Origin of the sequence: Janthinobacterium sp. P210006, assembly GCF_036231885.1 — a bacterium.
GTDB classification, from domain to species: Bacteria; Pseudomonadota; Gammaproteobacteria; order Burkholderiales; family Burkholderiaceae_D; genus Janthinobacterium; species Janthinobacterium violaceinigrum.
Map to the genome: position 1 here is coordinate 739,475 of NZ_JAZARD010000001.1, position 57,671 is coordinate 797,145.

The 57,671-nt window shown below is 65.3% G+C and carries 38 protein-coding genes and 1 tRNA gene (2 of these 39 running past the window's edge); 16 read left to right on the top strand and 23 right to left on the bottom strand.

Annotated features, from left to right (window positions below):
* Nucleotides 1–376, top strand: the 3' portion of a protein-coding gene (locus VPH41_RS03330) for a hypothetical protein (protein WP_035821807.1). It extends 164 nt beyond the left edge of the window; 376 of the gene's 540 nt are visible here — the last part of the coding sequence; the start codon falls outside the window, past its left edge; it ends in the stop codon at nt 374–376.
* Here the strand turns inward: VPH41_RS03330 and VPH41_RS03335 are convergent.
* From VPH41_RS03335 to VPH41_RS03390, 12 genes are all read right to left on the bottom strand, one after another.
* Nucleotides 352–975, bottom strand: coding sequence for a LysE family translocator (locus VPH41_RS03335; protein WP_328568958.1), 624 nt, complete (start codon nt 973–975; stop codon nt 352–354). The two genes, VPH41_RS03330 and VPH41_RS03335, sit on opposite strands and share 25 nt — an antisense overlap.
* Before the next feature lie 83 nt (nt 976–1,058).
* A complete protein-coding gene (locus VPH41_RS03340) occupies nt 1,059–1,838 on the bottom strand; it encodes an AraC family transcriptional regulator (RefSeq protein ID WP_328568959.1) in 780 nt (259 codons plus the stop codon).
* A gap of 2 nt (nt 1,839–1,840) precedes the next feature.
* Entirely contained in the window at nt 1,841–3,304 is a 1,464-nt protein-coding gene (rng, locus tag VPH41_RS03345) for a ribonuclease G (protein ID WP_092796031.1), read from the bottom strand.
* 43 nt (nt 3,305–3,347) lie between these two features.
* Nucleotides 3,348–3,968 carry a Maf family protein gene (locus tag VPH41_RS03350; protein ID WP_152281587.1) on the bottom strand — a complete coding sequence of 207 codons (621 nt, stop codon included), beginning with the start codon at nt 3,966–3,968 and terminating at the stop codon, nt 3,348–3,350.
* Between the two features lie 6 nt (nt 3,969–3,974).
* A complete protein-coding gene (gene rlmH / locus VPH41_RS03355) occupies nt 3,975–4,445 on the bottom strand; it encodes a 23S rRNA (pseudouridine(1915)-N(3))-methyltransferase RlmH (protein WP_034747108.1) in 471 nt (156 codons plus the stop codon).
* Between the two features lie 6 nt (nt 4,446–4,451).
* Nucleotides 4,452–5,141, bottom strand: coding sequence for a ribosome silencing factor (rsfS, locus tag VPH41_RS03360; RefSeq protein ID WP_328568960.1), 690 nt, complete (start codon nt 5,139–5,141; stop codon nt 4,452–4,454).
* Entirely contained in the window at nt 5,142–5,837 is a 696-nt protein-coding gene (gene nadD / locus VPH41_RS03365; RefSeq protein ID WP_328568961.1) for a nicotinate (nicotinamide) nucleotide adenylyltransferase, read from the bottom strand.
* Nucleotides 5,834–6,748, bottom strand: a complete 915-nt coding sequence (gene hemF, locus VPH41_RS03370; protein WP_287774880.1) for an oxygen-dependent coproporphyrinogen oxidase — start codon at nt 6,746–6,748, stop codon at nt 5,834–5,836. The genes nadD and hemF overlap by 4 nt, the downstream gene beginning before the upstream one ends.
* 130 nt (nt 6,749–6,878) lie before the next feature.
* Nucleotides 6,879–8,429, bottom strand: a complete 1,551-nt coding sequence (locus VPH41_RS03375; RefSeq protein WP_328568962.1) for a class I SAM-dependent methyltransferase — start codon at nt 8,427–8,429, stop codon at nt 6,879–6,881.
* Between the two features lie 70 nt (nt 8,430–8,499).
* On the bottom strand, nt 8,500–9,312 hold the full coding sequence (locus VPH41_RS03380) for a hypothetical protein (protein ID WP_328568963.1): 813 nt from the start codon (nt 9,310–9,312) through the stop codon (nt 8,500–8,502).
* A 125-nt stretch (nt 9,313–9,437) separates the two neighbouring features.
* A complete protein-coding gene (purD, locus tag VPH41_RS03385) occupies nt 9,438–10,706 on the bottom strand; it encodes a phosphoribosylamine--glycine ligase (protein ID WP_328568964.1) in 1,269 nt (422 codons plus the stop codon).
* Between the two features lie 58 nt (nt 10,707–10,764).
* Nucleotides 10,765–11,490, bottom strand: a complete 726-nt coding sequence (locus VPH41_RS03390) for a YebC/PmpR family DNA-binding transcriptional regulator (RefSeq protein ID WP_328568965.1) — start codon at nt 11,488–11,490, stop codon at nt 10,765–10,767.
* A 185-nt stretch (nt 11,491–11,675) separates the two neighbouring features.
* Here VPH41_RS03390 and VPH41_RS03395 point away from each other — a divergent pair, with 185 nt between their 5' ends.
* The 4 genes from VPH41_RS03395 to VPH41_RS03410 all read left to right on the top strand — a co-directional run bounded on the left by VPH41_RS03395 (nt 11,676) and on the right by VPH41_RS03410 (nt 16,628).
* Nucleotides 11,676–14,147, top strand: coding sequence for an alkaline phosphatase D family protein (locus VPH41_RS03395; protein ID WP_328568966.1), 2,472 nt, complete (start codon nt 11,676–11,678; stop codon nt 14,145–14,147).
* A 118-nt stretch (nt 14,148–14,265) separates the two neighbouring features.
* Nucleotides 14,266–15,186, top strand: a complete 921-nt coding sequence (locus VPH41_RS03400; protein ID WP_328568967.1) for a DMT family transporter — start codon at nt 14,266–14,268, stop codon at nt 15,184–15,186.
* A gap of 29 nt (nt 15,187–15,215) precedes the next feature.
* Nucleotides 15,216–15,605 carry a methylglyoxal synthase gene (locus VPH41_RS03405; RefSeq protein ID WP_152284435.1) on the top strand — a complete coding sequence of 130 codons (390 nt, stop codon included), beginning with the start codon at nt 15,216–15,218 and terminating at the stop codon, nt 15,603–15,605.
* A gap of 93 nt (nt 15,606–15,698) precedes the next feature.
* Nucleotides 15,699–16,628, top strand: a complete 930-nt coding sequence (locus tag VPH41_RS03410) for a quinone oxidoreductase family protein (protein WP_287774917.1) — start codon at nt 15,699–15,701, stop codon at nt 16,626–16,628.
* A gap of 190 nt (nt 16,629–16,818) precedes the next feature.
* Here VPH41_RS03410 and VPH41_RS03415 read toward each other — a convergent pair whose 3' ends face one another.
* Nucleotides 16,819–17,448 (bottom strand): DUF4136 domain-containing protein, encoded by a 630-nt coding sequence (locus tag VPH41_RS03415; protein WP_328568968.1) that lies wholly within the window; start codon nt 17,446–17,448, stop codon nt 16,819–16,821.
* A gap of 238 nt (nt 17,449–17,686) precedes the next feature.
* Between VPH41_RS03415 and pepN the strand changes: the two genes are divergently transcribed.
* The 11 genes from pepN to VPH41_RS03470 all read left to right on the top strand — a co-directional run bounded on the left by pepN (nt 17,687) and on the right by VPH41_RS03470 (nt 44,502).
* A complete protein-coding gene (gene pepN / locus VPH41_RS03420) occupies nt 17,687–20,341 on the top strand; it encodes an aminopeptidase N (RefSeq protein WP_328568969.1) in 2,655 nt (884 codons plus the stop codon).
* Between the two features lie 67 nt (nt 20,342–20,408).
* Nucleotides 20,409–21,410, top strand: coding sequence for a class 1 fructose-bisphosphatase (locus tag VPH41_RS03425; RefSeq protein ID WP_077408194.1), 1,002 nt, complete (start codon nt 20,409–20,411; stop codon nt 21,408–21,410).
* A gap of 116 nt (nt 21,411–21,526) precedes the next feature.
* Nucleotides 21,527–21,602, top strand: a tRNA-Thr gene (locus VPH41_RS03430).
* A gap of 481 nt (nt 21,603–22,083) precedes the next feature.
* On the top strand, nt 22,084–22,440 hold the full coding sequence (locus VPH41_RS03435) for a hypothetical protein (protein ID WP_328568970.1): 357 nt from the start codon (nt 22,084–22,086) through the stop codon (nt 22,438–22,440).
* Nucleotides 22,441–22,685: 245 nt separating this feature from the next.
* The gene (locus VPH41_RS03440; protein ID WP_328568971.1) at nt 22,686–25,097 is read left to right on the top strand and encodes a catalase; all 2,412 of its coding nucleotides are present in this window, start codon (nt 22,686–22,688) and stop codon (nt 25,095–25,097) included.
* A gap of 234 nt (nt 25,098–25,331) precedes the next feature.
* A complete protein-coding gene (locus tag VPH41_RS03445) occupies nt 25,332–27,026 on the top strand; it encodes an MFS transporter (protein ID WP_287774861.1) in 1,695 nt (564 codons plus the stop codon).
* Nucleotides 27,013–28,224 (top strand): HlyD family secretion protein, encoded by a 1,212-nt coding sequence (locus VPH41_RS03450; RefSeq protein ID WP_328568972.1) that lies wholly within the window; start codon nt 27,013–27,015, stop codon nt 28,222–28,224. Before VPH41_RS03445 ends, VPH41_RS03450 begins: the two co-directional genes overlap by 14 nt.
* The gene (locus tag VPH41_RS03455) at nt 28,221–29,618 is read left to right on the top strand and encodes an efflux transporter outer membrane subunit (RefSeq protein WP_328568973.1); all 1,398 of its coding nucleotides are present in this window, start codon (nt 28,221–28,223) and stop codon (nt 29,616–29,618) included. Before VPH41_RS03450 ends, VPH41_RS03455 begins: the two co-directional genes overlap by 4 nt.
* A gap of 907 nt (nt 29,619–30,525) precedes the next feature.
* A complete protein-coding gene (locus VPH41_RS03460) occupies nt 30,526–39,135 on the top strand; it encodes an SdrD B-like domain-containing protein (RefSeq protein ID WP_328568974.1) in 8,610 nt (2,869 codons plus the stop codon).
* Between the two features lie 14 nt (nt 39,136–39,149).
* On the top strand, nt 39,150–43,595 hold the full coding sequence (locus tag VPH41_RS03465; protein WP_328568975.1) for an OmpA family protein: 4,446 nt from the start codon (nt 39,150–39,152) through the stop codon (nt 43,593–43,595).
* A 166-nt stretch (nt 43,596–43,761) separates the two neighbouring features.
* Complete coding sequence (locus VPH41_RS03470; protein ID WP_328568976.1) at nt 43,762–44,502, top strand: tetratricopeptide repeat protein; 741 nt, start codon at nt 43,762–43,764, stop codon at nt 44,500–44,502.
* A 32-nt stretch (nt 44,503–44,534) separates the two neighbouring features.
* On the opposite strand, the gene VPH41_RS03475 is transcribed toward VPH41_RS03470, so the two are convergent.
* The 10 genes from VPH41_RS03475 to VPH41_RS03520 all read right to left on the bottom strand — a co-directional run.
* Nucleotides 44,535–45,506 carry a hypothetical protein gene (locus tag VPH41_RS03475; RefSeq protein WP_287779689.1) on the bottom strand — a complete coding sequence of 324 codons (972 nt, stop codon included), beginning with the start codon at nt 45,504–45,506 and terminating at the stop codon, nt 44,535–44,537.
* A gap of 131 nt (nt 45,507–45,637) precedes the next feature.
* Nucleotides 45,638–48,754, bottom strand: coding sequence for an efflux RND transporter permease subunit (locus VPH41_RS03480; protein ID WP_328568977.1), 3,117 nt, complete (start codon nt 48,752–48,754; stop codon nt 45,638–45,640).
* A gap of 8 nt (nt 48,755–48,762) precedes the next feature.
* Nucleotides 48,763–49,935, bottom strand: coding sequence for an efflux RND transporter periplasmic adaptor subunit (locus VPH41_RS03485; protein ID WP_328568978.1), 1,173 nt, complete (start codon nt 49,933–49,935; stop codon nt 48,763–48,765).
* 13 nt (nt 49,936–49,948) lie between these two features.
* Nucleotides 49,949–51,370, bottom strand: coding sequence for an efflux transporter outer membrane subunit (locus VPH41_RS03490; protein WP_328568979.1), 1,422 nt, complete (start codon nt 51,368–51,370; stop codon nt 49,949–49,951).
* Complete coding sequence (locus tag VPH41_RS03495) at nt 51,367–52,089, bottom strand: CerR family C-terminal domain-containing protein (RefSeq protein ID WP_328568980.1); 723 nt, start codon at nt 52,087–52,089, stop codon at nt 51,367–51,369. Before VPH41_RS03495 ends, VPH41_RS03490 begins: the two co-directional genes overlap by 4 nt.
* 264 nt (nt 52,090–52,353) lie before the next feature.
* On the bottom strand, nt 52,354–53,715 hold the full coding sequence (locus tag VPH41_RS03500) for a hybrid sensor histidine kinase/response regulator (protein ID WP_152284421.1): 1,362 nt from the start codon (nt 53,713–53,715) through the stop codon (nt 52,354–52,356).
* Between the two features lie 142 nt (nt 53,716–53,857).
* Nucleotides 53,858–54,592 (bottom strand): 2OG-Fe dioxygenase family protein, encoded by a 735-nt coding sequence (locus VPH41_RS03505; protein ID WP_152284439.1) that lies wholly within the window; start codon nt 54,590–54,592, stop codon nt 53,858–53,860.
* 105 nt (nt 54,593–54,697) lie between these two features.
* Nucleotides 54,698–56,731, bottom strand: a complete 2,034-nt coding sequence (locus VPH41_RS03510; protein ID WP_328568981.1) for a TonB-dependent receptor — start codon at nt 56,729–56,731, stop codon at nt 54,698–54,700.
* 50 nt (nt 56,732–56,781) lie between these two features.
* On the bottom strand, nt 56,782–57,267 hold the full coding sequence (locus VPH41_RS03515; RefSeq protein ID WP_287779711.1) for a DUF6702 family protein: 486 nt from the start codon (nt 57,265–57,267) through the stop codon (nt 56,782–56,784).
* Nucleotides 57,267–57,671 carry the final stretch of a M1 family metallopeptidase gene (locus tag VPH41_RS03520; protein WP_328568982.1) on the bottom strand. Its footprint extends 1,971 nt past the window's final position, so 405 of the gene's 2,376 nt are visible here — the last part of the coding sequence; its start codon lies beyond the right edge, outside the window — the gene reads right to left on this strand; it ends in the stop codon at nt 57,267–57,269. Before VPH41_RS03520 ends, VPH41_RS03515 begins: the two co-directional genes overlap by 1 nt.

The following is a 57,671-nucleotide window of genomic DNA, read 5'->3' on the forward strand; positions in this document are numbered from 1 at the left end:
CGGCAACAAGCAGCCCGATCCGCGCCTGGCGCCGTCGTTGCAGGCATTGCGCGATACCGTCAAGAAGGGCCTGACGTTTGGCGAAATGCTGGACCGCATTGCGGCCGGCAAGGAAAAAGGCCTGTGGGAACCGTGGATGACGACTTTCGGCATCGAGATCCGCGCCGTCAACTACGGCGCCGGCCCGCGCAACGCCTGCCTGGTGCTGGACCTGGCCGCCAATGCCCCTGCGCACGCCATGTTCGCCAAGGCGGGCATCCAGAACTGGCGCAGCCTGGCGGCAGACGACTGCTCCGTCGTGCGCTCGGAAAAGGCCACGGAAACCACGCCCTTGAAAGTGTATGCCGTGTTTTACCTGGATCCGTTGCCAGCCTGAACCAGCAGCAGCACCGCCAGTCCCACCAGCATCACGCCCGATAGCCGTTCCAGCGACGGCAGCGCACGCGCAAAGCGCTGGCGTAGGGCGGCGCTGCCAATCGCCAGCGCCACCGCCATATCCCACGCCAGCACGGCAAAGACCATCCACGCGCCATACGCCGCCATCGTGCCGGGACCCGTCTGCCGGCCGGCCAGCACGGTGGCCAGGCTGACATAGAACAGCGCATTCTTCGGATTCAGGATGGCGGAGACAAAACCCATCACCAGGCCGCCGCGCCAGTGCGCCTTGCCCGCGGCGGGCCTTGCATCCAGGCGGCTCTTGCCCGCATGGCGCAGGAACAGCCAGCCCAGGTAAAACAGATAGGCGCAGCCGGCCAGCTGCACCACAAGAAATGCTTTACTGCCAGCCTGCAGCACGGACAAGCCGCCAAACGCCGCCGCGATAAATACGCCATTGGCCAGCGCAATGCCGATGCACGCGCCCGTGGCGCCGCGCCAGCCATGGGCCAGGGAGCTGCGGGCAACGAGGAAAAAATCGGGACCGGGAGACAGCAAGGCCAGGAAATGGGCACCGGCGATAAGTAGAAAGTCCTGCATGACCAGGCGGCTCCGGCAACGATGGAGCGGCCAGTATGGCGATGCGCCGACGGCGCGTATTGAAGAAAATTGCGCGCTCCGGCCTAGCCGCGGTAGCGTCCCGGCGTGATGCCCGCATGGGCCTTGAAGACGCGCTGGAAATGGCTCTGGTCGGCAAAGCCCAGCTCATGGGCCAGCTGTGCGAGGGCCGTGCCTGCCTGCAGGCTGCCGCGCGCGCGGTTGATGCTGGCATTGAGCTGGTATGCATGCGGCGTCATGCCGGTGGCGGCGCGAAAGGCGCGGATCAGCTGATAGCGGCTCAGGCCCGCCGACTGCGCCAGGTGCGCCAGGCTGGCCAGCGGCTGCGCTTCCAGCGTCTCCAGCACGGGCGCCAGCCGTTGCGGCAGCGGCTGGCGCGCCGATGGCAGCACGCCTGCGCTGGCACAGGCGCAATCGGCCAAAAACGCCAGCAGCGCAACATCCTTGTCGTGCGTACTGCCTGCAGAAAACAGCAATGCGTTCATCGCGCAGAACTGCGCATACAGCACGGGACAATCGAACACGCGCGCCGTCCCGCCATCAAGCGCCGGCGCATGCGCGCGCAGCCACTGCGCATCGAGATGCAGCATCTGGTAGCTCCAGGCCATGCCGGGCAGGGGATTGCAGGCATGGACGCAGCCGGCCGGCACCAGCACCAGGCTGCCGGCACGCAGCGCGCTCTGGCGGCCATGGCTGCCCGTGAAGACGCTGCCGCCCGCATCGACGGCACCGATGGAAAACGTGGGATGGCTATGGGGCTTGTAGCAAGCCCTGCTGTGACAGGCGCGCCGGCTTTCCACGTGGGGCAGAAGCGGGTCGCGCCAGAAGGCGGTGTCGCCGGGCATGGCTACATCAGGATCACGTCGTACTGCTCCTGGTGGTAGGCGTTCTCCACCTGCAGCGAGATTTTCTTGCCGATGAAGTCGCCCAGCATGGCCAGGTGCTGCGATTCTTCTTCCAGGAACAGGTCGACCACTTCCTGCGAGGCGAGGATGCGGAATTCGCGCGGGTTGAACTGCTTTGCTTCGCGCAGCAGTTCGCGCAGGATTTCATAGCAGATCGTGCGCGAGGTCTTGACCTGGCCCTTGCCGGCGCAGGCAGGGCACGGTTCGCACAGGATGTGGGCCAGCGATTCGCGCGTGCGCTTGCGCGTCATTTCCACCAGGCCCAGCGGCGAGAAATTGCTCACCGAGACCTTGGTGCGGTCGCGCGACAGGGTGCGTTTCAGCTCGGCCAGCACGGCATTGCGGTGCTCGGCGTTGTCCATGTCGATGAAGTCGAGGATGATGATGCCCCCCAGGTTGCGCAGGCGCAGCTGGCGCGCGATGGCGTGCGCCGCTTCCAGGTTGGTCTTGAAGATGGTGTCGGCAAAATTGCGTCCGCCTACGAAACCGCCCGTGTTGACGTCGATGGTGGTCATCGCTTCCGTCTGGTCGACGATCAGGTAGCCGCCCGATTTCAGGTCGACCCGGCGGCCCAGCGCGCGCAGGATTTCTTCTTCCACGCCGTACAGGTCGAACAGGGGGCGCTCGCCCGTGTAGTGCTGCAGGCGCGTCAGTTCGCTGGGCGTGTAGATTTCCGCGAATTCGCGCAATTTCACGTAGTTTTCGCGCGAATCGACCTGGATGGTGGCCGTTTCATCGCCGACAAAGTCGCGCAGCACGCGCTGGGCCAGGCTCAAGTCCTGGTGCAGCAGGCTGGTGGCGGGACGCGTGCGCGCGCCGTGCGTGATGGTGCTCCACGTCTTGCGCAGGTAGTCGACGTCCGCCTTCAGGTCCGCGTCGGATGCATCTTCGGCCATCGTGCGCACGATGTAGCCGCCTTTTTCGTCGGGCGGCAGCAGGCTTTGCAGGCGCGTGCGCAGCAGTTCGCGTTCCGCTTCCTTTTCGATTTTCTGCGAGATGCCGATGTGCTTGTCCTGCGGCAGGTACACCAGCATGCGTCCGGCGATGGAAATCTGCGTCGACAGGCGCGCGCCCTTGGTGCCGATCGGGTCCTTGATCACCTGTACCGTCAGCACCTGGCCGTCAAACAGGATCTTTTCGATGGGGGCGGGCGTGGCGTTCTGGCCATCGTGGCCGCGCGCTTCCCAGATGTCGGCCACGTGCAGGAAGGCGGCCCGTTCCAGGCCGATGTCGATGAAGGCCGACTGCATGCCCGGCAACACCCGCACCACTTTGCCGGAATACACATTGCCGGCCAGGCCGCGCGTGAGCGTGCGCTCGATGTGCAATTCCTGCACGGCGCCCTGCAGGATGAGGGCGACGCGCGTTTCTTGCGGCGTGATATTGATCAGGATGTCTTCGTTCATGGAGGCGCGGGAGTGGAGGCAACGAATGACATCATACCCGGGATCAGGGCAGGGGCAAACCTGCTTGCCTCAGCAACTGTGCGGTTTCGTACAGGGGCAGGCCCATGATGCCGGAATGGCTGCCTTCGATGTGCTCGACGAATAGCGCGGCGCTGCCCTGGATGCCATAGGCGCCGGCCTTGTCGTACGGCTCCGGCGTGGCGCAGTACGCGGCGATGGAGGCGGGCGAGAGCACGCCGAAGCGCACCTGCGAGATTTGCGTACGCTGCTCGGCGAAGTCCTTGTAGTGCACGGCGATCGAGGTCAGCACCTGGTGCGTGCGGCCCGACAGCTGCTGCAGCATGGCCACGGCCTCGGCGCGGTCGGCCGGCTTGCCGAGGATGACGCCGTCGATGGTGACGGTGGTGTCGGCCGCCAGCACGGGGCGCGGCGTCAGGTGGCGGCGGCGCACCAGGTCCCAGGCGAAGGCGGCTTTTTCATTCGCCACGCGGGCCACATAGTCGAGCGCCGACTCGCCATCGAGGACTTCCTCGGTGACGTCGGCGCCGCGCGGGCCGTCGCTGCGCAGCAGCAGTAATTCGAAATCGATGCCGATCTGGCGCAGCAGTTCGCGCCGGCGCGGGCTTTTGGAGGCGAGATAGATCTTGTTATCGGCCGGTTTCATGGGAATTCAGACGCGGTGGTAGGGGTGGTTTTGCGTGATCGACCAGGCGCGGTACAGCTGCTCGGCGAGGATCACGCGCACCACGCCGTGCGGCAGGGTCATGCTGGAAATGCGCAGCATGCCTTCGGCACGCGCCTTGAGTTGCGGATCGAGGCCGTCGGCGCCGCCGATCAAAAAGGCGGTGTCGCGGCCATCCTGCTGCCACGCCATCAACTGCTGCGACAGGCCGACGCTGGTCAGGTCCTTGCCGCGTTCGTCGAGGGCGATGATGCGCACGCCCTTGGGCAGGACGGCTTCGATGCGTTCGCGTTCCAGCGCCATCGCCGTGGCGGCGGTCTTGCTGCCGGAACGCTCCACCGGCTTGATTTCTTTCAGCACGATGCGCAATTCCGGCGGCATGCGCTTCGCGTATTCCGCGAAGCCCGTCTCTATCCAGGCCGGCATTTTATGGCCGACCGCAGCGATGATGAGCTGCATCGACGCTTACGCTTCGACTTTTTTGATACGCTTGATCACGGTTTTTGCCGGTGCAGCATCGGCTGCCGGCTTGGCCGCGCGTGGGGCGCGTACTTTTTTCTCCGGCAGCGCTTTCAGCGCTTTCACTGCAGCCGCTTCGGTCTTGGTTGGCGCGACTTTCACGGTCTTGCCGACGGCTTTGGAAGCGGTGGCTTTCTTTGCCGGGGCTTTCTTGGCGGCGGTGGCTGCCGTGGCTTTCTTGGCCGGTGTCTTTTTCTCGATCACGGGCGCCGCTTCCACATTGGCCTTGCTTGCCGCCAGATGGCCGCTGACCTTTTTCGGCTCGTCGCCGGCGGCTTTTTTCGGCGCGCGCTTGGCGGCACCCAGCTTGACCGGGGTATCGCCCCAGATTTCTTCCAGGCGGTAGTAGGCGCGGATAGGCGCTTGCATGATGTGGACGATCATGTCGCCCAGATCGACCAGCACCCATTCACCGGTGTCCTCGCCTTCCATGCCGATGATGTCGCCGCCGGCGTCCTTGACCTTGTTGCGTACCGAGGCGGCCAGCGCCTTGGTTTGACGGTTCGAGGTACCGGAGACGATCGCGATGCGGTCGAACAGGCTGGTCAGGTGGCTCGTTTCGAAGACAGCGATGTCTTGGCCTTTGACGTCTTCAAGGGCGTCAACGACGAGGGTTTGCAGTTTTTTGATGTCCATTTAGCTTTTGTATAAATTATGTTGTTCAATATAGTCTAGCACTAGCGGGGAAACAAGCGGGTTTGCCCGATTCCCCCGTTGTAATGCCGCACGTATTTCGGTGGCGGAGATATCCACCGCGAAGTCCTGTGCCAGATAAGTCAGACCGTGCGGCGTGTTGCGGATGCTTTCCAGTGACCCCAGGCGGCGCGAAAATTCTTCGGCGACCACTTGCGGCACTGCGGTGTCATTCAGCGCGAAGCCGGGGCGGGCCGCGACGCAGATATGCGCGTATTCAAATAATTGCTGCCATTCGCGCCATGTCGCGAGCCGCTGCAGCTGGTCGGCGCCCATCAGGAAAACGATGGAAGCGCGCGTTCCCAGTTCGGCGCGTACCTGGCGCAGGGTATCGATGGTGTAGCTGGCCTGGCCATGTTCGCTGCGCTCGATTTCCTGGCGGTCGATCATCACGGGCAGCGGCAGGCCGGCAAAGGCCAGGCTGGCCATTTCGGCGCGCTGCTGGCCGGTGGCGCCCAGATTGCCTTTTTGCCAGGGCGCGCCCGCCGGAATCACGCGCAGCTCGTCGGCGTGCAGCAGGCTGGAAAAATGCGTGCCCAGAGCGACGTGTCCCATGTGAACCGGATCGTAGCTGCCGCCGAGCAGCGCCACGCATGGTGTACTGCGCGCCGTGCCCGCCGTCGTGCCAACTGCGGTCACGCCTGCAGCCAGTCGCGATGCACGAGGAAGTCAGTATACAACGCCGCTTCGGGACTGCCCGCTTCCGGGTGCCAGTCGTAGCGCCACTTGACCACGGGCGGCATCGACATCAGGATCGCCTCGGTGCGTCCGCCCGACTGCAAGCCGAACAGGGTACCGCGGTCGAACACCAGGTTGAATTCGACATAGCGTCCGCGCCGGTAGCACTGGAAATCGCGTTCGCGCTCGCCGTAGGGCGTATCCTTGCGGCGCGCCAGGATCGGCACGTACGCGTCGATGAAGGCGTCGCCGGCGCTGCGCAGCATCGCAAAGCTGTCGTCAAAGCCCAGGGCATTGAAGTCGTCGAAGAAGATGCCGCCGGCGCCGCGCGCTTCGCGCCGGTGCTTCAGGTAGAAATAATCGTCGCACCACTGCTTGAACTTCGGATGCAGCTCTTCGCCAAACGGCGCCAGCGCATCATGGCACACCTGGTGAAAGTGCCTTACGTCGCCCGCATCGCCATAATACGGCGTCAGGTCCATGCCGCCGCCGAACCACCATACGGGTTCGCCATCGGCATTGACGGTGCTGAAAAACCGCACGTTCATGTGCACCGTGGGCGCATACGGGTTACGCGGATGCAGTACCAGCGACACGCCCATCGCTTCCCACGCCTTGCCGCCCAGTTCCGGGCGCGCGGCCGCTGCCGATGGCGGCAGTGCGGCGCCGGTGACGTGCGAAAAATTCACGCCGCCACGCTCGAACACATTGCCTTCCTCGATCAGCCGCGAAATGCCGCCGCCGCCCTCGGGGCGCTGCCAGGCATCGGTCAGGAAGGGCTTGCCGTCCTGCGCTTCGAGCGCCTGCACGATACGGCTTTGCAGATCGAGCAAATAAGCCTTGACGGCCGAAGGAGAGGGGTTTGACGACATCGCGTGGGCCGACGAGGCCGAAATAAAAAAGTAAGGACGGATTGTACCCTGTTACGCGTTTTTGTGATAGGGCGGCGCTGGTGCTGTGGTTTTGCGGCCGGCCGCGAGCGCCATCTGCGGCCAGCATCCCTTACAGTATGCGCAATTGCTGCAGCACGGGCAGTTTTTCACGCAGGAATTCCTCAATGGCGGCGTTGAGCAGTTGCTGGTGCGCCGCCTCGTCGGCGCATGCCGCGCCGTCCTTGAGCAGGCGGCGCCCGCAGCGCGCCATCGCGCCGGCCGCCTGCGCCTGCAGGGTGGCCAGGTCCGGCCGCTCCCGTTCCTGGGTCAGTAGTGAAAACAGCAGCCGGTCGATGAACTCCGTGTCGATACCGCTGCCTGTCAATGGCGAGCACAGGATACGGTAGTCGTCGTCGTAGCGCAGCTGCGCGCCGATGGCCTGGTTCAGGCGGTGCGCGGCTGCGTCGCCGCCGTCGCCCTGCGCCGCACACGGGAAATACATCACGACCTGGCTGCCGGTGACCAGCATGGCCGCCACCTCCGCCAGGCTTTGCACGCTCTGTTCTGGCAGGGAAGGCAGTGCAGCCAATTCGGCCAGACTATGCGGGCCGGTCGCCAGCGCGTCGCAGACGGCGCCGTAGACCTGCTCGTTTCCCGTCACGACGCCTGCCTTGGTCTGGAAGGTAAAGGTCATCTCGGCACGCGGTACCAGCATGGCCAGGTGCACGCTGGCGAGACATTCGGCCTGGCGCACGCCTCCCATGCGGCGTGCGCCCCGCACCAGCACATCCTTGCGGAAGCTGGTGTTGAGAAAATAATCCCTCATCGTTTCGCGCATGGCCGCATCGGGCAGCAAGTCGATGGCGGCTTGCTGGTCGGCGTTCAGATACAGCTCGGGAAAGACAAAAGGCAGGTCGGAGGAGCCGGCAAAATCGAGCTTGGCGCGCGCCACATCGCGCATCACGTCGGCGTGGTACAGCGGCTCCCAGTCCTGGTTCAGGTATTCATGCACGCTGTAATGGGGATCGCTTTTGATGAGCGCATTGAGGCGCGGCGCGAGCACGGGATTGTCCGCGATGTAGCCCGCCTGCAGGTTCTGCAGTTGCTGCACATAAGCGATGCCGGCCTGCATCTGCAAGTCGCTGCGGCTGGGGAAGCTGGCGGCAAACTCCAGCAGCAGGCGTTGCAGGGGCAGGGCGGAACTCCATCCTGGCATGGCGTTATAGCTGAGGGAAACGATGCCGCCCGGTTTCAGATAGCGGGCAATGAAGTCGACGATATGCTGGCGGTTTTCCCGGCTGACCCAGGTGTAGATGCCGTGCAGGGTGATGAAGTCGAACTGCGGCAGGTCGGGCACGCGGCCCTGGGCCAATTCCTCAAAGCTGTTCTCCAGCAGGGTCAGATTGCTTGACTGGGCCTTTGCCGCCAGGGCGCGTGCGCCGGCGACATGCGCCGGATTGAAATCGTTGCCGTAGAACTGGCCGTTGGCATTGGCCGCCGCCAGTACGTTCAGCGTCTGGCCGCGGCCGAAGCCCAGTTCAAAGTAGGTGTAGGGCTGATCCAAAGGCACCGGTTCGATGCCGTTGAGGATGCAGCTGAAATTGAGGTGATGCGGACTCAGGTCGCTGTAAAAACCGTTGGTGTACTCGATATCCGACACATATCCTTCATTCCAGGCCATGGTTTCCCCGCATTGGTGGCAAAACGGCAGTATGCCATCATGACCGCCGGCGCGGGAAGTGCCTTGTGATTTAGCGCGCCGGCGGCATGGCGTCATCCTGCACGACGGTGATGGACAGGTCCGGCCCGGCGCCGGGCAGGCGCGCACTCTCCACGGCCTGCGCGGCGCGCTGCTGCAGGTCGCGCCGCTCGACGCCCTGTCCGGTGACGGGAGCGGCGACGGGGGCTGCGGCGGGAACGGACGCCTGCCTGGAGACGATGGCGCGGGCCGCAAGGGCCGCTACCAGAACGAGCAGCGCGGCCATCACCCACGTTCCCGGCCGCGCATGCGCGGGGCGTTCCCGGCGCGCCTGGCGCGCGGCGCCATCGACGATGATACGGGCCAGTTCCGAGCCGCGCTGGCGGGCGCGCAGGCGCAGTGCCTCGAACTGGAGCGCGGACATGGTGCCTTGCCGAAGCATGTCGCTCAGGGCGGCAACCGGCGAAGCGAGCAGGCGGTCCGCCGGCAAGCTGGCGTGCGCGGCGTCGCGCTGCCACTGGTCGATCACGTCTTCGTCGTACAGGGTGTCGATGGCCTGGCGGTTGACCAGCTCGAGCGCGGCGGCGGCCAGATGCTGGCGTTCCTGCAGGGCTGCGCCGCCATGCTGGCGCGGCAGCTCGCGCACCCGCTGCAGGAAGGCGTCCTGCGGCAGCAGGTCCGTGCGCAGCAGCCAGGCCAGCGTGTCGGCCAGGCCCGCGCCGGGGGCCAGCCGCGGCATGTCGAAGTCGTCCTCGTCGGGCAGGGCGAGAATGTCCAGTTCGTCCATCGCCTCGTCGAATTCCTGGGCCGTGATCAGGCCGCGCTGGCGCAGTCCGGCCAGGCCGGGGTGGGATGGAAGTGTCATGGTGTGCCAATTTGCCAGGAAAGCAAAATGTTAGCGCAAAGCCCGTTTTCCTGGCGCCCGAAAAACAACAGGGCCGGGACGGAGAAGCTCCGCGCCGGCCCTGCCGTGTGCCGCAAACGGGCTGATCAGTGCTTCAGGCCGCGCCAGCCGATGTCGCGGCGGTACTGCGCGCCGTCGAAATGGATTTTTTCCACGGTTTCATATGCCTGCTTCTGCGCCATCTTGATGCTGTCGCCCAGGCCCACCACGCACAGCACGCGCCCGCCGTTGGTGACCAGGCGCTCGCCCTCGATGCGGGTGCCCGCATGGAAGGTGACGGCGTCGGGCGTTTCGGCCGGGATGTCGCCGATCGGCGTGCCCTTGACGGGATCGTCCGGGTAGCCGGCAGCGGCCATGACGACGCCGACGGCCGTGCGGCGGTCCCATTCCAGTTCCACGGCGTCGAGCGTGCCGTTGACGGCGTGTTCCATGACGGTGACCAGGTCGGTCTTCAGGCGCGCCATGATGGGCTGCGTTTCCGGATCGCCCATGCGGCAGTTGAATTCCAGGGTCTTCGGCGTGCCCTTCTCATCGATCATCAGGCCCGCATACAGGAAGCCCGTAAACGTGATGCCATCCTTGGCCATGCCCTGGATGGTCGGCACGATGATCTCGCGCATGACGCGCGCATGCATGGCCGGCGTGACGATGGGCGCGGGCGAATACGCGCCCATGCCGCCCGTGTTCGGGCCCTGGTCGTGGTCCTTCAGGCGTTTGTGGTCCTGGCTGGTGGCCAGCGGCAGGATGTTCTTGCCGTCGCACATGACGATGAAGCTCGCTTCTTCGCCGGCCAGGAATTCCTCGATGACGATGCGCGCGCCGGCGTCGCCGAACTGGTTATCGGACAGCATCATGTCGACCGCCTGGTGCGCTTCTTCCAGTGTCATGGCCACGACCACGCCCTTGCCGGCGGCCAGGCCGTCGGCCTTGATGACGATGGGCGCGCCCATGGCATCGACATAGGCGTGCGCGGGAGCGACGTCGGAAAACGTCTGGTAGGCGGCCGTGGGGATGCCGTGGCGCTGCATGAAGGCCTTGGCGAAGTCCTTCGACGACTCCAGCTGCGCTGCTTCCTTGGTCGGGCCGAAGATTTTCAGGCCGCGCGAGCGGAACAGGTTGACGATGCCCGCCGCCAGCGGCACTTCCGGGCCGACGACGGTCAGGCCGATGTGTTCCTGCTGAACGAAGTCGGCCAGCAATTGCGGGTCGCTGATGTCGAGATTGACCAGGCGCGCGTCGCGCGCGGTGCCGCCATTGCCCGGCGCGACATACACCATCTGTATGCGTTCGGACTGGGCCAGTTTCCAGGCCAGGGCGTGTTCGCGGCCGCCAGAGCCGACTACCAGAATTTTCATAAGGACCGTTCGTTCAGTGTGGGTTGCAGGGCGGCAGTGCCGCCCTTGAGGTTGTTGCTTAGTTTTCGATCAGGGCGTTGGTGAAGACTTCCTGCACGTCGTCCAGCAGTTCCAGCGCGTCGATCAGCTTTTGCATCTTGATGGCGTCGTCGCCCGCGTACACGGTTTCCGTCGCCGGTTTCATGATGACTTCGGCCACTTCGGCCTTGAAGCCGGCCGCTTCCAGCGCTTCCTTGACGGCGGCGAAATCGTGCACGGGAGTCAGCACTTCGAAGCCGCCTTCTTCGTCGGCGATGACGTCTTCGGCGCCCGCTTCCAGGGCCGCTTCCATCAGCTTGTCTTCATCGGTGCCCGGCGCGAACAACAGCTGGCCGCAGTGCTGGAACATGAAGGCGACGGAGCCTTCGTTGCCCATGTTGCCGCCATTCTTGTTGAAGGCGTTGCGCACTTCGGCCACCGTGCGCACGCGGTTGTCCGTCATGCATTCGACGATGACGGCTGCGCCGCCCACGCCGTAGCCTTCGTAGCGCACTTCTTCGTAGTTGGCGCCATCGACGCCGCCGCTGCCGCGGTAGATCGCGCGCTGGACGTTGTCTTTAGGCATGTTCGCATCGGCCGCCTTGTCGACTGCCAGGCGCAGGCGCGGATTGGCCGCGATATCGGCGCCGCCCATGCGGGCTGCAACCGTGATTTCCTTGATCAGGCGCGTCCAGATTTTGCCGCGCTTGGCATCGGTGGCAGCCTTTTTATGCTTGATATTGGCCCATTTGCTATGTCCTGCCATGTCGAATCTTCCTTAGACGGGTGTTCAATTGTGGCCGACATTTTAGCATATTGCCCCCCTGCGAAGCGGCATGGCTCCGTCATCAAGCCGACACATTTTGTTGTTAAAGTGACGCGCTTTCATGTTATGCATCATCCCACCACTCCAATAATCAAGATTAAGGGCGCGACATCATGGCAAGTCAAATGGATAGACGGCAATTTCTGAAATTGGGCGGTTTTATCACCGTCTCAGTCGCCACCGTCGGCCTCGCCGCCTGCGGCAGCACCGATTACAGCGATCCTGGCGTGCCCCTGGCCAGCGGCAGCGACTGGAAATTCCCGCAAAGCGTGGCCTCGGGCGATCCGCGCGCCGACAGCGCCATGCTGTGGACGCGCGTCGTGCCCGCCAGTTTCGACGCCGTCGCGCCCGCCGTGGCCGGCAAGTCGGACGTGGCCGTGCGCCTGATCGTCAGCGTGGCGGACAATACGGCCGCGCTGGGCAGCAACACAGCCCTGGCCGGCACGCCGATCGTCGATGCGAAATTGCCGCTGAAAGCCGATTTCGACAATACCCTGCGCCACAAGGTCACGGGCCTGCAGCCGGGCCAGGTGTATTTTTACCAGTTCATCGCCGGCGACGTGCGCTCGAACGTGGGCCGCTTCAAGACGGCGCCCGCCGCCACGGCCGACGTGAGCCAGCTGCAGTTCGCCTACCTGACGTGCCAGGACTGGAGCATCAACCACTGGGGCGCGCTGTCGCACATCGCCGCCAACGAATCGCTGGACTTCATCGTCCACCTGGGCGACTACATCTATGAAACGGTGGGCGAGGCGTTCCAGAGCGGCGCCGTGGAAGGGCGCCACGACCAGCTGAAACTGCCCGATGGCACGTACAAGAGCGGCAACGCGGGCGCGAAATATGCGACCACGGTGGCCGACTACCGCTACCTGTACAAGAAATACCGCACCGATACGCGCCTGCAGGCCGTGCACGAGCGCTTCGCCTTCATCGCCATCTGGGACGACCACGAATTCACGGACGACGCCTGGCAGGATGCCTCCACCTACGAGGGCATCGTGGCGGCGGATGGCAGCGACCTGCACCAGCCCAACCGCCGCCGCAGCGCCAACCAGGCCTGGTTCGAATACATGCCGGCCGACGTCACGTTCGATGCCGCCGCGACGACCTTCCAGAATATCCAGATCTACCGCGATTTCCAGTTCGGCAAGCTGATGCAGCTGGTGATGACGGACGAGCGCCTGTACCGCGCCGACCATGCGATCGCCGAGTCGACCATCAACCCGGCCACGGGCAAGCCGCTGGGCAGCATCGGCAGCCGCTATCTGGTGCCGCAGGCGCTGTTCGACAGCGTGGAAGGGCAGAAAATGGCGGCCGCCACCAAGGCCGGCGCCGACCCGCTGGCTGCCGTCGGCATGCTGGGCAGCACGCAGCGCGATTGGTGGAAGGGCAAGATGAAGGCCGCCACGTCCACCTGGAAGCTGTGGGGCAATGAAGTGTCGTTGCTGCGCATGGGCCTGAATGGCACGGATGCGATCGCCACCTTGCTGGCCTTGAGCGCCATGTCGAACGTGGGCCAGGCCATCGCCACGACCTTGCCGCTGGTGGGCGGCAGTGTGCCGCTGGCGTCCGCCATCGTGGCCGCCTCGACGGCGGGTGCGTCGTCAGGCGTGGCGCAGGCCGCCGCCATGGCCATTGCCGGCGCGGCTGCGAACGCCGGCGCGCAGGGCGCCGCTGCCGTGGGCGCCGGCCTTTCCGCGGCGCAGGCCGGCATCACGGTGGCGGCCTACAATAGCGGCTCGCCGGCCGCCGCCGCGCAAGTGATCGCCTTCGGCTGGATCAAGCCCGACGTGCAGGCCAAGGGTGCGGCCTCGGCCTTTGTCGCCGCTTCCGGCCAGCAGGCGGCGCTGGCGCCGTTCTTCACGCGTTTCCTGCTCAATTGCGACCAGTGGGATGGCTACAACAGCGAACGCAAGAACCTGATGGCGCACCTGAAGACGAATGCCATCGGCAACGTGGTGGCGATCACGGGCGATATCCACTCCTTCTTTGCCGGCACGGTCAGCGACGATTTCGATGCGGCCGGCGGCGGCACGCCCGTCATGGTCGACCTGGTGTCGGCCGGCGTCAGTTCCGACTCCTTCTTCAGCTACCTGAAGTCGGCGGCCGGCACGATGGGCGATATCGGCACCCTCGTCAGCTATCCGCTGGCCATCCCCGTCACGGGCGTGGGCACGGTCAATCTCGACGTCAACCTGCTCGACTACACCATGGGCAAGGCCGTGCCGACCGTCGACAGCCTGCTGGAGCAGTTGCGCGTGCAGCTGCGCGGCGCGCTGGCCGCCAAAGGCGTGCCGGAAGCGCAGCTCGATGCCACGGTAGCGGCCGTGCAGGCTGGCTTGAAAGCGAGCACTGACTTCAGCGTAACGCTGCTGGGCCTGGCACAGCAATTGTCCGGCCTGGGCAACAATCCGTGGATCAAGCATTTGAACACGGATGCGCAGGGCTATACGGTGGTCACCTTGACGCCCGGCAAGCTGGTGGCGCAGTTCAAGCAGGTGAACAAGCTGGTCGGCACGGCGGCGCCATCGAACGTGATTGCGCGCGTGACGACGGTCACCGTGACGGCGGGCGCGGCGGCGGTGGTGGTGTCTTAAAATTATTTATTAAACGTCAAGCCCAAAGCAAGGGCTGGGGTCGGACCCTCAGGGTCCGACCCCGGTTTTTGCCGTCGGGCTTATCAGCCGCCTGTCGCTTTTGCCTTACAATCTGGAGATGAGCTCCAGTTCCCCGCAAGCATCTCCTCCTTCGATTCCCCGTTCCGTCTACCTCGGTGGCCTGGCCATCGCCGTGGGCGGGGCGGTGCTGTTTTCCACGAAGGCCATCGTTGCCAAGCTGCTGTACCGCTACCAGATCGATGCCGTCACCCTGATCGCCTTCAGGATGATCTTCTCGCTGCCCGTGTTTGCCGTCATCGCCTGGTGGAAGATGCGCACGGAGCCGCCCCTGTCGGTCAGCGACCGCTGGCGCCTGGTGGGGCTGGGACTGGTCGGCTATTACCTGTCCAGCTATCTGGACTTCCTCGGGCTGCAATACATTTCCGTGGGCCTGGAGCGGCTGATTCTGTTCCTCACGCCCACCTTCGTGCTCCTGATTACCACCGTCTACTTCAAGCAGCGCATCAGCCGCATGCAGTGGCTGGCCTTGCTGACCTCGTATTGCGGCATCGTGCTGGTCTTCCTGCACGACTTGCAGGGCGGCGCCAGCAATGTGGCGCTGGGCTCCACCCTGGTGCTGGGCTCGGCCTGTTCCTACGCCGTGTACCTGCTGGGTTCGGGGGAATTGGTGAAGCGCATCGGCTCGATGCGGCTCGTTTCCTACGCCATGTGCGTGGCCAGCTTTGCCTGCATCGCTCAATTTTTCATCCTGCGCCCCGTCGAATTGCTGATCCAGCCCATGCCCGTGTATGGTTTGTCTTTGCTGAACGGCATCTTTTGCACGGTGATGCCCGTCTTCATGACGATGATCGCCGTCGAGCGCATCGGCGCGCCCGTTGCTTCGCAGGCGGGCATGATCGGCCCCGTGTCGACCCTGTTCCTGGGCGCCATGATCCTCGATGAACCGATCACCAACTGGCAACTGGCCGGTACCAGCCTGGTGTTGGCCGGTATTTATTTGCTGTCGAAAAAGAAATAATTCCTCCACCCACTGAAAACGTCCCCACCATGAAAACACGCATCGCCCTGATTGCCCACGACAAGAAAAAAGATGACATGATTACCCTGGCGGGCGAATACCTGGACTTTCTCAAGGGCTGCGAACTGTCGGCCACGGGGACCACGGGCGGCCGCCTGATCAACGAACTGGGCCTGGCCGTCGAGCGCAAGCATTCGGGCCCGTTCGGCGGCGACTTGCAGATCGGCTCCCTGCTGGTGGAGGGCTTGATCGATTGCGTGATCTTCCTGCGCGACCCGATGACGCCGCAGCCGCACGAGCCGGACATCAACGCCCTAGTGCGCGCCTGCGACGTGCACAACGTGGCGTGCGCAACGAATCTGTCGTCGGCGCACCTGGTGCTGTCGCAGCTGCAGGCGCGCGCCCAGGCCGCCGCCTGACGTTTTTTCCGATTCTTCTTCAAGGAGCATATTGTGAGCGCAACGATTACCACCAAAGCCATCCGCGTACAGCGCGTGGGCGGCCCGGACGTGATGGAATATGTGGACGTGGAACTGCCGCCGCCCGGTCCCGGCGAAGCGCGCGTGAAACACGAGGCCATCGGTCTCAATTTCATCGACGTGTATTTCCGCACGGGCCTGTATCCGCAGCCGCTGCCCAATGGCCTGGGCGTCGAGGGCGCGGGCATCGTCGAGGCGGTGGGCGAGGGCGTCACGGAAGTCAAGGTGGGCGACCGCGTGGCCTACGCGGCGCGCATCAACGGCGCGTATGCGCAGCAGCGTAACTTGCCGGCCGCCCTGCTGCTGGTGCTGCCCGAGCGCATCGGTTTTGATACGGCCGCCGCCATGATGCTGCAGGGTTTGACGGTGCAATACCTGTTCCACCGCACGGTGGCCCTGAAGGCGGGCGACACGGTGCTGTTCCATGCGGCCGCGGGCGGCGTGGGCCTGATCGCCTGCCAGTGGGCGAAGGTGCTGGGCGTGAACCTGATCGGCACGGCCGGTTCCGATGAAAAGGCGGCGCTGGCCAAGGCGCATGGCGCCGCCCACGTCATCAACTACAACACGGAAAACTTCGTCGAGCGCGTGCGCGAGATCACGGGCGGCAAGGGCGTCTCCGTGGTGTACGACTCCATCGGCAAGGACACGTTTACGGGCTCGCTCGACTGCCTGGCGCCGCTGGGCATGATGGTCAGCTTCGGCAACGCTTCCGGCCCCGTGCCGGCCTTCACCCTCGGCGAGCTGGCGTCGCGCGGTTCGCTCTTCATCACGCGTCCGGCCCTGTTCAGCTATGCCTCGAACCGCGCGAACCTGGAAGAGATGGCCGCCTCGCTGTTCGGCGTCGTCAGCAGCGGCGAAGTCAAAATCGAGATCAACCAGCGCTACAGCCTGGCCCATATCGCCCAGGCGCACGCGGACCTGGAAGGGCGCAAGACCACGGGTTCGACCATCATCGTGCCATGAGCAGCGCGGGCGAAAAAGACGGCGCGCCGAAGTTCGGCCGCCTGCTGATCGTGCTGTTATTGGCCGTGGCCCTGATCGGCGTGCTCACTTTTGCCGCCGAGGCCTATTATTCTTAAATGAAAAAACCGGCTTGCGCATCGCTGCACAAGCCGGTTTTTTTTAACGCACCGGATACTGGCCGCGCGCTTCCTTATTCCACCTTGACTTCCACCTTCCGCGGCACGCCGCTCTGGCCGGGGAAGTCGGCAAAGGCGCTGGCCACCATGGCGGGCATCACGTGCGACGTGGCGCGCTTGTTGCTGGTCGATTGCACGGTCACGTCGTACAGTTTCTTGCCGTTGCGGTCATTGATCGTCACGCGCAATTCGCGTTCGTATTTATGGCGCACGCTTTCTTCCATTTCCATCGGGCCATACCAGTAAGGGTTATAGCCGAAGCGGCCATAGCCTGGCCATGCGCCGTAGCGGTAGCCGTAGCGGCCAGGCCAGTAGCCGGGGCCGTACCAGAATGGGTCGGTGGCCTGCAGCACGCGCTCAGGGTAGTCGACGGTCGAAAAATTCATGGACACGCGCAAGTTGGCGGCCGCAGGGCCGGAAGCTTCGCCGAAGCCGTGTTTTGCTAGCTCTGCGCGCACCAGGTTCTGGTAGCTGCGGTATTCGAGCGTATCGTTTTCCGCCACGGGCGCTTCAAACACATACGATTTGTCCTGCAATTGCGCAGGCCATTCATGGAAGACGGTGACGTCGCTGCGTACGGTGGTGGCGCAGCCGGTCAGCAACACGGTCAATGCGGCCATCATGATGGTGAGATATCGTTTCATTGCCTGATCTCCTGATATTCGCTGCAATTCATTGTTGGTAGACGCAATTCATCGCCTAGTATTATAAGAATAGTTCTATTTGTTTCCATACATTATTACAGAATGTTACCTGGCGTGTCGGCGTGTAAGGGAATCCAACATTCCTGGCGCGAATCGGCGCAAATGGCGGGCGAATCGGTCCTTTCCCTGCCTGGTGTTGGTAAAATAGGCTTTTGCCTCCGCTCCCACCCAAATCCCTATGCGCACAGACAGCCCTCAGACGATTTACCGCAAAGATTACACGCCGCCCAGCTTCCTGGTCGACAGCGTCGAACTTGGTTTCGATCTCGATCCCGCCCGCACAGTGGTGGCGAGCCGGATGCGCATGCGCCACAACCCGGCCAGCACCAGCCGCAACATTGAATTGCATGGCGAACACATTGAACTGGTGCAAGTACGCCTGAATGGCAAGCTGCTCAAGCCGTCGCAGTACACGCTGACGGCCGGCATGCTGACCATTCCGAAGGCGCCGGACGACGTGCTGCTCGATATCGAGACCGTGCTGGCGCCGCAGGACAATACCTCGCTGTCCGGCCTGTACGTGTCGAATCATAACTTCTTCACGCAGTGCGAAGCGGAGGGTTTCCGCCGCATCACCTTCTTCCCGGACCGCCCGGACGTGATGGCCAAGTACACGGTCATGCTGCGCGCCGACAAGCAGCAATATCCGGTGCTGCTATCGAACGGCAACCTGATCGAAGAGGGCGACCTGGGCGACGGACGCCATTACGCCAAGTGGGAAGACCCGTTCAAGAAGCCGTCGTACCTGTTTGCTCTGGTGGCGGCGCGCCTGGTGTGCCAGGAAGAGCGCTACACGCTCAAGTCCGGCCGCGAAGTGCTGCTGCAGGTATGGGTGGAAGACGGCAACCTCGATAAGACCGACTACGCCATGCAGTCGCTGAAAAACTCGATCCGCTGGGACGAGGAGCGCTTTGGCCTGGAGCTGGACCTGGACCGCTTCATGATCGTCGCCGTGGGCGACTTCAACATGGGCGCCATGGAAAACAAGGGCTTGAACATCTTTAACACCAAGTACGTGCTGGCCAATCCGCGCGTGGCGACCGACGTCGATTACGCGGGCATCGAGGCGGTGGTGGGCCATGAATACTTCCATAACTGGACCGGCAACCGCGTGACGTGCCGCGACTGGTTCCAGCTGTCGCTGAAGGAAGGCTTGACGGTCTTCCGCGACCAGGAATTCTCGGCCGACATGATCGGCACGGACACGGGCCGCGCCGTCACGCGCATCGACCAGGTGCGCACCTTGCGCCAGGCGCAGTTCCCGGAAGACGCGGGTCCGATGGCGCATCCCGTGCGTCCCGATTCCTTTGTCGAGATCAATAACTTTTATACGGTCACGATCTACGAAAAGGGCGCCGAAGTGGTGCGCATGTACCAGACCCTCGTGGGCCGCGACGGCTTCCGCAAGGGCATGGACCTGTACTTCGAACGCCACGATGGCCAGGCCGTGCAGTGCGACGACTTCCGCGCCGCCATGGCCGATGCGAATGGCCGCGATTTCTCGCAATTCGAGCGCTGGTACAGCCAGGCCGGCACGCCGGTGGTGAAAGCGTCCACGCGCTACGATGCGGCCAGCCAGACGTTCGAGCTGACCCTGGCGCAAAGCTGCCCCGCCACGCCGGGCCAGCCGAAGAAACTGCCTTTCCACATTCCCGTCACCGTCGGCCTGCTGGCAGCCGATGGCCGCGACATGCCGCTGCACGTCGATGGCGTCGTGTCGAACGGCGCCACCAGCGTCGTGCTGGAACTGACGCAAGCGGCGCAGACCTTCCGCTTCACGCACGTGACGCAAATGCCCGTGCCGTCGCTGCTGCGCGATTTTTCCGCGCCCGTGGTGCTGGAATACGACTACAGCGACGATCAGCTGCTGCACCTGTTCCGCCATGACAGCGATCCCGTCAACCGCTGGGAAGCGGGCCAGCGCCTGGCCATGGAGCGCCTGCTGAAACTCACCGCTGCCGTCGCCGCCGGCGAGACCCTGGCGCTGGACGATACCTTCATCGCCGCGCAGCGCGCCCTGCTGGCCGATGACACGCTCGATGCCGCCTTCCGTGAACTGGCCCTGATCCTGCCGTCGGAAACCATCATCGCCGAGCGCATGGCGCAAGTCGATCCGCAGGCGATCCATGCGGCGCGCCAGTTCATGCGCCGCACGATCGCGGCAGCCCTGAAGCCTGAATTGCTGGTGCAGTACCGCGCCAACCAGACGCCGGGCGAGTACAGCCCCGACGCCCGGTCGGCCGGCAAGCGGGCGCTGAAGAACCTGGCCCTGTCCTATCTGCTGATCGCGCCGGGCGAGCAGGAACTGGCCCTGGCGCAGCAGCAGTTCGACAGCGCCGGCAACATGACGGACCGCGCGGCCGCCCTGGGCGCCCTGATCCATTCGGGTTCCGCCGCGCACGCGCAGGCCGCGCTGGCCAGTTTCTATGCCGACTTCGAGAACGAGGCGCTGGTGGTCGACAAGTGGTTTGCCATGCAGGCGGCCGCCCCCGCGACCGATGTGCAGGCCGTGCGCCAGCTCATGACGCATCCCGCCTTCACCCTGAAAAACCCGAACCGCGCGCGCAGCCTGATCTTCAATTTCACGAATGGCAATCCGTCGCAGTTCCATGCGGCTGACGGCAGCGGCTACGCCTTCTGGGCCGAGCAGGTCATCGCGCTCGACGCCCTGAACCCGCAAGTGGCGGCGCGTCTGGCGCGCTCCATGGACCGCTGGCGCCGTTACGTGCCCGCGCTGCAAAGTCACATGCGCGACGCGCTGGAAAAGGTCGCCGGCCAGGCCAGCTTGTCGAATGACGTGATGGAAGTGGTCAGCAAGGCGTTGGCCAACTAGGCGCAGATTATTTACACCCCCAGGCAGAGACTGGGGTAATGGTTAGTCATTACAACAAAAGGGAATCATGAAACGCATCAGTCTTACGCAATACCTGGTTGAAGAGCAGCGCTCGAACAACAGCATTCCGGCCGAACTGCGCCTGCTGATCGAAGTCGTCGCGCGCGCTTGCAAGACCATCAGCCACGCCGTCAGCAAGGGCGCGCTGGGCGAGGTGCTGGGCACGGCGGACACGGAAAACGTGCAGGGCGAAGTACAGAAAAAGCTCGACATCATCTCCAACGAGATCCTGCTGGAAGCGAATGAATGGGGCGGCCACCTGGCGGCCATGGCGTCGGAAGAGATGGAATCGATCCACCCGATCCCGAACCGCTATCCGAAGGGCGAATACATGCTGCTGTTCGACCCACTGGATGGCTCGTCGAACATCGACGTCAACGTCTCGATCGGCACCATCTTCTCCGTGCTGAAGGCGCCGGAAGGCATGGGCGAGCCGACGGAGCAGGACTTCATGCAGGCAGGCAGCAAGCAAGTGGCGGCCGGCTACGCCGTGTACGGCCCGCAAACCATGCTGGTGCTGACCTTCGGCAATGGCGTGAACTGCTTCACCCTGGACCGCGAGATGGGTTCGTGGGTCCTCACGCAAAGCAATATGCAGATTCCGCCGACAACCAAGGAATTTGCCATCAATATGTCGAACGCGCGTCACTGGCATCCGCCCGTCAAGCGTTATGTCGACGAACTGCTGGCCGGCGACACGGGCCCGCGCGGCACCAATTTCAACATGCGCTGGATCGCCTCGATGGTGGCCGACGTGCACCGCATCCTGAACCGCGGCGGCATCTTCATGTACCCGGCGGACCTGCGCGACACGTCGATGCCGGGCAAGCTGCGCCTGATGTACGAAGCGAACCCGATGGCCTTCATCGTCGAACAGGCCGGCGGCGCGGCCACCGATGGCCAGCAGCGCATCATGGACATCGCCCCGCACAAGCTGCACCAGCGCGTGCCCGTGTTCCTGGGATCGAAAGACGAAGTGGCCCGCGTGACGGCCTACCACGCGGAGTAAAAACCGCACTTTTTCCACGATTTTCAGCGGTCCGCAGCCGGGCCGCTAAAAAAAATGAAAAAAGATCGCGTTGACACTAGCAAATTTTGTGCATTGTTTGTAGAATGTGGGTCTTCGCCGTTGTAGCTCAGTTGGTAGAGCAGCACATTCGTAATGTGAAGGTCGCCAGTTCGATTCCGGCCAACGGCACCAAGTATTCGCAGTAGAAAAAAACCCACCGCTCAAACGGTGGGTTTTTTTTCGCCTGATGGTTTTGCCCGCCGCCGCCAATATGTTTTCGCCGGGACGGTTGAGCGTCCACATCAGCGCCGCGTGAGGCCGGGCAGTTCCTGCAATTGCAATAATTGCAGGAGGCGGCACACTCGCTGAAATAGTCCGGCGGCAACTGGCCCGCCTGGCGCGCCATGGCGCTTCGCGCCCCATCCACCCCGCCAGGCCGGCGGGGACGTTATTTCCAACAGGCATTTAAGTCTGGCCTTCAAGGTGTGGCAGCGCACGGTGGCGCGGGGCGGGCGCGGTTAAGGTGGTGCTAACAGCTTGCTGCTGATCCAGAGTTTGATATGGCTCAGCCCGGCAGCGTTTAGCCGCTTCTTTTTCCCGGAAGCGAGGAGAATCATGATTCGATCACGGCATCGAGCATGGTTGAAATTATTCACTGTTAAAGGAAACCATCATGAACGCGATTGAAAAAGCCAGCTCCGATCTGAACGGCACGGTCCAGGATACCCGCCAGGATTTGCACCGCACCATCGACAAGGTGGCTAGCCAGGCTCAGCCCCTGGCCGACAAGGTGGCCACGCGCGCCCATGACGGCGTGGACGTGGTGGGCGACCGCATCGACCAGGTCAGCGATACCGTCAGCAAGGCTTCCGAACGCCTGATGGCGCGCGGCAAGCAATTGGGCGCCGCCTGCCAGCGCGCCGGCGAGACGGGCCGCGGCTACGTGCGCGAGCGCCCGGCCGTATCGCTGCTGGTGGCCGTTGCTGCCGGTTATGGCCTGTCGAAATTGCTGGGTTCGCGTAAATCGTAACTAGCCGTCGTTTTACGCATTCCTGTCGAGTATTTGTCGTGGGCGCCTGCCCGTTTCGCCATCTTGGCGAACGAAGCCGGCGCCCACGCGCACGAGGTAGTCGTAGCAAGCGGTAAGGGGGAAGACTTACGCGTTGTCGCACCTGACGGGCGTATCTGTTCCCATCATTATTTCATTGCCCTGTTCGTGCGCTGAATGAGGGAGCTATAGCGTTCTCCCGGGGCAAACTACTCACAGGAGACGTCATGGCTAGCAACAAGAAAACGCCGTCCACGGACGGTGCGGGTTCCGTATTGAGCAGCATGTCCGGCCCATCCGAAACGGATCCGCCGCAAAGCCTGGGCAGCGACCACGCCGCAGCCCAGGCGCTGCTGAAAAAAGCCGCAGCAGGCCAGGCGCTGTCGGCCGGCATGCCCGATAATCCCAATCTCGCCAGCCAGTACGGCGAGGCGGCGCGCGCGCCGGCCGAAGGCGTGCACGTGGCGTCGCACGAAGCGCTGGCCACGGCCAGCACGACGGGCGAAACCTTGGCTTCGCCGAAGGTGGGCGACGGCCAGCCGGCCCTGGGCGAGAATGCGCGCAACGCGACGCTCGACGGCGCCCGCACCGACGACAGCGGCTGCGTGCTGACGACGAACCAGGGCGTGCCCGTGGGCGACAACCAGAATTCGCTGAAGGCGGGCTTGCGCGGCCCCACCCTGATGGAAGACTTTATTTTGCGTGAAAAGCTCACGCATTTCGACCATGAGCGCATTCCCGAGCGTGTCGTGCATGCGCGCGGTTCGGCCGCGCACGGCTATTTCGAATGCTACAAGGAGCAAAGCAGGCACACGCGCGCCGCGCCGTTCGCCAAGGCGGGCAAGCGCACGCCCGTCTTCGTGCGCTTTTCCACGGTGGCCGGCGAACGGGGTTCGACCGACACGGCGCGCGACGTGCGCGGCTTCGCCGTCAAGTTTTATACGGATGAAGGCAACTGGGATTTGGTCGGCAATAACATTCCCGTCTTCTTCATCCAGGACGCGATGAAGTTCCCCGACCTGATCCACGCCGTCAAGCCCGAGCCGAACAACGGCATCCCGCAGGCGGCCAGCGCGCATGACACCTTCTGGGACTTTGCCTCGCTGTCGCCGGAAATCACGCACATGCTGATGTGGGTGATGTCGGACCGCGCCATCCCGCGCAGCTTTCGCATGATGCAGGGCTTTGGCGTGCACACCTTCCGCCTCGTGAACGCCAAGGGCCAGTCCGTCTTCTGCAAATTCCACTGGTCGCCCATGGCCGGCACGCATTCGCTCGTGTGGGATGAAGCCGTCAAGCTCAGCGGCGCCGATTCCGATTTCCACCGGCGCGACCTGTGGGAAGCCATCGAGTGCGGCGAATACCCCGAATACGAACTGGCCTTCCAGGTCTTCACGGAAGCGCAGGCGGAGGCCTTCCCCTTCGACGTGCTCGATCCCACCAAGCTGATACCCGAGGAACTCGTACCGTTGATCCCCGTCGGGAAAATGGTCTTGAACCGCAATCCGGACAATTTTTTCGCCGAGACGGAGCAGGTGGCCTTCTGTACGGCGCACATCGTGCCCGGCATCGATTTCAGCAACGATCCGCTGCTGCAGGGCCGCATCCACTCGTATGTGGACACGCAGATCACGCGCCTGGGCGGCGCCAATTTCCATGAAATCCCCATCAATTCCCCGCTGGCGCCGCTGCACAACAACCAGCGCGACGGCATCCACCGCCAGGCCATCAACCGGGGGCGGGTCGCGTACGAACCCAATTCGCTGGCGGGCGGCTGCCCGTTCCAGGCGGGGGCCAAAGGTTTCAACAGCTTTCCCGCCTCCGTCGAGGGCGACAAGGTGCGCGGCAAGCCCGAGAAATTTGCCGAGCACTATGCGCAGGGGCGGCTGTTCTGGATCAGCCAGACGCCGGTCGAGCAAGACCATATCGTGCATGCGTTCCGCTTCGAGCTGAGCAAGGTGCAGACGGTGGCCATCCGCCAGCGCGTCGTCGCCATGCTGCGCAATGTCGATGAAACCCTGGCGCAGCGCCTGGCCGACGGCCTGGGCCTGGCCTTGCCGCCGGCCATGCCGCTCGTCTCCATGCTGCCCATGCCCACGTATCCGCCGTCGCCGGAACTGTCGCTCTTTTTCCGGCCCGGCAAGACGGGCATCCATACCCTGCGCGTGGCCATCCTCGTGGGGCCGGGCAGCGATGGCGCGCAGGCGCGCAGCATCTATGCGTCCCTGCTGGCCGACGGCGCCGTGCCGCGCCTGGTGGGCAGCCACCTGGGCAAGGTCGATACAAGCGGCGGCGCGCCGCTGGCCGTGGAAGTGTCGCTGGAAACGGGGCCGTCCGTGCTGTTCGATGCCGTCGTAATTCCCGATGGCCAGGGCGCCGTGCAGCAGCTGGGCAGCGACGCCAACGCGCTCGACTTCCTGCGCCTGCAATACCGCCACTGCAAGCCGATGCTGGCCGTTGGCGCCGGCAAGGGCTTGCTGGACAAGGCCGGCATACCGGCGACCCTGCCGGACGGCAAACCCGATCCCGCCATCTTCATCGTGGCCTCCGGCGAGGTGGTGAAAGCCGTGGCCGCCTTTAAGAAGGCGCTGGCGGCGCACCGGGCGTTCGCGCGCGAGACGGACCCGCCGCGCGTGTGATCGGCGGCTACGGCGCAGGCGAGGGAATGGGGGCGGATCCGCCGGGTCCGGCCTCGCCGGTCCGGCCGCCTATCCTGTTTGCCCTGTCTGCGCAACGCCGTCCAACAATGTAAACAATAAAAACGTCCTGCGGTGATATGCTGCTGACTAGAACTGTTCATTTGCAACTGTTTGCTTAATAGCAGTAGAGCTGCAGCAAAGAACGGTTTCAGCAAACTAGATCGCGATTGCCGCATGGACAAGTACACACCACGGACCTGGGGGCCGGGCGAACGCCCGAACCTGCCTGGGTCGCCATCGACGCCCGAACATTCGACGCCCAAGCGCGTCGCGTATTTCATCGTCGGCCTGATCGTCGCGCTGACGGGCGGGCTGGGTAACGGCCTGGTGACGGCCAATTTGCTGAACCTGCAGGGTTCGCTGGGCGCGTATGCGTATCAGATGCAGTGGCTGCCGGCCGCCTACGTGATGACCATCGTTTCCATGAATCTGCTGCTGGTGAAATTCCGCCAGCAGTTCGGCCTGCGCCTGTTTACCGAATTCTTCCTCGTGCTGTACGCGCTGGTCACCTTCGCCCACCTGTATGCGAATACCCTGCCGTCGGCCATCGCCGTGCGGGCCGCGCATGGCATGGTGGGCGGCGCGCTGGGGGTGCTGGGCCTGTACTACACCTTGCAGGCGTTTCCCGCGCGGCATCGGCTCAAGGGCGTCGTGCTGGGCCTGGGCTTTGCCCAGCTGGCGCTGCCGCTGGCGCGCATCTTCACGTCCGAACTGCTGCAGATCGGCGAATGGCACGGCCTGTATCTGTTCGAGCTGGGACTGACCCTGCTGGCGCTGGGCTGCGTGCTGGCCCTGAAACTGCCGCCCGGCGACCGCGTGCAAACCTTCGAGCCCCTCGATTTCCTCACCTTCATCCTGTTCGCGCCCGGCGTGGCGCTGCTGTGCGCCGTGCTGGCGCAGGGACGCACGGCCTGGTGGATGGAAGCCGAATGGGTGGGCGTGTGCCTGGCGTGTTCCATCGTGCTGATCGCCGCATCGCTGGCCATCGAGCATAACCGCGCGCGCCCGCTGCTCAACACGCGCTGGCTCACCACGGGCAAGATCGCCAAGCTGTTTTTATCCGTGCTGCTGTTTCGCGTCGTGCTGTCCGAATCGACGGGGGCCGTTGGCTTCCTGCAGGCGCTGGGCTTGAACACGGACCAGATGCAGAACCTGTTCATCGTGGTGCTCCTGGGCAGCGTGGCGGGCCTGGTGGTCAGCGCGCTGACCATCAATCCCGCCACCATCCACCGCTCGCTGATGTTCGCGCTGCTGCTGATCGCCCTTGGCGCGCTGATCGACGCGCACGCCACCAGCCAGACGCGCCCCGTCAATATGTACCTGAGCCAGTTCCTGCTGGCCTTTGGCGGCACGTATTTCCTGGGCCCCACCATGGTGGCCGGCATGGGCGCCGTCATCGCCGAGCCGCGCAACCTGGTCAGCTTTTCCGTGATGTTTACCATGACGCAGAACCTGGGCGGCCTGCTCGGTTCGGCCATCGTCGGCACGATCCAGACGGCGCGCGAGAAATACCATTCCAGCTACCTGGTCGAGCACCTGACCATGCTCGATCCGCAAGTGGCCGCACGCGTGCAGTCGGGCGCCGCAAGCTATGGCAGCGTGCTGGGGGACCCGGCGCTGCGCAGCGCCCAGGGCGTGGCGCGGCTGGGCGCCATCGCCACGCGTGAAGCCAATGTGCTGGCCTACAACGACGTTTTTCTGATGATCGCCGGCGTCGCCATCGCCACCTTGCTGTGGATGCTGGTCAGCCAGTCCTGGACCCGCATCACCACCGGCGCGCGGCGCCTGGTCGGCCCCGTGCGCGATGCGCAGACGGCCATGGCCATCGTCCCCATTACCAATTCGGAACCGAGCAATGACAGACAATAAGAATCCACCGCCACCTCCCGCACCCGCTCCTGCTCCGGCACCGGCAGCGCCCGCCGCCGCGCCCGCCGCCTCGTCCACGGCGCAGCCGGACCGGCGCCACCAGTGGCTGTCCGCGCTGGCCTTTGCCGCCGTGGCGCTGGTGGGCGTGCTGATCGTGCTGTACGCGTGGCGCCTGCCGCCCTTCACCAGCCCCATCGTGACGACGGAAAACGCCACCGTGCGGGGGCAGGTGACGATCATCGGCACGCAGCTGTCCGGCTATGTGGTGGAAGTGATGGTGCAGGATTTCATGGATGTGAAGGAAGGCCAGCTGCTGGTGCGCATCGACGATCGCATCTACCAGCAGCGCTACGAGCAGGCGCAGGCCCAGCTGGCGGCGCAGCAGGCGGCGCTGTCGAACTGGGCGCAGCAGAAGGCCAGCGCGCAGGCGGGCATTTCCGTCAGCGAGGCGGCGCTGGCCAATGCGGAAGCGCAGGCGCGCAAGGCCAGCGCCGACTTGAATCGCGTGGAACAGCTGGTGGCCGACGGTTCCCTGTCGCAGCGCGAACACGACCAGTCGCGCGCCGCACAGGCGCAGATGGCCGCCGCGCTGGCGCAGGCGCGGGCCAATCTCGACATTGCCCAGCAAAGCGTGCATAGCGTGGTGGTCAACAAGCAGGCGCTGGAAGCGGCCGTGGCGAATGCGCAGGCAGCCATCAAGGCAGCGAAGATCGACCTCGACAACACGCGCATCGTGGCCCCTTCCGACGGCCAGCTGGGCCAGGTGACGGTGCGCCAGGGCGCGTACGTGAATTCGGGCGCGCAGCTGATGGCGCTGGTGCCGCGCCAGATGTGGGTGATCGCCAACTTCAAGGAAACGCAGATGAACGGCGTGCAGGAAGGGCAGAGCGCCACCTTCCACGTCGATGCGCTCGACGGCGCCGTGCTGACGGGCCAGGTGGAACGCATCTCGCCGGCCACCGGTTCCGAATTTTCCGTGCTGCCGGCCGATAACGCGACGGGCAATTACCTCAAGATCGCCCAGCGCATTCCCGTGCGCATCCGCATCGATCCGGGCCAGGCGAATGCGCGCCGGCTCGTGCCCGGCATGTCGGTGGTGGTCAGCGTCGACACGTCCGCCGTGCTGAACGACTCGGCGGACAATCCCGCGCCACCGCCGGCGCCGCCGAAAAAGGCAGCCGCAAAGGCCAAGCCATGACACGCCGCGCCTTGTTGATGGCGGGTGCGCTGGCGCTGGCCGGCTGCGCCGCCAACGCGCCCTTGCCACCCCCGTCGGCCTTGCAGCTGCCGTCCGGCTGGCGCGCGCACGCGGCCGGCGCGCCTGCGGCAACTGGCGCGCAGGTGGAGCAGCTGTGGTGGCAGGCCTTCGGCGACCCCGTGCTGAGCGACCTGGTGGGCGAAGCGCTGGCGCGCAATGGCGACTTGCGCGTGGCGCGCGCCCGCGTGCAGGAATACCGCGCGCGGCTGGCACAGGCCGATGCGAACCGCGCGCCGAACCTGGCCTTCGACGGCTCGCCCACGCGCACGCGCACCCTGGCCTCCAGCGGCAAGCCGTATGTGACGAATGTCTTCCAGGCCGAACTGCAGGCCAGCTATGAAATCGACGTGTGGGGCCGGCTGGCCAGCCTGAGCGACGCGGCGGGCGAGAGCTACCGCGCCGAACAGGCCAGCCTCGATGCGGCCGCCCTGTCGATCGCCGCCAGCGTGGCCACGGCCTATCTGAATCTGCGGGGCCTGGACGCGCAGCTGGCGCTCACGCAATCGACCCTGCAGCTGCGCGAACAATCGCGCGAGCTGGCGCGCAAGCAGTTCGAGGTGGGCTACAGCTCGCGGCTGGAATGGCTGCAGGCGCAATCGGAATACCATGCGGCAGCCGAGCAGGTGCCGCAGCTGCAGCGGCAGATCTTTGAACAGGAAAACGCGCTGGCCGTCCTCGTCGGCGGCAATCCCGGCCCCATCGCGCGCGGCTTGCCGCTGGCCGACCTGGCGGCGCCTGGCGTGCCAGCCGGCCTGCCGTCGGAATTGCTGCGCCGGCGGCCCGACATCGCGCGCGCGGAACACAACCTGGCGGCCGCCAATGCCAGCCTGGCCGCCACGCGCGACCAGCTGCTGCCCTCGTTCAAGCTGACGGCCGTGGGCGGCGGGCAAGCCACGACGCTGACGGATTTCCTGCATGCGCCGACGGCCCTGTGGCGGCTGACGGCGCTGGCGGCCGGCCCCCTGTTCGACGGCGGGCGCGTACAGGCGCAGACCGATGTGGCCGGTGCGCAGCGCGACCAGCTAGCGTACACGTATGAAAACGTGGTGCGCAACGCCTTCGCGGAAACGGAGAACAGCCTGGGCGCCATTTACCGGCTCAAGCAGCAAGCCGTGGAAAACGACGCGCGCCGCGCTACGGCGGAAGATACCCTGCGCATCGCGCATAACCGCTACCGCAATGGCTACGCCTCCTACCTGGAAGAGCTGGACGCCCAGCGCACCCTGTACAGCGCCGACGTGGGCTTGCTGCAGCTGAAGACGCGCATCCTCGTCGCCTCGGTCGACCTGTACCGGGCCATGGGCGGCGGCTGGTCGGCGGGAGCCCGTCCTTAGCGCAGCTGCCGGCAGCGGATGTCTGCATCGGTCGGGACTAGCGCCCGGTCCCCGTCGCGGCAGACAGCCTGCCGGTTGCCGCCGCATCCGCGGTGTTGGCCAGGATGCCGGCGGGGCAGTCTCCCCCGTGCCGCCTTTTTTGACACATCCCCGTTTTTCCCCTGTCCGCGGCGGCGCGCTGCCGATCTTCTTCGTTGTACTTTTACAACTTCCTTTTCACGTTGCCGCGCATAAAAAATTTCCGCATGGAATTTTTTTACGATTTCTGCCGTGCAGCGCCTGTGATACCAATAAACATTGTCATTTCAATTATTTTTAGTATCACATGGCTAACACTTTCTTTTCTGATATGTACTGTAGCGTACATAGTGGCATATAGGCCGAAATTGGCGTCTTTCCCCTCTTTTTTCTCCATCCTCCGGGCGGAAAGCCAAAAAACCTGGCTTAGTACCAATTTAAAAAAATAACAAAATAGACACATGAATTGACATTAAAGCAAGTGTCTTTGAAGGTTTTTTGTATTTCCTTGATAATTTCAATTAATTAATTATTTAATATTTTTATTGCTTGTAATGCATTAAAAAATGCACCAGAATGTCGCAAATTCTCAATGTTGTCATAAATTACACATTGAATATTTGTTGACTTTCGTGCCGCCTTGCCATGTCCGCAGGGTGAAAAAACAGGCCGTTCGCTGTTTTTTCTGGGCCGGAAGTGCCGTTGCAGCACACCGCACAACCCCCTGACGACTGCCATGCCTATGTCCTCCTTTTTGCGCACTATTTTCTCCTGTCTGATCTCCTGCAAGCGGGGAGGGCCGCGCGGTCTCCTGCAGCGCCTGCTATGGCTGATCGCCTGTTGCTGCACCCTTGGCGCGGCGGGATCGGCGTCGGCGGCGACAATCGACTTGTCCGTTTCCGCCTATCTGCAAGCGCCGGACCCCGTGCCGCGCGGCGGCAAGGCCAGCTTTTCGGTGGTGGTGACGAACAATGAGGACCTGGTCGATGCGACGGGCACTGTGCGCCTGGCGGTGGAACTGCCGGCCAATGTGAATTTTGCATCGAGCACGGCGCCGGCTGGCTGCGCCTTCAATCTGGCCGCCAGTCCGCAATTGCTCACTTGCACGCGCAACGGACTGGTCAAGACCGCGAACTGGACGGTCAATTTCAGCGGCACGGGCTCGGCGGCGTCTGCCGTGGTGACCAAGGCCAGCGTGTCCTTTGTCAACGTGGACACGGACGGCAACAGCTTCAACAACGATTCGATCAAGACGGTCACCGTCATCAAGGGCGCGGACCTGAGCGTCGCCGCCAGCGGCACGACGGGCTTGAGCGGCTGCCCCGCCGCTTGTACGGCAGCGGCCGGCGCAACGGTGGGCTACCGGGTGGACGTGGCAAATGCCGGTCCGGACAGCGCATCGCAATTCAGGGTCACATATAACCTGCCGGCCAGCGCAGATTTTACCTACGCGTCGGCGTCAGGCACGGGCTGGGCATGCACCCGTTCGGGCACCGTGCTGACCTGTACCTACAGCGGCGCAGCCATCGGCGTCGGGCAGCAAGCTCCCCCCATCACGATCGGCGGGCGCATCGTCAAGAGCATCGCCGGCACCATCACCAACGGCGCGTCGGTGGCATCGAGCGACTTGCAGACGGGCGATCCGGAAGACGGCAACAACGGACCGAGCCAGGTCATCGTCACGGTCAAGCCGGGCACCGACCTCGATGCCCGGCAAACCCTCGTGTCGAACGCCAGCGGCCTGAGCTCGTTGACGCAGGGCGAGGCGGTCAGCCTGAACCTGTGGGCCGTCAATAGCGGCACGCAGGACGCCAGCGGCGTCACCGTGAAGACGACGGTGTCCGGCGATTTCACCATCGGCACCTTGCCGGCCGGCTGCGCCAGGGCTGGCCAGACGATCACCTGCAATGTCGGCGCGCTGGCGCTGGGCGCCACCTCTTCCAAGTTCCTGATTCCACTGACCGTCGCCACGGGCGCGACGGGCGGCGCCAACGTGGTGGACGTGGCACGCAGCGCTCCGCTCGACGGCTTGAACAATCCCGCCTCGGCCACCTACACCATCGTCGCGCCATTCGCCCACCTGACCCTGACCAAGAGCAAGTCGCCAGGACTGGTCGCGGCCAATGGCCTGATCACCAATACCATCACGGTCACCAATGCGAGCACCTCCACCAGTGCCGCCAGCGGCACCGTGACCGTGACCGATACCTTGTCGCCGCAAGAAAGCTATGTGGGCGCCAGCGGCGCCGGCTGGACGTGCAGCGCGGCGGGCCAGCTGGTGACCTGTACCTACACGATCTCCGGCAGCCTGGCGCGCGGCGCGAAACTGCCTGCCCTGGTGCTGACCACGCGCGCGCAAGCGGGTTTTTCCGGCACCTTGAGCAATACCGCCTGTACCGGCATGGCCGCCGGGTCGGCGCACCAGCCGCCGGACAATGCGAGCACGGGCAATTGCGCCACCGCCAGCGTCACGTCGACGCCGTTGAACGTCGACCTAGCCATCGTCAAGACGGCGTCCCTGGCCAGCTTGCCGGCCGCCTCGAATACCTTCAGTTATACCCTGGTGGTCAGCAATGCGGGTCCGGACAGCGCGCCGACCGTCAAGGTGGTCGACGCCTTGCCGCACTGGTACAACGGCAGCGGCGGCACCACGGGCGGCAGTGTCGTGCTGGCCGGCAGCGGCGCCGGCGAAAGCTGCAGCTTTGCATCGACCATCACGTGCACGCTGCTAAACCTGGGCAATGGCGCATCGCGCAGCATCACCATCACGCTCAACCGTCCGTTGAAGGACGGCGCCTTGCTCAATACCGCCACGGTATCGAGCCCCGATGCCATCGACACCGATGCGGCCAACAACAGCTCCGGCGCCACCGTCACGGTGATGCCGCTGGCCGACGTCGGCGTCACGGCGATGTCCGGTGCGCCGAACCCCGTGCGCGTCGGCGTGCCGCTGGTGTTCACCACCTCGATCCGCAACAATGGTCCCAGCAGCGCGGCCAACGTGGTGCTGCGCCAGGTCATCGATCCGGCCCGCATGGCGTATGTGGCCGGCTCGGCCAGCATCGCGGGCAGCGCCGCGCAATGCACGCTGGTGCCCGCCTTCAGCGGTGCGCCCTATGCGGGACAATCCGGCATCGAATGCCGGACCTTTGGACTCGCCGATGGCGAGACGCGCCAGCTGATCTTCTCGGTCATTCCCGTGTTCCCGTATCCCGATGCGCTCGACGCGACCTATGCCAGCAGCGCCACCATCAGCACGATGACCGACGACAGCAATGCGGCCAACAACAGCAACAGCACCACCGTCACCGTGATCAGCAAGGAGCTGGACCTGAGCGTGTCGGCCGTCGATACGGGCTATGAACAGAGCCCGTTCGGCGATGCGCTCGTGTATCGGGTCACCGTGCAAAACAACGGGCCATCGCTGGCCACGGGCCTGAAGCTGGTCGTCACGCCCGTACCGCCGCCGCAGAATGGTGCGGCCGCGCCGTATACCATGCTGTGGAATGCCGCGGGCAGCACCTTGCCGGCCGGCGCCGCGTGCAGCCAGCCGGGCGGCGCGGGCACGAACCTCGTGTGCTACCTGGCCAGCTTGCCCGGCGACAGCACGCTGTCCAGTGGCGCCAGCCGCGTGTTCGGCCTGAAATTCGATACGGGTCCCGTCAGCAATGCACCGCTGGGATCGATCACCTACAAGATCAACGCCAGCGTCGAATCGCTGGAAACGGGCGCGGCGCCGTTTGCCGGCGACAAGCTGGCGACGAACAACGTGGTGGAAGAAACCACCACCGTGCTGCCGAAGACCGATCTGATGCTGGTGTCGAAAACCGTCTCGCCCGCATCGCCGTTCAGCATCAACCAGCCCTTCAGCTACACCCTGGTGGTGGGCAATCTGGGGCCCGCCCTGGCGGCCAGCACGGTCGTCACCGATGTGCTGCCGGCCGGTTTCGTGCTGACGGGCCCACCGACGGCGCGTCTCGGCTCGGGCGCTGCGCTGGCCTTGAACAACTGCGTCAGCAGCGGTTCGCCGGTCACCGTGACGTGCACGCTGGGCGTGCTGCCGATTGCCTCGGGCGCCGCCGATACGGCCAACCTGGTCACCATCACCATCCCCGTGAAGGCGCCATACCCGGCCTATGCGGGACCGTTCGCCAGCAACATCACGAATACCGCCAGCATCGTGCCGACGCCGGGGACCTCGCGCGATCCGAACGCCGGCAACAACAGTGCCAGCGTCGACGTGCAGATCGTCAAGTCGAGCATCGCCGGCTCCGTGTATAACGATGCGAACCGCAGCAACGGCATGGATGCCGGTGAAAAAATCACCAGCAGCGTGACGTTCTCGCTGTACGGCCAGGATTTCTGGGGCAACGATATCGGCACGGCGGGCGCGCCGCTGACCCTCAGCACCAGCAGCGGCGACTTCCTGTTCGACCGCCTGCCGCGCTCCGCGGCCGGCGGCTACACCCTCGTCGAGACACAGCCGGCCAGCTACGCCGACCTGTTTGAAGTCGCGGGCACGGCCGGTGGCACGCCGCCGCCGGCCAGCTGCGACAACGGCGCCAACTGCTCCGCCAGCGCGGCGCACAACACCATCGGCCAGATCGTGCTGGCGCCGAATACGGCGGCGACGGGCTACCTGTTCCAGGAATACGCGCATGCGGCCATCAGCGGCTACGTGTACGCCGACAGGAACAACAACGGCTTGCGCGAGGCGGGCGAAAATGGCATCGCTGGCGTGCAGGTGAAGCTCTCCGGCCTGACCTTCTGGGGCGCCGACGTGTGCGTGGCGATGGGCAGCGCATGCACGGCCACCACTGACGCCAATGGCAAATACAGCTTCACCAATGTTCCGCCTAGCCGTCTGGGAGAATCCTACACGGTGACGGAACTGGTCCAGCCTGCCGGCCATGCGGATGGCAAGGAGCAGAACGGCGCCGGCAATGTCGTGGCGAACAGCGCGGGACGCGCGGCGCCGGAAGGCATCGTCATCGGCAGCATCGAACCGGGCCAGAGCTACACCGAGCGCAATTTCGGCGAACTGGCGCTGGCGTCGATTGCCGGCAGCGTCTACATGGACAGCAACCGCGATGCGGTGCGCCAGGGTGGCGAAAGCACGGGCGTGGCCGGCGTCACGCTGACCTTGAGCGGCAACGACCATCTCGGTCGTCCCGTCTGTCCGGGCAATGGCGTACCGAGCTGCACCTTCCAGACGGGCGCCGATGGCAGCTACCTGATTGCGGGCCTGGCGCCGAGCGATGCTGCCGGTTATGCCGTGACGGTCACGCCGCCGGCCAGCCTGTATCACACGGGTGCGCAGGCTGGCAGCCTCGGTGGCCTGATCGGCGGCGCCGTGCGCGTGCCTGGCACGGGCGTGCCCGGTGCGGCAATCCGCACTGCCGGCGCCATCGTGCTGCTGCCCGGCGCCACGGCGACGGGCTACCATTTCGGCCAGGCGCCAGGCGCGTCGGGCGGCGTGGCGCAGTCGCTGTCCGGCTACGTGTATGTCGATGCGAACCGCAACGGCCGCAAGGATGGGGGCGAGATGGGCATCGCGGGCGTGACGCTCACCCTGTCGGGCACCACGGCGGACGGCTTCGACGTCTGCAGCGTGATCGTGCCTGCCGTGTGCACGCTGCAAACGGCGGCCGACGGCGGCTACAGCTTCACGGGCCTGCCGCAAAGCGACGGCAACGGCTATGCCGTGGCTGAAACCCAGCCTGCCGCCTACCTCGATGGCGCGGAAAGCGTGGGCACGGTCAATGGCGTCGCGACAGGCCGCATCGGCGGCAGTGCACCCCGTTTCGATCAGTTCAGCGGCATCGTGCTGCCGAACGGCGGCAGCGCGCGTGATTACAATTTTGGCGAACTGACGGGCAGCATTGCCGGCAAGGTGTACCTCGACGTGGATGGCAATGGCGCGGCCGGCAGCGGCGACACGCCGCTGGCGGGCGTGACCTTGACACTGACGGGTGGCGCAGGCGGTGCCGTGACGGTGCTGACCGATGCCAGCGGCGTCTACCGTTTCGACGGCCTGCTCGCCGGTACCTATACCGTGACGCAAACGCAGCCGGTCAATTACGCCGATGCGGCGCAAGCGGCCGGCAATGGCGGCGGCAACACCGGCGTAGCCAACGTGGTCAGCGCCATCACGCTCGCGCCGGGCGCGCAATTGACGGGCTACGATTTCGGCGAGAAGACGGGCGCCATCAGCGGCGCCGTCTACGTCGATGCCAACGACAATGGCGTACGCGACGCGGGTGAAACCACGGGCATCGCCGGCGTTACCGTCAGCCTGTCCGGCATCGCCCGCGACGGCGTCACGTCGGTCAACCGCGCGGCCATCACGGCCGCTGACGGCAGCTACAGCTTCCGGGACCTGCCGCACGCGAATGCGGCCGGCTATACCTTGGTGGAAACGCAGCCGGCCGCCTACCTGGACGGACGCCAGCGCAAGGGCCTGATCGACGGCGCCGCCTCCTGCGCCAATCCGGCCTGCGACATCGGCACGGCCAATACCATCGCGCGCATTCCATTCGATGCGGCGAAGAGCCATACGCTTTTTGACTTCGGCGAACTGCAGGCGGCGAGCATTGCCGGCCGCGTGTACGGCGATGCCAACGACAGCGGCAGCTACGAGAAGGGCGAGGGCCTGCCGGGCGTGAGCCTGACGCTGAGCGGCATCGACAGCCACGGCAAGCCGGTCAATGTCACCGTCGTCACGGACGCCGATGGCAGCTACACGTTCCCTGGCCTGTATCCATCGGGTCCGGCCGGCTACACGGTCACTGAAACGCAGCCGGCCGGCCTGGGCAACTATCCGGGTGCGACGGGGACCTTTGTCGGCAGCATCAACGGCAAGCCGGTCGGTACCGGCGCGGTCGATGTCATCAGTGGCATCGTCCTGCCGCCCCAGGGCAATGGCAGCGGCTATGATTTCCGTGAACAGGTGTCGTCGTTGCGCGGTTTCGTGTATCGCGACCTGAACGACAACGGCGCCATGGACGCGGGCGAAGCGGGCATCGCCGACATCGAAGTCACTGTGCGCGGCGCGAACGGCTTTAGCCGTACGGCGGTGACGGGAAGCGACGGCAGCTACCGCTTCGACGGCCTGCCGGCCGGTACCTACAGCCTGCTGGAAAACCAGCCTGCCGTGTATCTTGACGGCCGCGAAACGGCCGGCAGTGCCGGCGGCAAGGTCAACAACGCCAGCTTCGGCGCGGCCCCGGAACACAACACGATCAGCGACATCGTGCTGCCGGTGGCGACGCAGGCGAGCGGCTACCTGTTTGGCGAACGCCATATGCTGGGCAAGCTCGGTGGCGTGGTGTATGCCGACCTGAATAACGACGGCATCCGCAACGATGGCGAGCAAGGCATTGCCGGCGTGACGGTGGCCCTGAGCGGCACGTCCGTCGATGGCAAGCCCGTCAAGCTGAGCGTGGTGACGGGCGCCGACGGCAGCTATCTGTTCGATACGGTGCCGGTCAGCGACGCCGCCGGCTACACCGTGACGGAAACGCAGCCGGCCGGCTATGTGGACGGCAAGACGTCCGTGCTGCCAGGATCGGTGGGCACGGCCAATGCCAGCAAGCCTGTCGGCGTGGGCAACAAGGACACGATCACGGGCATCCGGCTGGCAGCGGGCGACGACATGCGCGGCTATCTGTTCGGCGAGAAGGGCATTCCGCAATTGAAGCCGCCCATCATCAACGGCTACGTATGGCTGAACCGCGACGGCAGCCGCGTGCGTCCGCTCGACGGCAGCCAGGCTGGCGTGGCCGGCTGGACGGCCGAGCTGCACCAGGAAGGCAAATTGATCTGCCGCGCCATCACGGACGAGAAAGGCTTCTACCAGTTCGACAACCTGCATTGCCCCGGCTACGAGGCGAGCGGCTTGCCGACGGGTTCCGGCTACGCGATCACCTTCCTCAAGGATGGCAACAACATGCCGAATGTGCCCGTGTCGACGGGAGGCGAAGGCGTGGTGCTGCCAGGCGGCAGCCGCATCAGCGACCTGACCTTGCGCGACGGCGACCGTGTCGTCGAGCAGAATCTGCCGCTCGATCCGGCCGGCGTGGTGTACGACTCCGTCACGCGCAAGCCGGTGGCCGGCGCCGTGGTGTCGATCAGCGGCCCTGCCGGTTTCGACAGCGCCACGCACCTGGTCGGTGGCGTTGCCGAGCAGACGCAAACCGTGGGCAGCGACGGCATGTACCAGTTCCTGCTGCAGAACGGCTTCCCCAGCGGCGTGTATACGCTGAGCGTGGTGGCGCCGGCGAACTACCTGCTGGCGCCGTCCGGCAGCCTGCCGGCCTGCAAGGGACCGCTGACGGTGGGCCTGGTGCCGGATCCGGCCTTTATCCAGGCCAGCGATTCGGCGCCGGTATTGTCGACGAAGATGGAACTCGATCCGAACAACTGCACGGGACTGGTCGCCGGAGGCGCCAGGACCACGCAGTACTACCTGAGCTTTGTCATCACGAATGGCGGTTCGGCACCGATCCTGAACAACCATATTCCGCTCGACCCGCTGGGCAGCGACAGCATCATGGTGACGAAGACGACGCCGATGCTGAACGTCACGCGCGGCGACCTGGTGCCGTACACGATCACGGCCAGCAATCCGCAGGCGGCAACCCTGGGCGCGATGGAAGTGCGCGACCTGATACCGGCCGGCTTCAAGTACCGCGTCGGCAGCGCGACCCGCAATGGCGTGCCGGCGGAGCCGCTCGTCGATGGCCGCAGCTTGCGCTGGAAGGAAAGCGGTTTCGCGCCGAAGGAGAAGAAGACCTACAAGCTGATGCTGATGGTGGGCAGCGGCGTTGGCGACGGCGAATACGTCAACCAGGCCTGGGCAGCGACGGGCGATACGCGTATCTCCAACCTGGCCACTGCCACGGTGCGGGTGGTGCCGGATGCCACTTTCGATTGTCCCGACATCATCGGCAAGGTCTTCGATGACCGGAACGCGAACGGCTACCAGGATGAAGGCGAGGCGGGCATTGCCGGCGTGCGCATGGCGACGGCGCGCGGCTTGCTGGTGACGACGGATGCGGAAGGACGCTTCCACGTGGCTTGTCCGGCGATTCCGAATGCGGACCGCGGCTCGAACTTCGTCATGAAGCTCGATGACCGTACGCTGCCGAGCGGCTACCGCGTCACGACGGAAAATCCGCGCGATGTGCGCCTGACCCGAGGCAAGGTGGTCAAGCTGAACTTCGGCGCCACCATCCACCGTGTCGTGCGTCTTGAGCTGAGCGACGCCGCATTCCTTGCGGGCGAAACGTCCTTGCAGCCGGAATGGGCTGCACGCATCGAAGGACTGGTGGCCAGCCTGCGCGCCAAGCCATCGGTGCTGCGCATCGCGTATGCCGCTGGCGGCGATGCCGCGCTGGCGCAGCGCCGCAGCAAGGCGATCGAAAGCGAGATGCAGGCGCGCTGGCAGGCACTGCAAAACGAATATCCCCTCGTCATCGAGATCGAGGGCGCACAATGAAACCGAAAATGACCATGAACGTTAGCAATCAAGGCACCTTCAAAGCGGCGGCCAGGCCGGCCCCCAAGCGGCTCGTGTATTTGCTCGGCGGCATAGGCTTTGTCTGCCTGGGCGCGCATGCGCAAATGGCAGACGAGCACGCGCTGCGGGGAAAAATGTTGGACCGCGGTCAAAGCATGGGGGCGCAGCAGCCCGCGAGCGGGGAACAGGAGTCGCCCGCTTTCAGCGGCCTGGCGCCGTCCGGCCTGAGCCGCGCCGAGCGCCGCGTGATCCTGGAAGCGGTGCCGCCGGCCACGCCGGCGCAGCAGAGCGTGACCTTCGACGACCTGCTGTCGGGCACCAATTTCGAGTCCGGCCGCGATGTGCTGCTGCCGGCCGCCACGGCCCGGCTTGACGCGCTGGCCGCACGTTTGCGCGGCAAGCAGAAGGTGCGCGTGCAGGTGATCGGGCATACGGACAACCAGCGCATCGCCGCCTGGCTGAAGCCGACCTTCCCCTCGAACCAGCATCTGTCGGAGGCGCGCGCATTGGCCGTCACGGCCTATCTGATGCGTGCACTGGACTTGCCGGCGTCGGCTTTTTCCGCCAGCGGCAAGGGCGAGAGCGAAGCAATCGCGTCGAACGCCACGCCGCAAGGCATGGCGCAGAACCGCCGCACGGAAATCCGTGCCTGGTACGAGGAAGCCGCCGAACTGCCTGCCGTGCCAAGCGCGCCCGCCCGGCGCGTCGAGACGGTGGTGCTGGTCGACGACTGCGCCGTCGCCAGCCAGCTGGCCAACCGCGATGCGGCCTTCTCCATCAGCATAGACGGCGTGGTACAGGACACCGATACGCCGCAGCAGGAAGCGGACCGCCAGCGCTGCGTCGACGTGGCGCTCGAGCACTCCGACATCCAGGTCAAGTACGATCCGCTGAATGTGGCGCCGGCCTTGAATGTCTGGCTGGCGGCGCCCTACGCGCAGCGCCAGGCGCCCGTGCGTTTTGGCACGTACACCAACTACGCTTTTTTCCAGCAGCGCGCCGAGATCCGCATCTTCGCCAAGGGGCAGGGCACGCAGGAGCAGCCATTTGCCATCGTGCCTGCGACGATGGGTGTAGCGACGGCCTGGCAGGCGCCGGCCGATGCGCCGGAGCAGATCGGCTACCTGCTGCGCGTGTACGACGCAGGCGGCAAGTTCGACGAGACGCGTTTGCAGCCACTGCGCCTGCTCGATGCGGCGCCGCCCGACGCACCGGGCAAGAAGGCCGGCGGCGATGCCCTGGCCGGCTGGGGCGAGTCGAGCCTGATCCTGCGCAATATCGATGCCGCGGGCGGCAGCGTCACCATCAGCGGCGAGAAGATCAAGCCTGGCCAGCAGGTGACGGCGCTGGGCATGGTCGTGCCCGTCGACGCCGGCGGCAAGTTCGCCATGCGCCAGATCATGCGCCCTGGCCCGCATACGGTGGAAGTGGCCGTGAAGGATGACAGCGGGGCCGGTATGACCTTCCGCCGCAACCTGAACATCGCCGACAGCGACTGGTTCTATGTGGCGCTGGCCGACCTGACCATTGGCCGCGACCGCACGAAAGGGCCGGCCGAACTGGTCACGGGCGACACGCAGCACTACAGGAACGAGACCTGGGCCGACGGCCGCGGCGCGTTTTACCTGAAGGGCAAGATCAAGGGCGACTATCTGCTGACGGCCAGCGCCGACACGCGAGAGCAGCCGCTGCGCGACCTGTTCCACAACTTCCAGAGCAAGGATCCGAACTACCTGCTGCGCCGCATCGATCCGGACAAATACTATCCCGTGTACGGCGACGACAGCACCACCGTCGACGATGCGCCTACCCAGGGGCGCTTTTACGTGCGCCTGGAAAAAGGCGATTCCTCCGTCATGTGGGGGAATTTCCAGACCACCTGGAGCGGCTCGGAACTGGCCCAGTACAGCCGCGGCCTGTATGGCGCCAATCTGCTGTGGAATGGCGCCGCCAGCACCAGCCATGGCGAAAAGGCCAGCACGGTCAACGCCTTTGCCGCTTCGCCGGGCACGCTGCAGTCGCGCGAGGAATTTCGCGGCACGGGCGGTTCGCAATACTATCTGCGCCACCTGGACCTGACGCAGGGGTCGGAACGCCTGTGGGTGGAAGTGCGCGACAAGGATTCGGGCCTGGTGATCGAGCGCATCCAGCTGACGCCCTCGCAGGACTATGAAATCAACTACCTGCAGGGACGCCTGACCTTGCGCTCGCCGCTGTCCTCCGTGGCCGATGGCGGCGCGCTGGTGCAAAGCGCGAGCCTGAGCGGCAACCCCGTGTACCTGGTGGCGACGTACGAATATGTGCCGGGCCTGAGCGCCATTTCCGGCACCTCGGTGGGCGTGCGCGCCAGCCACTGGTTCAACGACCATGTGCGCGTCGGCGCCAGCAATTACCACCAGGGCGAGCAGGGTTCGGACCAGACCCTCAAGGAGCTGGACCTGACCCTGCGCTACAGGCCGGGCACCTGGATCAAGGCCGAGGCAGCCCGTTCCAGCGGCGACGCCAGCAGCGTGCTCAGTTCATCGAGCGGCGGCTTCGATTTCAACCAGACGACGGCGGGCGGCCACCCCGCCAACGCGAAGCGCTTCGACGGCGCGCTGGACCTGGCCGACCTGGGCGGCACGGCGCGCGGCCGCATCGCCGCCTACTGGCAGGACCGCGAAGCCGGTTACGCGGGACCGGGCATGCAGACCCTGAACGGCGAAGCCGTGCGGCAAACGGGCCTGGCGGCAACCGTGCCGCTGGGCGAGCGCACGGAAGTGTCGCTGAAGGCGGATGACCGCACGGCCACCAGCCAGGATGCGCGCGCCGTGGAAGCGGCGCTGCGCCACAAGCTCGATGCCGAGTGGGGCGTGTCGGCTGGCATGCGGCACGACCGCCGCGACAATGCGATCGGCAGGGACAATGCCAGCGCCATCCTGAGCCAGGATGGCGGGCGCAGCGACGCCGTGCTGCGCGTCGACTATCGGCCGCTGCAGCAGGGCCAGCAAGCCCGGGACGGCGCGCTGGAAAGGACGCCGGCATCGAACGCCGTGCCGCAGCCGGGACTGCAGGGCGGCATCACGGGCCAGCTGGTGACGCAGGGCCGAGAGGCGGGCATGGCCGGCGGTCCGCAGTACGGCCCCGACACCGCGCTCGCTTCCGGCGTGGCCTCGGCGCGCGTGGCAGGATTGCTGTACGCGCCGTGGGACATGTACGGCTTCGTGCAGCATACCTTGTCGCGCAGCGGCAACCGCGCCCTGAATGACCGCGCGGGACTGGGCGGCACCTATCAGGTGAGCGAGCGCCTGCGCCTGGGAGCGGAAGCGTCGGGCGGCAGCGGCGGCGCGGGCGGCCAGCTGTTCGGCAACCTGCAGATGGATGAACGCAGCAGCGTTTACCTGAACTACCGCATGGAGACGGAAACGCCGGATGTGAACTACAGCGGCCGCCAGTCTACCTTGACGGCGGGCAGCCGCTATCGCCTGAACGACAGGGCGGGCCTGTTTGCGGAGAGCCGCTGGGGCAATGGCGCGGGACCGCAAAGCCTGACGCACGCGTTCGGCGTGGACCTGGCGCCCACCGAGCGCTGGACTACGGGCATCAAGTTCGAGACGGGCACCCTGTCGAATCCCCTGTCGGGCGACTTGAAGCGCGACGCCATCGGCCTGACGGCGGCGTATGCCTACGAGCGGCTGAAATTTTCCAGCGCGCTGGAGTTCCGCACGGACCGCACCAAGTCGCTGGGGACCGTGGAGGGCAGTTGCGCCACCGTGCCGGCCGACGGCGGCTGCGCCACGGACGCAAACAGCGAACACCGCAAGGTGTGGCTGACGCGCAATGCGCTGAGCTACCAGCTGGACCGCGATTGGCGATTGCTGGGCAAGTTCAACCTGTCGCGCAGCAGTTCCACGCGTGGCGCCTTCTACGATGGCGACTACACGGAAGTGGTGACGGGAGCGGCCTACCGTCCCGTCGACAACGACCGCTGGAATACCCTGTTCAAGTACACGTACTTTTACAACCTGCCATCGCCAGGCCAGGTGGACGGCGTCACGGGCGGGGTGCTCGACTACACGCAGAAAAGCCATATCCTGAATGTCGATACGACCTATGACGTGCGGCCATGGCTGTCCGTGGGCGGCAAATTCGGCGTGCGTACGGGCCAGTTGCGGGCGTCGAAGACGCAAGGCGAGTGGTTTTCCAGCCGCGCGGAATTGCTGGTGCTGCGCGCCGACTTCCACATCGTCAAGGAGTGGGACGCGCTGATCGAGGCGCGCCGGCTGAAGGCGCGCGAGGCGGGCGATGCGCGCGCCGGCGCCCTGATCGGCGTCTACCGGCATGTGGCGAAGCACGCCAAGATCGGCATCGGCTACAACTTCACGACCTTCTCGGACGACTTGACGGATCTGTCGTACCGCAGCAGGGGCTGGTTCCTGAACGCCATCAGCACGTTCTGACGCGCACAGGCGCAGCAGGGAAGCAGGACGGTCTCGCGGCTGTCCTGCTTTTTTTTCGCCGTTCGCGCGTCTCCCCGGCGGGCTTGCCGGGGCGGCCGGTGTAATATTGAGCCAGGGAAAGCTGCGGCATGGTGCCAGCGGCTCCCGTCACGAACGAGGTTGCAACATGACGATTTTTGGCATAGGCATCCACATCCTGATCGCGCTGTTTTTTGCGATTCACGTGGTGCGCAACGGGCAGCAGCTGTACTGGCTGCTCATTTTATTCATGTTCCCGCTGCTGGGCAGCGTGGTGTATTTCTTCGCCATCTACCTGCCCAATTCGCGCCTGCCGCAAGGCGCGCGCAAGGTCGCCTCGGTGGCCGTGCAGGTGCTGGATCCGAACCGCGAATTGCGCGAGGCGAAGGCCGCCTTCGAGTACACGCCGACGGCGCAGAACCAGATGCGTTTGGCCAGCGCGCTGCTCGAAGCGGGCGATGCGCAGGAAGCGGCATCGACGTATGAAGCCTGCCTGCAGGGCGCCTTTTCCTCGGACCTGGAAATCCGCCTGGGCGCGGCACGCGCCTACCTGGAATGCGGGCGCGGCGCCCAGGCCTTGACGCACCTGGAATTCATCCGCCGCAGCGACATCCATTTCCGTCCCGAGCTGGTATCCCTGCTGACGGCACGCGCGCTGGCGCAAAGCGGGCGCCAGCCGGAGGCGAAGGCGGAATTCGACGATGCGCTGACCCGTTACGGCAGTTTCGACTGCCGCGCCGAGTATGCGATCTGGGCCCTGCAGCAGGGCGACAAGGTGCTGGCCGAGCGCCTGTGCGCCGATATCGACGGCGCCATGGCCCGCTGGAGCAGCCATACGCGCTCGATGTATGCGCCGCTGCTGGCGCGCCTGGAGGCGGCGCGCCGGTAGTTGCCGGCGCCCCATGACGGTGGCTGGCTCGCTTATACGCCAGGCACCGTGTTCTTCCCTTCGACTAATTTATACCCCTTGCCATCGAAGGCGTAGCGCGCGTGTCCGTTCAGGGGCGTGGCGATGCGCGGCGGGTCTGCGTCCGGCTTGACCGTGACACCGGGCTTGATCTTCTCGGACGCGCCCTTGAAATCGATCAGCAGGTCATCGTAGCTGCCGCCATTGCGCGCTGGCGCAAAGCGCCAGCTGCCTGCCACCATCCAGCATTCATCCATGTCCGGCGTGCAGGCGCCCATATTGTCCGAGTACAGGTCGATGCCGCCATCGAGCGCCGTCACCTTGCCGTCGCCGATTTCAAACAGGGCCAGTTGCGTGATGGTGTAGCCCTGGCCCGTATAGCCGTGGCGGATCGCCAGTCCCGGCTTGTTCGCACCCAGCATGACCCAGTGGACCTCGCCCAGCTGTCCCGACGAACCCAGGGCGGCGATGTTTTCCAGCCGTTTCACCACTTGCCACTGGCCGTCTTCCGGCTGGCCCTTGGGCGCGAGGAAAAACACGTTCAACAGCCCCGACGAGGCGTGCGCCGATTCCGCCGTGCCTTCCGTGTTGGCCGTTTCCGCATTCGCCACCAGGATGGCGCGGCCATCGGGCAGCAGCTTGTGGCTGACGGCGCTGACGACATAACTGAGCTTGTCGACATGGTTGTCGGGATCGGACAGGTCGGCCAGCGCATCGTCGCTGTCGCTGCGGTAGTCGTCGCCGAAGACGGCGCGCATCATGCCCGCTTCCCGCTTGCGCGCCTGCGGCGTGTTCATTTCGTCCGTCTTGGGCGCGGTGGCGGCTGGCGGCGGCACGTGCTCGGTCGATGCCGCATCGGCAGCGCTGGCGGGGACGTCGGCTGCCACGTCAGCGGCCACGTCGGCGCTGGCGGGGGCGGTCTTGTCCGAGCAGGCGCCGAGCAGTGCGGATGCCAGCAGCAGGGCGAGCGGGGTGCGGTAATTCATAGGCAGGGCAGATTGCGTTCATTGAGAATGGGCGCAGTATGCCAGATAGATGGAAGCGAGGGAGCGCGGCCTGCCGGCCGGTCCTTCGCTTCCTTGTCCGCAGGGGGCGATTTTGCCATCCGCGGTGGCGCTTATTTTTCCAGCGCCACCTGCTCATCGCGCCGCAGGGGCGCCTTGTGGCGGCGCAGTTTCGCCATGCCGCGCTTGAGCAGGTGCTCAAGGTCGTCGATGTAGGTGAACACGGCCGGCACCACCAGCAGGCTGAGCAAGGTCGACGTGATCAGGCCGCCGATGACGGTGATGGCCATCGGCGAACGGAAGCTGGGGTCGGCGCCCCAGCCCAGCGCCAGCGGCATCATGCCGGCGCCCATGGCGATCGTTGTCATCAGGATGGGCCGGCTGCGCTTGTGGCAGGCGTCGACCAGCGCATCGAAGCGGTTCATGCCGGCCTGGCGCGCCAGGATCGCATAGTCGACCAGCAGGATCGAGTTCTTGGTGACGATCCCCATCAGCATGATCAGGCCGATCATCGACGGCATCGACAGGGCGCTGCCCGTGATCAGGAGGGCCACGAAGGCGCCGCCGATCGACAGCGGCAGCGCCGCCAGGATGGTCACCGGCTGCATGAAGTCCTTGAACAGCAGCACCAGCACGCAATAGATGCACAGCACGCCGATCAGCATGGCCAGGCCAAAGCTGGCGAACAGCGAGGCCATCTCCTGCGCGTCGCCCAGTTCGGCGATCTTCACGGACGGCGGCAGATTCTTCATCGACGGCAGCGCGCGCGCTTCCTCGTTCAATTCGCCGAGGGTGCGCGAACCGAGTTCCACGTCGAGGGTCACGTTGCGGCTGCGGTTCAGGCGGTCGATCTGCGCGGGACCGCTTTCCATCGTCACGCTCGCCACGTTCGCCAGGCGCACGGGGCCATTCTTGCCCGGCACGGTCAGGCGCTCGATGGCGGCCAGGTCGGCGCGCACGCTGTTGGGCAGCTTGACGCGGATCGGCACCTGCCGCTCGGGCAGGTTCATCTTCGTCAGGTCCGTGTCGTAGTCGCCGGCCGTGGCCACGCGCACCGTCTCGCCGATGGCCGCCGCCGTCACGCCCAGGTCTGCCGCCTTGGCAAAATCAGGGCGCACGATGATCTCCGGGCGCACCAGCGAAGCGCTGGAATTGACGTTGCCGATGCCTTTCAGGCCGCGCAGCTCGCGCTCGACCTTCTGTGCCGCCGCCATCAGTGCCACGGGATCTTCCGAGCGCAGCACCAGCTGCATCTTGACGCCCGTGTCGGGCGGTCCCACCGTGAAGCGGGCGCCCGGTATCGTATCGAGCTTGTGGCGCAGCTGCGTTTCCAGGCCCGCCATCGATTCCTTGCGCTCCGTGCGGTGCACGGTGGTCAGGGTCAGCACGGCGCGGCGCGCCTCGGCCGCCGCGCCGGGCGCGAAGGCGTCGCCGCTGGAACCGCCGCCAATCGAACTGAAGACGCCCTTGATGCCTGGCGTGCGCATGGCCGCATCGCGTGCCATGGCCGCCACGGCCTGTGTTTCGGCCAGGGTGGAGCCGGGCGGCAGTTCCAGGTTGATCTGCGTCTGGGCGCGGTCGGCGGCCGGCACGAAACCCGTCGGCAACAGCGGCACGAGCGCGATGGCGCCGACAAAGAACAGGGCTGCGGCGATGGCCGTGGTGCCGCGGTGGTTCAGGCACCAGCGCATGACCTTCAGGTAGCGCGTCATCAGCCAGCCATCCTGTTCTTCCTTGTGCGGCAGCGGTTTCAGGATGTAGGCGGCCATCATCGGCGTGAGCAGGCGCGCCACCACCAGCGAGGCCAGCACGGCCAGCACGGCCGTCCAGCCGAACTGCTTGAAGAACAGGCCGGGAATGCCGCTCATGAAGGCCGTCGGCAGGAACACGGCCACCAGCGCAAAGGTGGTGGCGATCACCGCCATGCCGATTTCGTCGGCCGCTTCCATGGCCGCTTCCATGGGCGACTTGCCCATGCGCAGATGGCGCTCGATGTTTTCGATTTCCACGATGGCGTCGTCGACCAGCACGCCGACCACCAGCGCCAGCGACAGCAGGGTGACGGTATTGAGCGTGTAGCCGAACCAGTAGATGCCGAGGAAGGCCGGCATCACGGACAGGGGCAGGGCGGCCGCGGCGACCAGGGTGGCGCGCCAGTCGCGCAGGAACCACCACACCACCAGCACGGCCAGCAGTGCGCCTTCGTACAGCAGCTCCATCGAGCCGTCGAAGTTTTCCTCGACGGGGAAGGCATTGTCGATCGATTGCTGCAGCACGACGCTGGGGTTTTCCTTCTGCAGGTCGGCGATGGCTTCGCGCGCGCCCTTGGCGACGGCCACTTCGCTGGCGCCCTTGGTGCGGAAGACCTCGAAGGCGACCACGGTCTTGCCATCCTGCTCGGCCAGCGCGCGCGGCTCGGCGATGGTGTCGCGCACGGTGGCCACCTGGTCCAGGCGCACGTGGCGTCCGTCCGGCAGCGGCACTTCCACGCGCGACAGTTCATCGGCCGTCTTGACGGTGGCGATGGTGCGCACCGATTGCTCGGCGCCGCTGATGTCGCCCCGCCCGCCGGGCGCTTCGCGCTGGACCAGGCGCAGCTGGCGCGAGACGTCGAGCGCCGACACTTTCAGCGCCGCCATGCGCGCCTCGTCGAGCTCCACCTGGATCTCGCGGTAGACGCCGCCCACGCGGGTGACGGCGCCCACGCCGGGCACCGTCAAGAGGCGCTTGGCCACCGTGTTGTCGACGAACCAGGACAGGTCGGGCGCGTCGAGCGGATTGTCGACGCCCCCTTTCGCCGTGGCGATGAAGGTCAGCACCACGCGCCCGGCCGTGGACGCCTTGGTGACGGTGGGGTCGCGCAGTTCGGCCGGCATGTCCGCCTTGACGCGGGCGACGGCGTCGCGTACGTCGTTGACGGCTTCGGCGATCTGCTTTTCCAGGATGAATTCGACGGTCACCGTGACGACGCCGTCGAGCACCTTGGTGTAGATGTTCTTCACGCCTTGCAGGGTGGCGACGGAGTCTTCGATCTTGCGCGCCACTTCCGTTTCCAGCTGGGCCGGCGCGGCGCCGGGCAGCACCGCGCTGACGGTGACGATGGGCAGTTCGATGTCGGGGAAATCCTGCACCGGATTGGCCTTGTAGGCCAGCAAGCCGGCCAGGGTCAGCAGCGCGAACAGCATGATGGCCGGGATCGGGTTCTTGATCGAGAGGGAGGAAAAGTTCATGGCTGGCCTTACTTTTTCGCTGCCACGGTGGCCGGCGCAACGGGCTTGGCCGCCGCTGGCGTCGCCACATTGCGCACCAGATCGCCGTCATTGAGGAAGCCCGCGCCGCTGACGACGATGGTGGTATCGGCCGTGATGCCTTGCGTGATCTCGATGCGGTCGCTCAGGCGCCGCCCGGCCTGCACCTTGATCTGGCTGACGCGCTGGTCGGCATTCAGGCGGAAGACGTAGCTGAAGCCGTCGCGCACGGCAATCGCCTGCTGCGGCACCGTCAGCGCGCCCGAGGTGCCCAGTTCAAATTCGCCGCTGGCGTACATGCCGGCCTTGAATGGCGCATTGTTGCCGCTGCTGGCCGGCAGGTCCACGTACACGAGGGCGGAGCGGGTTTGCGGATCGACGGTCGGGGCGATCATGCGCACCTTGCCCGTCAAAACGCTGCCGTTGGATGCCTTGACCTGCGCCAGGGTGCCCGGTTTCAGGTTCAGCAGTTCAGTGGCCGTCACTTCGGCGCGCCATTCGAGGCGGCCCTGGCGGATCATGCGGAACAGTTCCGTGCCGGCGCCCACGACGGAGCCGACGGTGGCCGAGCGCGCAGAGATGATGCCGCTGTCGGGCGCCACCACCTGCGTGTATTTCAGGCGCAGCTGCTGCGACGCCAGCTGCGCCTTGGCGGACGCGATGCGCGCGTTGGCCGTCTGTTCGGCCGTCAGGTACTGGCTGATCTGCTGCGCGCTGATGGCGCCCGTGCTTTGCAGCGAGCGGGCGCGCTGCGCGTTGGCCGCCGCCTCAAGGGCATTTGCTTCCGCTTCCAGCACGGCCGCTTTCGCCTGCGCCACGTCGGCATTGACCGTGTCGTTCGAGAACACGGCCAGCACCTGGCCGGCGCGCACCACGTCGCCGACATTCACGCGCACCTCGGTGAGGCGCAAGCCGTTCGATTCGCTGCCGATGACGGCTTCCTGCCAGGCGGCCACGTTGCCGTTGGCGTTCAGCTTGATGGGCAGGCTGGCCGTCTGCGGCTTGGCCGTGGTGACGGTGAGGGCCGGTTTCTGCGCCGCGTGCTTGTCTTTGGCATCGTCGGCCGCCGTGGAGGCCGAAGGGTACAGGGCCACGCCCGCGCCCAGCATCACGCACAGGGCGGCAAGGGAGAGCGCCATGGGTTTCAAGGTCATTTTTTTCATGTTGTCGTATCCGTCAGGGGGCGTTATGGGCGATGGGGTTGGCGCTGCTGCTGTTCCAGCCGCCGCCGGCGGCGCGGTACAGCGCTACCCAGGCGGCGCTGCGTTCGCGCTCCAGGTTCACCACGGTGTTTTCGGCGGCCAGGCGCGTGCGGCGCGCGTCTTCCAGTTCGATCAGGCTGGCCAGGCCATTCTTGTAGCGGTCCTCGGTGGCGACAAACGACACGCGGTAGCCTTCCAGCGCCGTTTTCGCGTGGCCGCTGCGCTCGTCCGTGCTGGCCAGGTTGACCAGTGCTTCTTCCACTTCGCGCACGGCCTGGCGCACGCCGGCATGGTACTTGACCACGGCTTCGTCGTAGCGCGCCGTGGCCGCATCGACCTGGGCGCGGCGGGTGCCGCCGTCGAAGATGGGCAGGCTGACGGCCAGCGGGCCGATGCTCCAGGTGCTGGCCGTGATGCTGGTGCCGCCGGAGCGGATATTGCCCTTGCCGATGGAACCGGCCAGGCTCAGGCGTGGATAGCGCTGCGCCTGCGCGCCGTGCACTTCGAAGCTGGCGGCCGCCACTTCGCGTTCGGCGCTGTAGATGTCGGGACGCTGGCCCAGGGTTTGCGCCGGCAGTTCGGCAATCGCCACGGGCGAAGGCAGGATGGCGGGGCTGGCCGCCAGTTTCTGGCGCAGCGACGCTTCCGGCATGGCCGACAGGGCCACCAGCGCCTTGACGTTCACGTCGCAGGCGGCGCGCTGCTCGATGGCGCGGCTGGCGCCTTCCGCGGCGCTGGCGCGGGCCAGCGCCGCGTTGGCGGGCGGCTGGAAGCCGGCGCCGGCGCTCAGTTCCGTCAGGCGTGCCGAGTCGCGGCGCGAGACGGCATCCTGTTCCGCCACTGCCTGCAATTGCTGGCAGGTGCGCAAGGCGTAGTACTGGTTCGCCACTTCGGCCGCCACGGAAACGCGGGCGTCATGCCAGCCCGCGCGCGCGCTGTCGTAGCGCTCCTGCGCCGCATCGCGCGTGGCGCGGTTGGCGCCAAACACGTCGATTTCCCACGACGCCTGCAGCGCCGCCTGCGAGGTGGTGCCGCCGGGCTGCGCCGACTGCTGGCTGGTGCGCACCACGCTGCCTGTGGCATCCAGCGTGGGCGCCAGCGCGGCGCCGCTGGCGACCCGGTCCGCGCGCGCCTGCACGATGCGCGTGCTGGCGGCGGCGATGGTGGGGCTGACCTGCTGCGCGTCGGCGATCAGTTCCACCAGCAGGCCGTCGCCCTGGTGCTGCCACCAGCTGGCCAGGTCCGTCAGGCTGCCGTTATGCGGCAGCGGCGCCTGCCACTGCGCGGGCGCGCTGGCCGCCACCGCCGCGGGCGGCCCCTGCAGGGCGCAGCCACCCAGCACCAGCACGATGCTGGCGGCCAGGGCGCGTTGAACGGTGCATCGAATAGTCGTCATGCTTGTCCTTCTGCTTGTCGTTGAGCGGTAGAGGGGGAAAGGGCCAGGCGCCGGCGTTCCACGTCGGCCATGGCCAGCGCATAGTCGGTCATGCGCGCCAGCCAGGTGTCGATGGCGCGCGGCGTTTCCAGCAGCTGCGGGCGCAGGGTGTGCAGTACCTCGGCGCCGACCATGTGCTGCAGGGCCAGCGAGGCGATGGAGAAGGCCAGGCGGTGCATGTCGTCGCTGTCGTCGGGCGCGCCCAGGTGGCGCGCCAGCACGCGCGTGAGCGCTTCGTGCTCGGGACGGATGTTCTGGTCGATCTCGCGTGCCCACAGGCCCGTCGGCTCGAGCATCTCGCGGCACCACAGGCGCATGCAGTCGCGCGCGATCTCGCCCTGCTGCATGGGGGCGAGCAGCTGCGCATAAAAGCCTTCCAGGCTTTGGCGCAGGGTGAAATGCGGTTGCTCGTACAGGGCGATATTGTCTTGCGGGTTGGCCGACTGCTGGGCGAAGGCGGCGCGGTACAGGCCCGCCTTGTCGCCAAAATAGTAGCTGATGGCGGCCGCGTTCGTGCCGGCCGCCTGCGCCAGTTCGCGCGTGGAGGTCTTGGCGTAGCCCTGTTCGGCAAACAGGCGGATGGCGCTATGCAGCAGCCGCTCACGCGATTGCTCGCCATCGGAACGGGGCTTGCGCCCGTCGTCAGCGTGTGGTGTGTGGGAAATGTTTTTTTCAATCATGCCGGAGATTTAAACACATATCTCAAGCGTTTGATATAACTAAATCAGTTGATTTAGTTAAGGAAAGATGAAGATGCGGTAAAACGCGGGCAAAAAAAAGCCCGCGGTTGTATTCGCGGGCGTAATCCAATGTTCGGAGAACGAATTGGAGGAGACAGTTCCACTATAGCGCTAAAAATGGTGCGGTGCAATACAGTAAAACTACGGTATCAGTCTCTCCCAGGCCGTAAAAAAAGCAGACTTCATGTTGCGGTGCACAGAAGATCAGGCTTTGCTGCGCAGGGCCAGCGTAAAGGTGCTGCCCGAGCCGTAGTCGCTGTTGAAGAACAGGGCGCCGCCGATGGCGTTGGCCAGGTTCTGGCACAGGTACAGGCCCAGTCCCGCGCCTTCCACGTGGCGCGTGGAGGTGGAGTCGAGCTGCGAGAAGGCCTGGAACAGCTTGGCCTGGTCTTCTTCCTTGATGCCGGCGCCGCTGTCGGCGATGCTCATTTCCGTCACCAGCACGTCGTCTTCCTCGCGCTGGGCAAGGCTGATGCGCACCGTGCCCTGTTCCGTGAACTTGATGGCGTTGTTGAGCAGGTTGATGAGGATCTGCGTCAGCGCGCGGCGGTCCGTGTCGATGATGGCGGGCGGCTGGCCTTCTTCTCCCAGCGCCATTTCCAGGGCCAGGCCCTTTTGCTGGGCCAGGGGGCGCAGGGTGTCGGCCACTTCGGCCATCAGTTCCTGACAGTGCACGGGTTCGATCGACAGGGTCAGCTTGCCCGCCTCGATCTTGGCCACGTCGAGGATGTCGTTGATCAGCGAGAGCAGATGGCGCGCGCTGGCGCGGATGGTGTTGAGCTGCTTGTCCTGGTCGGACGTCAGGGGGCCGGGCAGTTTCATCAGTAGCGCGCCCGTAAACCCGATGATGGCGTTGAGCGGCGTGCGCAGTTCATGCGACATGTTCGCGATGAAGGCCGACTTCATGCGGCTGGCCTCGGCCAGCTCCAGGTTTTTCAGGGCGATTTCGCGGTTGATGGTTTCCAGTTCGGCCGCATGGTGCGCCAGGCGCATGTTCAGCTCGATCACCTGGCGTTCGCGCGCCTGCAGTTCGCCGTTGACCTGCACCGCCTGCTCATAGGTGGAGATGAGCAGGTCGAGGATCTGCTGGCGCTCCGCATTGATGAAATGCTTCTGGTCGCCCAGGTACAGGGCGATGCCGATTTCCACATTCTGGTTCTTGCGCAGCTTCTGGTTCATCAGCATGTGGCTGATGCGGTTGAGCAGGTAGTCTTCCGCGTAGGGCTTGCGGATGAAATTGTCGGCGCCGCACTCGATGCCGCGGATGATGTCCTTCGGGTCGTTGAGCGAGGTGACGAGGATGACGGGAATGTCGCGCAGGGTCGGGTCGGACTTGATGGCGCGGCACAGGTCGTAGCCATTCATTTCAGGCATGACGATATCGGACAGCACCAGGTGCGGCTTGCGTTCGCGGATGGCGGCCAGGGCCAGCTGGCCGTTGGCCGCCACGCGCGCATTGTAGTGCAGGGACTGGATCAGGCGGCGCAAGCGCTCCGCCTGGGTCGGGCTATCCTCGACGATCAGGATCTCGATTTCGTCCGGCTTGATTTGGTTGTTGGAGTCCACAGACCTCTCCTAGAATTTCAGTGTGGTGATGCTGGGCGCGGTGAGCGCGCAATATCGACATCCTGTGACTATATCGGATTTAGGTCTGTAAAAGTAACTTCCAAGTAACTATTTTGGCCACAGGGAATGCTGTGGCCGCTTGTTAATTCTCGCCCTGGAACTGGCCTGCGCGATAGGTAAGCACGAGCGTGTCGCGGTGGCCATGTTCGCCGATGGGCTGGATCGGCGTCGATTCATGGATCACGGCGGCATCGTCGAGCAGCAGCAGCGACCATGGCTCCGTCAGGGTAAAGCGTTTGCCGTTGGGGCCGTTGGCTTCGAAGATGCGCGTCTCGCCGCCCTTGATCTGCTCGCGTCCGATCAGCAGCACGGCGACGAAATCGACGCCGTCGCGATGCGCGCCTTCCGGCGTGGGGCGGCCGATGCCATCGGTCGTATCGATGCGGAACTGGTGCGCCTCGATGAACCACGGCTGCTGTCCCTTGACCTGGGAGCAGGCGTCGCCCAGCGCGCGGATCAGCTGCTGCCAGGCCGCCTGCGCGACCACGGACGGCTCGACCGGCTCGAACAGCCGGTGCATGCCGCCGTGCAGGGCGTTGTATTCCACCGGTTGCCAGTGCGGACGGTGCGCCGTCTGCGTCAGGCGCTCGCCATCCTGCACGAAGCACGAGTGGCGCCGGCGGCGGTAGCGGCCGCCATCCTTCAGGTAATTGTCCAGCGCCAGCGCGTTCCAGCTGGGCTCGAGCGCGCGCAGCGCGGCCAGCGGGCAGCCGGCCAGCGCGGCCACGTCCTGGGGGCGCAAGACGGCATAGCCGTCATCGCGCAAGGCATCCTTGACGCGGGACGGGTCGGTAAAGATCGGTGCGGAAGTGCTCATGGCGGTGCGGGCCGGCATGCGGCCGGTATCAGTTGATCCAGCCTGGCATTCTACGACTTCGCGGCAACTCTTGTGTCGGGTCCGATAGGAATTATTCTTGTTGAGTTAAAAATTCTTTACCAGGGTCAGGCGCAGCGAGCGCGACTCCACCGGATGGAAGTGGATATCGTCGACGGGCTGCGCTTCGCCGGGCAGGCGCGAGGCATAGTAGTAATCGATGGCCGAGTCGCGCCGGTTGGCCAGGTTGTAGCCTTCCAGCTCCACGCGCAAGGTCTTGTCGACCTGGTAGGCGATGCGCCCGTTCAAGCCCACGCTGGCCGCCGAGCGCACGCTGTTGTCTTCAATGAGGGGGCGCGGGCCGAAGTAGCGCAGGCGCAGGGAGCCCGACCATGGTCCGGACGGCGTCACCGTCATGGCCAGCTGGGCCACGCCTTCGATGGCGCCCGGGATGTAGTCTCCCGCCGGGTCGCTGCCGCGCGAGCGTGCCCGCGCATAGGCGAGGTCCAGGTCCAGCGACAGCCAGCTGGCCGCCTTGTAATAGCTGGAAAACTCGACGCCGTAGCGGCGGCTGGGGCGGCCCGCCTCCGTGGCGCCGGCGTCGCCGATGAACAGCAGCTCGGAATCGAAGTCCAGGCGGTACAGCGACAGCGACGTTTGCAGGCCGGCGATGGCGGCGCTGCGTAAACCCAGTTCCAGGCCGCGCGAGCGCACCAGGGGCGTGACCTTGTCGGCCGCCTCGCCCGTCTTCGGGTCGACCGTGATCGTCGTGCCGCGCGCGTCGTTGCTGTGAAAACCATTGCCAATGTTGATATACGCTTCCGTGTCGCGCCATGGACCGGCGATCACGCTCAGGCTGGGGCTGAACAAATGGTCGCTGGCCTGGCCCGAATTGGCGGCGCGGTCGCTGCGCACGTCGAAGCGGTAGACGTCCGCGCGCAGGCCGGCCACGGTGCGCAGCCAGCGCGACCAGCGCGTGCTGTTTTCGCCATACACGCCGATGCTGGTTTCAACGATATGGTCTTGCCGCGTGCTCGATACGATCTGCCGCTGCCGCGTGTTGTACAGGCCATTGTGGATATTGTCGTTCTGCAGCTGCAGGCCGATCGTGGTGTCGCTGCTGCCCCTGTCCGTGTGGCGGTGCCAGGTGTGGCTGGCATCGAGGCCGGCCGTCACGCGCCGGTCGGGCTGGGCGAACTGGTCGCCGTTGACGGGGTCCTCCATCGCATACGTAAAATTCGAGAACAGGGCCAGGCGGTTGGCGATCACGTAGGCGCTGACCCTGGACGAGACGTCGTCCGTCGTCTGGCGCCAGGCGCCGGACAGGCTGTAGCGCTGCGCCTTGCCGCCGTCGCTGGCATCGATGGCGTCGAAGCGACCCAGCGTGCCGTCCTGCACGGCGCGCAGCGGAATCTGGTCGGTGGCATTCCAGCTGGCGTCGTACGCCATGGCCGTGACGTTGTAGCCGTTGTTGGCATAGCCTTCGCTGTAGCGCAGCACGCCATTGAGCTTGCGGTAGCGGTCCGGCTGCGTGAACGGGCCATCGTTGTGCTGCGCTTCGAGCGCGTACAGCAGGCTGCCGTCGCCCGCATCGAACGAATCGGCCAGCAGGGCGCGGCGAAAGCCGTTTTGCCCGATGCCCACGCTGGCGATGCCCTGCGTCAGGCGGTTCGCATAGATGACGGAGGCCGCTCCGGCCGAGGAGAAATCGCCTTGCGCCGCCGAGTACGGCCCTTTTTTGTAATCGAGGCGCATGGCCAGTTCGGGGATGAGGAAATTCAGGTCCGTCCAGCCCTGTCCGTGGCCATGGCTGCGCTGGTTGACGGGCATCTCGTCGACGGTGGTGCGCAAGTCCGTGCCGTGGTCGAGGTTGAAGCCGCGCAGGTAAAACTGGTTGGCCTTGCCTTCGCCGCTATGCTGGCTGACGATCAGGCCCGGCACGGCTTCGAGCAGTTCGCCGGGCCGGTAGCTGGTGCGCGCATCGAGCTGCTTTTGCGTGACGCTGCCCGCGTTGGCCGAATCGGCCACGCCCAGCTGGTTCAGGCGCGAACCGTCGACCAGCACGCGCTGGAAGATGTCGTCGGCGTGGGCGGCAGGTAAAAACAGGGCGGCGAGGAGGAGGGAAAGGTAGCGTGGCGTCATGGGTGTCTGGAAGTGGCGGGGCGGGGCCCCGGCGGGCTGCCTGCCGCTGGTTAGCGGATCGGCAGTTCCGTATTCTGGCGGTCGAAAATCAGCGTCTGGATGGTGCCGCTGTCCTGCACGTTGAGGGTGTTGCGCTGGCTGGGCAGGAAATCGATCAGCAACTGGTTGTGGATGCGCGTGGCGGGCGCCAGGCGCGTGTGCTCGATCTCCTGGAAGATCACCACGTTGTCGGCATTGACCTTCATGCCGACCCATGCCAGGCGCAGGCGCTTGCCGTCCGGCGCCACGAGGTAGAACTGTTTGTCGACATAGCGGCGCAGCGCCGCTTCGCTGTCTTCCTGGCCCAGGTCGAACTGGCGCTGGTACAGCTGCGTCAGCAGCGCCTCGACGTCGTGGCCCGTATAGGTATGCACCACTTCGGTGCTGCCGCTGGCCGCGTTATAGCTGATGTCGGCGATACCCATGTGGAAATTGTGCGCGCCGGCCGCCATGCTGGCGCTGGCCAGCAGGCTGGCCGCGAGGAGGCGCCAGCGCATCACGCTTCGTCGCCCTTGTCCGCGCCGCCGTTCTTGCCTTTCAACGGCGTACTAAAATCGCGCATCAGGTTATCCTTGGGCGATTTTTCGCTCTTGAACAGTTCCAGGCGCGATGGCGTGATCTTGCGCGGCCAGCTATTGTTGCTGGTATCGATATCGGCCGTTTCCCAGTACGGGTCCTGCACCAGGCCCACCATCGGCTCGTCGGTGATGACGACCTTGGTGATTTTTTTCGGCGAATAGCGCCACACTTCGGCCGGCACGCGTTCCACGTATTTCTTGCCGCTTTTCAGTTCGATTTCCAGTATCAGGGGCATGACCATGCCGCCCAGGTTCGACAGGTCGACCAGGTACAGGTGCTTGCCCTGTTTCAGCAAATCCTTTTCCCACGGTTCCAGGCCGGC

Coding starts and splice junctions, on each gene's coding strand:
- VPH41_RS03445 (WP_287774861.1), top strand. CDS start 25,332: ATGGACAAGTACACACCACGGACCTGGGGGCCGGGCGAACGCCCGAAC.
- VPH41_RS03390 (WP_328568965.1), bottom strand. CDS start 11,490: ATGGCAGGACATAGCAAATGGGCCAATATCAAGCATAAAAAGGCTGCC.
- VPH41_RS03485 (WP_328568978.1), bottom strand. CDS start 49,935: ATGAAAAAAATGACCTTGAAACCCATGGCGCTCTCCCTTGCCGCCCTG.
- pepN (WP_328568969.1), top strand. CDS start 17,687: ATGCGCACAGACAGCCCTCAGACGATTTACCGCAAAGATTACACGCCG.
- VPH41_RS03335 (WP_328568958.1), bottom strand. CDS start 975: ATGCAGGACTTTCTACTTATCGCCGGTGCCCATTTCCTGGCCTTGCTG.
- rsfS (WP_328568960.1), bottom strand. CDS start 5,141: ATGGACATCAAAAAACTGCAAACCCTCGTCGTTGACGCCCTTGAAGAC.
- VPH41_RS03405 (WP_152284435.1), top strand. CDS start 15,216: ATGAAAACACGCATCGCCCTGATTGCCCACGACAAGAAAAAAGATGAC.
- VPH41_RS03480 (WP_328568977.1), bottom strand. CDS start 48,754: ATGAACTTTTCCTCCCTCTCGATCAAGAACCCGATCCCGGCCATCATG.
- hemF (WP_287774880.1), bottom strand. CDS start 6,748: ATGTCGTCAAACCCCTCTCCTTCGGCCGTCAAGGCTTATTTGCTCGAT.
- VPH41_RS03465 (WP_328568975.1), top strand. CDS start 39,150: ATGAACGTTAGCAATCAAGGCACCTTCAAAGCGGCGGCCAGGCCGGCC.
- VPH41_RS03340 (WP_328568959.1), bottom strand. CDS start 1,838: ATGCCCGGCGACACCGCCTTCTGGCGCGACCCGCTTCTGCCCCACGTG.
- VPH41_RS03515 (WP_287779711.1), bottom strand. CDS start 57,267: ATGCGCTGGCGCCTCCTCGCGGCCAGCCTGCTGGCCAGCGCCAGCATG.
- VPH41_RS03470 (WP_328568976.1), top strand. CDS start 43,762: ATGACGATTTTTGGCATAGGCATCCACATCCTGATCGCGCTGTTTTTT.
- VPH41_RS03510 (WP_328568981.1), bottom strand. CDS start 56,731: ATGACGCCACGCTACCTTTCCCTCCTCCTCGCCGCCCTGTTTTTACCT.
- VPH41_RS03350 (WP_152281587.1), bottom strand. CDS start 3,968: ATGAAACCGGCCGATAACAAGATCTATCTCGCCTCCAAAAGCCCGCGC.
- VPH41_RS03475 (WP_287779689.1), bottom strand. CDS start 45,506: ATGAATTACCGCACCCCGCTCGCCCTGCTGCTGGCATCCGCACTGCTC.
- VPH41_RS03435 (WP_328568970.1), top strand. CDS start 22,084: ATGAACGCGATTGAAAAAGCCAGCTCCGATCTGAACGGCACGGTCCAG.
- VPH41_RS03410 (WP_287774917.1), top strand. CDS start 15,699: ATGGAATATGTGGACGTGGAACTGCCGCCGCCCGGTCCCGGCGAAGCG.
- purD (WP_328568964.1), bottom strand. CDS start 10,706: ATGAAAATTCTGGTAGTCGGCTCTGGCGGCCGCGAACACGCCCTGGCC.
- VPH41_RS03395 (WP_328568966.1), top strand. CDS start 11,676: ATGGATAGACGGCAATTTCTGAAATTGGGCGGTTTTATCACCGTCTCA.
- VPH41_RS03450 (WP_328568972.1), top strand. CDS start 27,013: ATGACAGACAATAAGAATCCACCGCCACCTCCCGCACCCGCTCCTGCT.
- VPH41_RS03495 (WP_328568980.1), bottom strand. CDS start 52,089: ATGATTGAAAAAAACATTTCCCACACACCACACGCTGACGACGGGCGC.
- VPH41_RS03490 (WP_328568979.1), bottom strand. CDS start 51,370: ATGACGACTATTCGATGCACCGTTCAACGCGCCCTGGCCGCCAGCATC.
- rlmH (WP_034747108.1), bottom strand. CDS start 4,445: ATGCAGCTCATCATCGCTGCGGTCGGCCATAAAATGCCGGCCTGGATA.
- rng (WP_092796031.1), bottom strand. CDS start 3,304: ATGAACGAAGACATCCTGATCAATATCACGCCGCAAGAAACGCGCGTC.
- VPH41_RS03425 (WP_077408194.1), top strand. CDS start 20,409: ATGAAACGCATCAGTCTTACGCAATACCTGGTTGAAGAGCAGCGCTCG.
- VPH41_RS03380 (WP_328568963.1), bottom strand. CDS start 9,312: ATGACACTTCCATCCCACCCCGGCCTGGCCGGACTGCGCCAGCGCGGC.
- VPH41_RS03375 (WP_328568962.1), bottom strand. CDS start 8,429: ATGGCCTGGAATGAAGGATATGTGTCGGATATCGAGTACACCAACGGT.
- VPH41_RS03400 (WP_328568967.1), top strand. CDS start 14,266: ATGAGCTCCAGTTCCCCGCAAGCATCTCCTCCTTCGATTCCCCGTTCC.
- VPH41_RS03440 (WP_328568971.1), top strand. CDS start 22,686: ATGGCTAGCAACAAGAAAACGCCGTCCACGGACGGTGCGGGTTCCGTA.
- VPH41_RS03415 (WP_328568968.1), bottom strand. CDS start 17,448: ATGAAACGATATCTCACCATCATGATGGCCGCATTGACCGTGTTGCTG.
- VPH41_RS03505 (WP_152284439.1), bottom strand. CDS start 54,592: ATGAGCACTTCCGCACCGATCTTTACCGACCCGTCCCGCGTCAAGGAT.
- VPH41_RS03455 (WP_328568973.1), top strand. CDS start 28,221: ATGACACGCCGCGCCTTGTTGATGGCGGGTGCGCTGGCGCTGGCCGGC.